Source organism: Paraglaciecola polaris LMG 21857 (assembly GCF_000315055.1).
GTDB classification, from domain to species: domain Bacteria; phylum Pseudomonadota; class Gammaproteobacteria; order Enterobacterales; family Alteromonadaceae; genus Paraglaciecola; species Paraglaciecola polaris.
In genome coordinates this window covers 57,672-115,342 of record NZ_BAER01000014.1, presented here as the reverse complement: position 1 = coordinate 115,342, position 57,671 = coordinate 57,672, and the positions used below count along the sequence as shown (strand labels likewise).

Genomic DNA, 57,671 nt, shown 5'->3' with positions numbered 1-57,671 from the left:
GAAAGTCCCTGGGTGTTATCACTCTTTTGTTCAGCAAGCTCTTTACGAGCTTCAAACATTTTTTGGCTAGCTTCTGCGGCCACCCGCAGATCTTGTGCGGAAGGTTCTGCCGGAGCCGTAGCGGCGGCTTTAACCTGTTGCATCTTACGGATGGTTTCTTCTGGTGTGTCACCTTCAGCTACATCAATAGATACTTCGCCACCTGTTGCGTAACGCTTACCATCAGGACCGGTCGTATATTCGTAATTCGGTGCTCCTGCGTGCTGTCCTCCGGTATTAGCGTGAGCCTGCTCGTGAGTACGCACTTCAGTATCGCGTTTTTTAAGCTCATCTATTTCTGCTTTTTCTTGTTGCTCTTGCTGAGTTTGTTGTTCTTGTTCAGCGCCTTCTTTGCCTGCACTTTCTTGCTGGGCGTTGTCTTGATCAGCGTTTTTCTGAATATCCGATGCGGGCTCACCTTGAGTTTGAACCTGAGGGCGCTCATAAGTGAGGGGTTGGGCGGGCGTTTTTACTTTGTCATGATCACCTGCTAAACCCGATTCTGCGGCTGAGTTTTCAGACCCAGTTAACGCTGGAACTGTTTCACGCAAAGTATTATCTCTGCGCGCAGCTTCAGTGTTTATGTTTGCTGTTGTAAAAACAATCGCTGTCGGAATCGGCGTAACAATGTTCATTTTTTGTCAGTTATTGTCCGTTAAATATTTGTTTTTAAGCAAAGGTATCTAATAAAGTGCCTACCGTGTCGTTGGCTACATCTACCACCTTGGCCGAAGCCTCTACCCCTAAAGCAGCCGTTTTCAAATCGACTAGGCTATCGGTCAAACTCGCACCGGTTGCACTACTTGGCTGTTCAAAGTCACCGTTTAAATTGGCAATTTCATGTGCGGCCTGCGTGACCTGCTTACTCGACTGCTGAACACCTTGAACCCCACTGGCAAATGCTGCATTAATGTTGCCGTTATTTGATATATCCATTTGAGTACCTCTACCAATCTCTCATGCTTAATTATTAACCAAAAACGTGAAATTGAACAGTGACTTTTTACACTGATATCTTTGCCAACAAATCTGCCAGAAATTCCTCGGTATGGGAGATGAAAGGTGCATGTGAAGCATGCGGGAACACAGTCACACTATGATTATCAGGCAATGTTTGCTTAATATACTCACCCAGTTTTATGGGTACTAAGCTATCTAATCGGCCTAACATCCAATGCACTGGCATAGCAAACTCAACCAGTTTAGTGCGTAAATCAATCTGCTCTAATAGCGTCAACCCCGCTGTTAATGCGAGAATATTGGCTTGGGGATATAATTCGATACTGCTTTTTATTTTTTTGATATCGGTTTTTGCCGATTCACTTCCCATCGCTTGGATCGCTAAAAAACGCTCAATGGTTTTACTTAAATTGTTCACTAGCTGAGCGGAAAACGTCTGCAAAATGGCAGGATCGATGCCCGGCCATTCATTCTGCTTTTGAAATTTAGGTGACGTTGCCACCAGCACTAACTGTTTTATTTTATCTGACTCACATACGGCAATGTGCTGAGCGATAAGCCCGCCTAACGACCACCCGACAACAATACTCTGAGGTGGTATTACCTTAGCGACACACGCGGCTACCGATTCCATATTATAAGTTTTTGGGAGCACATCATTATTCTGGCCGAATCCAGGTAAATCAATGTAAGTCACCCTAAATAGCTGCTCTAATTGCTCTGCAATCGGCTGCCATACACCGCTGTTAACGCCCCAACCATGCAACAAAACCAAGTCAGCTCCTTTACCTTCTGTTCGAGTATTCAGTTTAGAGTTCATTTTATTCATCTACGCTTATTACATGGCGTGTCAGTTTAGAGATGCAAAACTTGAAATCAAGCAGAAGCAGGGAACATGTGGGACTTTAGTCGGCTAAGCCTAGTAAAAACACAGCTTTGTTTGTTATGTCGCCAAAGTAGCGAGGTATTAATATGTGATTTTTGCACTCGTGATTTGCTGTTATTTGACTGCAAAAGTTACGACTACAACTTGCTGAATTGGCCTAAGGTGCGACGCGGTCTTAAGCAGTTAAATGCAGAAAATGTGCTGGCATTAGCGGATTATCAATGGCCCTTATCGCGCTTACTGACTGGCTTAAAGTTTTCAAAAAAAATCATGCATGCGAATGCTTTAGCCAAACTTTTTGTAACCCATGCACTTGGCGACTTGCACCCTCGCCCTCAAGCTATTATCCCCGTGCCATTGCATCCAAAACGCTATCAAACAAGAAAATACAATCAGAGTGTTGAACTCGGTAAGTGTATATCCGCTTTAACTGGCATCGAATTGATTTCCGGCATGCTTACCCGTCATAAAGCAACCCAAACCCAAACATCACTCTCCAGCAACCAACGTAAAGCTAATGTAAAAAATGCCTTTTCACTGCATAGTGCGATCAAATATCAGCACATTGCCATTTTAGACGACGTGATAACCACAGGTGCCACGGTTGAGGCGATTTATCAGCTCATTCGCCGCCAGTATCCAGAGATACGAATCGATATTTGGAGTATATGCCTTACCCTGGAGCATTAATAAGATTAGACATAAATATCGCGTTGCTTAATAAACGTCGTGTTCCTCGCCAATAACCACGAAAGTTTGGGTCGTCAACAAAGGCTATAACTTTGCCCTTGCCAACACTGTGCGCTACAACCGATGCGCTATTGCTAATAAGCTCTTGCAATTCATCTGCTGCGTACCCCGACATTAAGGGTTTAGAGGTGTAACGCCCTACTGTAATAAAGGGCGTTTTGGGCACGCGCATAATCACAGTACTGTTTTTAAATGAGGGTAAATGCTCTCTGGGGAATCCAAAAGTAAGGGGGTGACTCATGTCAATTTGAGTGTCAAAAACCGCCCCCGCAATTCTTTGTTTTGCGGCAAGCGTATCACGGTCGCCATAGGCTAGGTCTGCACTGGAAAATGCACGTTTAATTTCTTCCTGACTGATGAAAGATGCTTTTAACCAATCTTTATCAGCAAACCATTTCGCTGCCGTACGCTGGCCAATCATCACGCCGCCCGCAGACAACCATTTATCTAATGTACGAACCGTCTTTTCTGGTACATCCGTGTAATTACCGCTTGCCCATATAATATGGCTATAGCGTGTTAAATCGATCTGAGACAAGCGGGCTAAATCGGTAATCGTCACAGGCATCGCCACTACAGTGTCAAGATAATGCCAAGCTTCTCCTACTTCATACTGAGACGTGCCTTCACCGCCCACCAGCAACACCTGAGGAGTCTTAAGTGCGTGCATATCACGGCTACCTAGGTCTAAGCCCTGCGCCGTTAAACCGGATAATATAGGCCATACTTTTATCTTGCTTTGGGCTGCACCATCACTCAATAACGAGACTAAATTGTCGGGCTGTTTAAGCGCTAATGGGATCAGCACTGAGCCAGCACTAAAGCTAATATTGCCTTGATCTGTTGTAGCGGCAAAATCTGAGCCGGCAATTTTGACTTGTACACCCGCCGCCAGTAAACGATAAAGCAACTTGGGAGCCATTGAGTCCTGCCATGAAAACCCATAAGCGTAAACATCATCTTTAGCACTTAGGGCAGTGATCTGGTTAATGGGCGAATTGCTATTCTCGTTAACGGGGATTCGACCCCATAACTTACGCTCAACAGGTGAGTATTGAATATTGAATGCCAGTGGTAAATTCCAACTTGATACGTCGTAAAAACTGTTGTCATTGAAGCTTTGACGCTCGGAAAAAAATGATTTTACTAAGCGATACTGACGTTGAGCCAATGGTACAAAAATACTCGACAAAGGCTGATAAATAACATCATCTACCCGCACCTCTTTATTCAAAAAATTAAATTTAACGTTATGCTGCTGCAGTATCCACTTTAGCTGAGTAAACCGAGTCGCATCTTTAGATTCACTGAGAAGATACCCAGCAATTTTATCGTCTTTAATGAGTTTATTCGTTTGCTCGGTAAATTGCTCGGGATAAGCCAGCAAGGCAGCTTTATTAGCTTGCGCACCGGCAAAAGTTGAGAGGGACGTAGTTACCTGATTTTGGATAGTATCACTAAAGTTCAGCACCCCATTGATGGATTCTTGCTGGTGTCCACGGCTGCTTGCTTGCTCAAAGAGTATGCCAATACTGCCTTGGGCATCTGGGTAAGTTGAGCCCTTCCCATAATAAAAATCATCATATGCTTCTTGGGTGAAGTACAACTGTTTAGTTTTATCTAACGCGGCGGCGTGAAATTTTGCCAGCTCTGCGGTGAGTTCAGTATTGCGTGCAGGTGTCCAAGGATTATTACGCGAAGCGATGCCCGGTTGAAAAAAATAGCTACTGTTAGTGCCCATTTCATGGAAATCAGTCACAACATGAGGTCGCCAGCGATGGTATTGCGCAATACGCGCTTGAGACTCAGGGTGAGTGAGTAACAGCCAATCGCGATTTAAATCAAATAAATAGTGATTTGTGCGGCCACTCGGCCAAGGTTGTTGATGCTCTCTGTGATTTGGATCCGCCACTAGTTGTTGGCCGCGATTACCGTTGGCCCACTGTGCAAATCGTGCTAATCCGTCGGGGTTGATACTGGGCTCCATAAGCACCACATTACTCTCAAGCAAAGCTTGCACAACTTCACCTTGGGCAGCAGCGAGGTAATATGCGACCAACAAAGCGGCGTTAGCCCCTGATGATTCATCACCGTGCACACTGTAACCCATCCACAAAATCAGAGGTGCATCGGCTACGCGCTTTTGCCCGAATGACGACAAGTGTTGCTCACGGAGAGATTCGATATTTTGCTGGTTCTTTGCGGCAGTAAACGTCAGCAATAGTAGCGGACGATTTTCATGGGTACGACCCGTTTCTAGTATGCTAACTCGGTCAGACTTTGCCGCTAGAATACGCATATATTCCACTAGTTGGTCATGACGTACATGCCACTCGCCTACGGGCGCACCAATAACTTGAGAAGGACTGGGAATATCATCGCGAAATTGGGTATTGGCAGGCAAATAATCGTGGTCGGAGAGTGCTTGGGCCGAAAAAGAAAATAAAACAAGGCATACGGAGCCCCAAAACCAACCGAATTTCATACAGATAAACCTTTTATTACACTCAAAATAGCCTAAAAGGTTCGCATATTTTAGCTGAAATTAACATAAGTAAACTCGATTACTTGAGTGTTTTAGTCAAGTAATTTTGATACAATCTTCATATGTTTCTACAACAGGACCTTTTATATGATTTCTATTTCAGATACAGCCCAAGCGCATTTTTGTAAACTGCTTGAAAAACAAGAGCCTGACACTAATATTCGGGTTTTTGTTGTTAACCCAGGTACACCCAGCGCAGAATGTGGTGTCTCTTACTGCCCACCAGACGCGGTTGAATCAACGGATACTACCCTTGAATTCAACGGTTTTGATGCCGTGGTTGACGCCGAGAGCGTACCTTTCTTAAGCGAAGCAGAAATTGATTTTGTGACCGACCAAATGGGCTCTCAACTCACGTTAAAAGCACCAAATGCCAAAGCGCGAAAAGTCGATGATAACGCCCCTCTTGAGGAGCGTATTAACTACATGATCGAATCCGAAATCAATCCACAGCTTGCCAGTCATGGTGGAAAAGTGATGCTGGCGGAAATCACCGATAAAGGCGAAGCGATATTGCAGTTTGGCGGCGGCTGTAACGGCTGCTCTATGGTAGACGTAACGCTTAAGGATGGCATTGAAAAGCAAATGCTTGCACAATTCCCTGGCGAATTAACAGCAGTGAAAGATGCCACCGAGCACGAAGCCGGTGAGCATTCGTACTATTAATTAGTCGACGCCCACAATGTTTAAAAAGCCGTTAGCTAAATTGGCGGCAGATCCACAAAAAAGCTGGGGACGTTTCAAATACGGCCTCGGTTTTTTTGTTATTGGAGCCGCCTTGGTACTGCTGGGCAGTAAAAGCCTTGTGTGGCTACAAGTTCCTGGGCTAATAGCCCTTGCCATTGGTTGTATATTTGCACTCTATGGTTATATCGGTATTCTTGCTTATCGCATGAAAAGTGCTTTTACCCTAACAAACGCCGACCGCGATAAAGATAAGCAAAATACCCACCAAGACTAAGCCCTCGCCCCAACATTAGCAGCAATAAAGCAATCCACAATGCATAGTTTTGATAACCTTGTAACAACCACCAACTGGGAAAAAAGAAACACAGCGCACTCAGCAGCATACTGTTTTGCATCGCTTTTGCCCGCGTTAACCCGACAAAAACACCATCTAACAAAAAGCACCAATGACTCACAATGGGCAGTAGCCAAATGATCAATAAATATTCCGCGCTAAACGCTCTTAATTCAGGTAAATCTGTTAATACTGCAATAATTTGCTGACCAAATAACACAAAACATAAACTGTAAAGCGACGCAATCACACCGGACCAAAACAAGCCTCTGACCACAACCCGTTTAATTTCTTCAGCGTCTCTTTTACCTTTAGCCTCCCCGGTCAATGCCTCAACTGCATATGCTATTCCATCGAGCCCTAATGCGATTAAAGCGAAAAACTGCATGATAATCGCATTACTGGCCGCTGTGAGCGGGCCAAATCTCGCCCCTTGGAAAATGACGAACGCTAAACACAGTTGTAGTGCCAAATTACGCACAAAGCTGTAGCCATTCAGACTCATTAACTGCGCAAGCGATGACCAACGCCACAACGCCCAGTGGGGTTTTTGTAATCCCATACCGTTGAACGCAACCCATACTCCCAGTAACAAGATGCTATATTCAGCTACGACACTCGCCACTGCCACCCCTTTCACACCGGCATCGAACACGAAGACAAGCAATACACTTAACCCCGCATTAAGCAGGTTGGCAAATACTTGAATATAGAGCACTTGCGTGGTCTTCTGTTGACCAATTAGCCAGCCTATTATGGCAAGATTTACTAATGCCGCAGGTGCGCCAGCGATTCGCACACTGAAATACTGCTGGATCACCTCTAATAGTTGAGTTTCAGGCTGAGCAAAGTGGATCCCCATGGCCAATAGCGGTTTGTGCGCCGCCCAAATTGCTAAGCCTAAAACAAGCGCAACACTGCAACTTTGCCAAAATACTCGGCTTTTGCTGTGACCGTCTTGTTGACCTTTTGCTTGAGCACTCAGTCCAGTGCTCGACATGCGAATAAAGCCACAAAGCCAATAGGTTTGCGTCAGAATGAGTGAAGCAATTGCTGCACCGGCCAAATAGTGACTGCTGCCCATATGGCCCAACACTGCGGTGTCAACCATACCGATTAGTGGGGTAGTGATATTACTCAGGATCATGGGGAGCGCTAAAAATAATAACTGTTGATGAGATGCGCGATGCCAGAATCGTTGATGTGTTAAAACGTGGGATTGAGCCAAGTCACTGTCCGTCCAATAAAGAATAATAAAAATGTATCAAAGCCAATTCAGCACACATTATGCTGGAGGAATTCAATGTTACAATTGCTTGCGCGATTAGCTATGCAGCACTGCTTACCAAGTTGCGCAGTGCCAATTGAACTTAACCATATTTGAAGGTAACTCTATGGATCGTATCATTTTTAGTTGTATTAATTTGCACATGGCTACTGATTGTGAGCAATAAGACACAAGCTGCAGACAATGCGGTTATCTTACTCTATCACCACGTCAGCGACGCCACACCAGCTTCAACTAGCGTTTCGCCTGAGACTTTTCAACAACACATGAGCTACTTAGCTGAGCATTACAATGTATTGCCATTAAAAGACGTCGTCGTTGCTCTAAAGAATAAACAGTCGCTGCCAGACAACGCAGTTGCTATTACCTTTGATGATGGCTTTAAAAATATTTATCAAAATGGCCACCCCATACTAGCCAAGTTGCATCTGCCGTATACCGTATTTATCAATCCAGATTTAGTCAATAAAGTGAATTATCATTTGAGCTGGGATGATATGAAAAATATGGCGAAGCAAGGTGCAAGTTTTGCCAACCATAATTTACGCCACGAACACTTACTCACTCGCTTACCTGATGAGAATGATGAAGCTTGGTTAGTTCGGCGCATAACCGATATTCAACAGGCTGAAACGCTACTCGAAGATAACTTAGACGTAAAAGATAAATTCCTTGCCTACCCTTATGGTGAGTTTTCACCCGCGCTACAAGCACGTATTACAGAGCTAGGTTATGTTGGTTTTGCCCAATACTCTGGCGCCATCGCGAGCTTTAGTGACTTCTCAGCTTTACCGCGCTTTCCTGCCGCTGGTATTTATGCCAACTTAGATCGCTTGAAGGTCAAAATTGCCAGCTTAGCCTTACCCGTGTCAGAGGTTACACCCGTAAGCCCCTTGGTCGATGGTAATGCATTTACGTTTCAATTTAAGGTGCAAAGCGATGATATAAATAACCGCCAATTAAGCTGTTATTTTCAAGGTAGCTCACAGCCAATAACACGAAAAAGTGAGTATGTCAGCGTTTCTTTTGCTAAAAAGTTGCCTGTTGGTCGCTCCAGAATCAATTGTACTGCGCCAAGCATAAGTCAGCCGTCACGTTATTATTGGTATTCGAAACCTTGGTTTATTCCTACTTCAGAAGGCAAGTGGCTAGACTAAAATTACGCAAGGTAATGGGCCTAAAAAACAATATCGTGGTAGCTAGCTACAGTAGCTTGCACATATGCACATAAGTACCCAGCGACATAATGCTTGTGTCTTGGGTGATGCGTACCAGCTCAAACCCAAATTGCTGGTAACAATCGATGGCGCCGGCATTATCTTGTTTAACATCCAAGGTAAGCTTTCGCTTACCTAAGGTGTACGCTGTAGATTCGAGGTGCGCTAATAATTGACTGCACAATCCTTGACGTTGAAAAGCCTCAGCAACCCCGATATGACCTACACAAAGTTCATCAGCTGCGGGACGAGCAAAGACCGGTTGCAAAGCCTGACAGCGATGCAATACCTCAAGTACATCGACTCCTTGGTAGTAACTCGTCATACTTTCAAGCGTAGCTTTTACATAAGCTTCGCCCATCTCGAATTGCCATCCACATCCTATAGCAGCAATCTTATTGTCTATCTCTATAACCCAATGATTTCCGTAACCAAACTGTCCAGCTTTTTGCGCAAAAGCACGTATTAAAAAGCTTTTGGCGTGGTAATTATTATGCTCTGTTTGCTGACTAAACAAGCGCTCTAACGCAACAGGGGCAGATGAAAGGACAAGTGCTACCGCATCGCTTATATCATCCGCATTCGCTCGACGAACCCCAGGCATTAATTTTATTCTGTGGCCAATATAGACATATCATGCAGAATACGTTTACTGTCGCTAACGGGGACCTTTCCTGATGTAAAGTCAGGCTTGAAACGCCCAATAACATTGCCTTGGGGGTTAATAAGCACCACCGAGGAACTATGATCGACCAAATAATTTGGATCATCTGTGCTTTGCGAATTGGAGTACATCATACCCATGGCTCGTACCAAGGGGAAAAGATCTGCATGCTGGCCTGTCGCAGCGATGAAATCAGGTTCAAAAAAGTCGATATATTCCGCCAGCCTTTCGGTAGTATCACGAGCCGGATCAACGGAAATAAACGCCACCTTAATCGGGTATTGGCTGTCAATGCTCTGAAGTTGCGGATAGATACTGCTTAAATCAGCGAGCGTTGTGGGGCAAATATCGGGACAAAATGTATATCCCACAAAAACCAAGGTCCATTGCTGCTGCAAATTTTTATTGGTTAGTACTTGACCGTCGCTATCGGTTAACGTGAATTCAGGTAACGCGCGAGCTTGAGGGTACAGCTTAATGTATTGCACTTCAGAGCCCTTCGGCGGTGCAATATTTATAGCAATGACAATACCAATAACCAACGCCACTAAGGCGATTAACGCTACACTTAATCTGCTCAAAAAGTAAATCTCATATAATGATCGACCAACAAAATTACAAATAATGCCATTAAATGAACAATCGAAAATTTAAACGTTTGCATGGCTGTATTCTCATCGCTGGCGAATTTCAGTTTCCATGCATAATACAAGAAGCCAACATTTAATGCGCTAGAACCAACTAAATATATGGCCCCCGTCATACCAATCAAATACGGCAGTAAACAGATCAGTCCTAATAATACGGTATACAGCAAGATAGAGGTCTTAGTGAACTCAATACCATGGGTGCAAGGTAACATGGGTACTTTTGCCCGTGCGTAGTCTTTCTCTCTATGAATAGCCAAAGCCCAAAAGTGTGGAGGCGTCCAAATAAAAATAATCAGCACTAATAGTAGCGCGTGAGCATGAATATCATTTGTTACTGCCGTCCAGCCTAGTAAAGGTGGCGCGGCTCCTGCTAATCCGCCAATCACGATATTTTGCGGTGTAGCGCGCTTCAAATACATAGTATAAACAAAAGCGTAACCCACCAAACTTGCTAGGGTCAGCAGTGCTGTAAGACGATTAACCCATAACTCTAGGATAATATAACCTACCACCGTCAGCACCCCAGCAAACACTAAGGCACGTTGGGGGGATATTTTGCCTTTGGGTAACGGCCGGTTTGATGTACGAGCCATCTGGGCATCGATTTTACGATCCACCACATGGTTAATGACAGCCGCAGCAGAGGAAAGAAAACCGATTCCGGTCAACCCAGCTAAAAGGATTTTCCAACTTATCCAGTTTTCACTGGCTAGGCACATACCCACTAACGCGGTAAGCAGTAATAACATCACGACTTTTGGCTTGGTCATTTCATAATAATCACGCCAATGTACGGTAGATTTTGCAATGGCGTTATGCGGTGCAATACCAACTGATTTACTCATTGCTCTCTCCTATGTTTTTCGATAAAGGGTGTAGCTAAGTAACACCAAAACTTGTAATAACACTGCTGCGACGGCGTTGTGCAATACCGCAATTCCAACCGGCAGACTAAATACGACATTACTAACACCTAAGATTACTTGCATGCCAAGTATCGTCACTAAAGTGGCTGCAATTTTTCGTAGTAAACCAGAACTCGCCACAGCATAAATGCGTATCGCTAGCCAACACAAATAGATAGACGTCAATAACGCACCGGCTCGATGTACAATATGCATCGTCATGCGTTGGGCATAAGTGTGTACGCCGTATTCGTAATTAACGGCCTCAGGCAAACTGAAAGCCCCGATAAAATCGAGTCTCTCATACCAGTTGCTTTCACAAATCGGCAGCTCGGTGCACGCAAGGGCCGCATAGTTAGCTGATGTCCAGCCACCTAACGCGATCTGTCCAAGTAATATTGCTATTCCTAACAGGGCAAACTTACCCAAACGACGAGTCTGCTGGTCGCCACCTGGTATTCGATACGGCACTAAGCGTAAATACAATAGAAATAGCGATGACAATACGGCAAAACCCCCAAGCAGGTGACCCATCACCACTATAGGCAGTAAATTTAAGGTAACAGTCCACATGCCTAACATGCCCTGAAAGATCACCAAACAGAGCAGAAAAAACGGCAGTTTAATGGGCCGATGATAAGCCCGTTTAACTATACTGATGACAAAAATAATCAAAATAAGTAAGCCAAGCGCACTGGCAAAATAGCGATGGATCATCTCATTCCAGGCTTTTTGCGACTCCAATGGCCTCTCAGGGAAAGCTAACTCGGCGGCATTAATCTGATCTTGTGCAGCTGGGACCTTAAAGTGACCATAACAACCAGGCCAATCTGGGCATCCCAGCCCTGCATCGGTTAACCGTGTATATGCACCAAGTACAATCACAGTTACGGCAAGAATAAGTCCCGCCAGCACCAACTTCCTCATGTATTATCCTCTAGCCTATACGCGATAATTTCAGCAGCTTGCGCAAATCAGACAAAATGTCTCGGCTATGTAAAATAGCTTGCTGTTGCTCAACTTGAAGCGGATAACGTAAGATGACGTTATTCAAAGTATCTGCAATGAAAATAGCATTTGTTGGCTCACCTTGAAACACATTATTAACATTTTCCACGTTAGTTTTTAACAACTTAACTGCTTTTTGCTGTATCAATCGTTGGGTTACACTGGCGTCACTCTGTGGCGTACTGATCACAGTTGCACTCACTCTATCGTGCTCTTTGCCCAGCGCAGTCCAAACTTGCTCAACACTGTATAAGGCATTTTCGCATTCAATATTGCATTCGGTAGGCAGTATGTATAACAATTGCCATTTAGGCTCAGCGGCCGCATCTTGAATTGCGGTCATGTCCAAAGTTGGTGAAAGCAGTTGTCCTTTATTGGTCGATGCCTTGTTAAACCAGTCGTTATCTAAAGCTAATTTTGCCAATGCCACCGGCAAAATAAAAACCACGGCAAGGGTGATCATCATGCGTTTATTACTGGTGTTCTTCATTAGATACCTTCTTAAGTCGATTGCGTAATGCGAAAAAATAAACAAAAAATGCGGCGATACCTAAGCCAAGCCATTGAACGGCATAGGCATAGTGTTTCTCTGGTGGCATAACGACAGGCTGCCATTTACGCACAAACTGCGGGTTGTTGTTTTCGGTCAGAGTCAGCAAAAATGGCTCTAGCTTGACCTGCAACACCTGCTCTATAAACCGCATATCAATTTGTTGTATGACCTTGGGCCACTCAGCGTCTAAGGTCGCTGTTTCGGTGATAAGGGGATTATTACTTGGCAAAACAATACGCCCTAAAGCCCCGCTCACCGTATTAGGCAAGGCCACAGTCGGCAGCTCTGTGCGCACCCGCTTCCCAGCTACCCACCCAAAATTAACTAATACATTTTGTCCATCACTGTTAGCTATACCTAGAACACCAAAACCCGGTCGACCTTGATGGATCTGATTATCGAGTAGCAATATGTGTGCGCGATTTAACGTACCTGAAATAACGATAGGTAAATCTTGAATGTCACCCTGATAGAATTTAATTTGTTCAAGGGTGAATGTTTCACGGGAAGACGCAGCGGCAATGCTTGCAACACGTTGCGCTTTATTTAGCCCTCTTTGCAGTTGCCAATTGGCAAGAGCAAACATAATGACAACAGCACATAAAGTCACTAGGGTAGAAACCACGGGCAATCGCTTAATGAGCCTAAGCATGCTTAATCAACAATAAAAATAACAGCGAGCGGGAGAATAAAAGTGCTAATTAAGATAATCATCGGAATACTACTTATCGTTATGATCTTTAATTTGTTTAAAGCCATGGTGGCAATGCTTAAAGATGAGCCTAAACAAGCGAATATGAGCAAGTATATTGGACGGCGCGTATTGACGTCCGTGGCGATTGTAATAGTGATCCTCGTCGCCTTAGCCACAGGACTAATTGAACCGAACCCAACCCCTTATTGACACATTTTAGTAACTTACTTGTGCGCCCATTGGCTTAAATATCCAGCCAATGGGCCATTAAGACTGATTACAAAATATATACAAAGAAGAACAGCATGACCCAAACCACATCGACAAAATGCCAATACCAACTACCAGCTTGAAAGGCAAAATGGTCGTCAGGGGTAAAATGTCCTTTAAATATTCTGAGCAACATGATGAACAAGATAATTGCCCCTAACGTCACATGCAAGCCATGAAATCCCGTCAGCAAAAAGAAGGTGTTGCCATACACGCCAGATTGCAGCGTAAGTCCCATTTCTTGGTAGGCATGGATGTATTCTTCGACCTGCAATGACATGAAAATGGCTCCTAATAACACGGTGATCCCGAGCATTAGTTTTAAGCGTCCACGCTTGTTCTCTTCAAGAGCCACGTGTGCAAAGTGGCAGGTCACTGAGGATATTAGTAGGATAACAGTATTGATTAACGGTAACCCATACCAACCCATTGCTTCCGTTTTTGTGCCACCAGGGGTTTCAATTAAAGGCCACATCGCCTGAAACGTTGGCCACAAGACTTCATTAGTCGCCCCATTATTACCAGAGCCGCCCAACCAAGGGATTGCGATCATACGGGCGTAAAACAAAGCCCCGAAGAAGGCTCCGAAAAACATCACTTCTGAAAAAATAAACCAAGCCATACCTTGTCGATAAGAACGGCCTAATTGGGCGCTATATAAGCCCGTCATTGATTCGTGAATTTGGTTTCTGAACCAACCAAATAACATAAAAATTAAGGTTGCAAAACCAGCGATCAAAATATATCCACCATATCCTGACGTGCCCTTAGTTTGCTCAATAACAAAATTCCCAGCACCAACGGCAATCAAAAATAGTGCCACTGCGCCGACTATAGGCCAAGGGCTACTATCAGGAACATAGTACTTTTCATACTCTTGCTGAGCCATTATTCGTTCTCCTATTCACCACTATTCATTGTCAGATCACCTGACGTCGCTGTGACGTCGTAGAGGGTGTACTGCAACGTAAAATAGGTAATGTCGTCAGGTAATTGGGGGTCCACATAAAACCGCATAGGCATAACCACCGACTCACCTGCTTGCAAAACCTGCTGCTCAAAACAGAAACATTCTGTTTTATTTAGAAATAACGCCGCTGTCCCTGGTGATACCGAGGGCACTGCTTGCCCAACGACCGAATGTCTTGTTGGGTTTTTTACCGTGAAGTTAACTTCGTTCATTTGACCTGGATGGACTTTTAACTGACGTGTTTGTGCTTCAAATTGCCACGCCATACCTGAGTTAGTGCGAGTGATAAAATCTATCGTTATGGTGCGTGACTCATCAATGTCCATCACTTCATAAGTCGCCGCTGAATTTGCTGTTTTACCGTTTAACCCAGTCAAATCACAGAACACATCATAAAGTGGCACCAATGCAAACCCGAAACCGAACATTCCAAGCACCACTACTAGCAACTTACCCACCATTTTGGAGTGATTAATTACTTTATTGGTACTTGTGACATCAAGCTCATCGGGTTCTTTTTTATTATCGGTCATAGCGACTGCCAGAACATTCCTGAATAGGACTGAACTAAGCCTCGCTGGGCCATTTCGACATTAAACATTTCGCCTTGAAGAGCAACATAATCAATGCCATTAAGCGGCGCATAAGCATCATTTTGTAGACTATTGCAGAAACCGAATGCCATGAAACCTAGGCTTAATGCGATAATACGCTTAAGCAGCCGTTTTTTAGAAAACCTCAATTCACTTAGCAACATAAAATGCTCCTTTGCCACCTACTTAATCACAGGGGGCGTTTCGAACGTATGATATGGAGCAGGTGAAGGTATTTCCCATTCAAGGCCTTCAGCTCCTTCCCAAACTTGGTCACTCACAGGTTCACCTTTTTTGCGGCACGCTTTAATGAGAAGAGCCAAGAAAATTAATTGCGATAAGCCAAAGGCGAATCCACCAAGACTTATCCATTTATTAAAATCTGCAAACTGCAATGCGTAATCAGGGATCCGTCTTGGCATACCCGCCAAGCCAACGAAATGCATAGGAAAGAACAGCACATTGACCGAAACTAACGAACACCAGAAGTGCCATTTTGCCAGGGTGATATCAAACATTTTCCCAGTCCATTTAGGTAACCAATAATAAACGGCTGCCATAATGGAGAAAATAGCCCCTGTCACCAGCACATAGTGGAAATGGGCAACGACAAAATAGGTATCGTGATATTGGAAATCCACCGGAGTAATCGCCAACATCAGGCCGGATAAACCTCCTATGGTAAACAGTACAATAAATGCCAGTGCAAACAGCATAGGCACCTCAAAGCTCAACGAACCACGCCACATGGTTGCCACCCAGTTGAATACTTTTACGCCGGTGGGCACTGATATCAACATGGTTGCCAGCATAAAGAACATTTCAGCAAACACTGGCATACCTGTGGTAAACATATGGTGAGCCCAAACGATAAATGATAGGAGCGCAATTGACGCAGTGGCATAAACCATAGAGGCATAACCGAACAGTCGCTTTCGGGCGAACGTGGGGACAATCTGCGAGATAATCCCAAACGCTGGCAGAATCATGATGTAAACCTCTGGGTGACCAAAGAACCAGAAAATATGCTGGAACATAACAGGATCACCACCACCGGCCGCATCAAAGAAACTGGTACCAAAGAACTTATCGGTTAACACCATAGTCACCGCGCCAGCTAATACCGGCATGACCGCAATCAACAGAAAAGCTGTGATTAGCCACGTCCACACAAAGAGCGGCATTTTCATCCAGGTCATACCCGGCGCTCGCATGTTGAATATAGTAACGATGACGTTAATCGCTCCCATAATTGACGAAATACCCATAATATGCACTGAGAACACAAATAGCGCTGTGCTGTCGCCACTATATGTAGTGGATAAAGGCGCATAGAAAGTCCAACCAAATGCTGGTCCGCCACCTTCCATAAATAAGGAAGACAAAAGGATTAAGAAGGCAAAAGGCAGGATCCAGAAACTCCAGTTATTCATCCTTGGTAAAGCCATATCCGGCGCACCGATCATCATGGGCACTAGCCAATTAGCTAACCCCGTAAATGCCGGCATCACTGCACCAAAAACCATTATCAGTCCGTGAACTGTGGTCATTTGGTTAAAAAAGTGCGGCTCTACAATTTGTAAACCAGGTTGGAATAATTCAGCGCGGATAACCATAGCCATGGCCCCGCCAGTCAAAAACATGATGAAAGCAAACCACAGGTACAAGGTACCTATATCTTTATGATTGGTCGTATATAACCAGCGCTTTATACCTGCAGGAGGCGCATGATGTTCGTGATGATCGTCATCGTGATGAAGCGTTTCAGTTACTGTGCTCATGATCGTCCTCCTATTGTCCGTTTAACGCAGCATTAATATCTTTAGCCTGTACTAGGTCCCCAGTATCATTGCCCCAAGCGTTTCGCTCAAATGTAATGACCGCCGCCAGTTCCGACATACTTAGCTGCTTAGCAAAGGCTGCCATGGCAGTTCCGGATTTACCGTTCGCTACTATTTCGATGTGAGCTGCCATATCATTCAACGCAATATCACTGCCTTTCAGAGCTGGGAAGACACCTGGTAATCCTTCGCCATTAGGCATATGACAAGCAGCACAATTGGCTGTGTATATTTTTTGCCCATTGCTCATTAGCTCGTCTTTGCTCATATTCATTGCTAATAATCGCTGCTCTTCAGCCGCAGCTTTTTCTTGTACTGCTTGTCGTTCGCTAATCCATTTGTCATATTCAGCTGGCTCCTTGGCAATAACGACTACAGGCATAAAGCCGTGATCTTTACCGCATAGCTCGGCGCACTGACCGCGATATATACCAGGCTCGTTTACTTTCGTCCAAGCGTCGTTAATAAAACCAGGATTAGCATCTTGCTTAATCGCGAAATCAGGTACCCACCAAGAATGAATTACGTCGTCCGAGGTAATCAAAAAGCGTACGCGCTTATCGGTAGGGATCACAAGTGGCTGATCAACCTCTAATAGGTAGTTCACTCCCTTATCAAGCTTGCCGGATATTTCATCGGCTTGGGTCGCTAAGCGAGAATAGAATTCAACGTCGTTATCCATATACTTGTAGTGCCATTTCCACTGAGAACCGGTCACTAACACTGTGACATCAGGTTCACTGGCATCTTCCATGGCAATCAAGGTCTTCGCAGCAGGAATAGCCATAACAATGAGGATAACAAAAGGAATTACGGTCCAAGCAATCTCAACTTTCACGCTCTCATGGAAATTAGCTGGCTTTGCGCCTCGAGATTTACGGTGAAATAGAATTGAATAAAACATCGCCCCAAACACACCAACAGCGATGACAACACAAATGATAAACATCAACATGTGTAGGTCATACACTTCGGCGCTAATATCCGTGACACCTTTACGCATGTTTAATTGATATTGATCTAAGTCAGATACCGACTCTGCAAATGCAGAACCGCTTTGAAATGCGCTTAGCACAGCCATCACACTCAACGAAATTTTCTTCACTCGACCCCCTGCTTGTCAAACGCTTAAAATAGTGGCAACTGCCAGCAAACGTTACGTCTTAATTTATTATTGTAAGGTTCAGCACAAGACAAAAATTGTTACCAACTTGTTAATCATGTAACAAGCATTACTCAAAACAGGGGGAGGAGTCCAGTTATTTTGTTTATTTTATATTCAGATGAACAAAATTTAATCAGTCTATCAGTGTGTTACGTTTACAATATTGTAACAAGGTAGGTTGTAGATATGGCCTTAAAACCTTCGATTAAAGACACAAATATAAGAGGAAAAGTGACTTTTGAAATTGAGTTTCAGGCTTCGTTGCGAAGCCTGAAATGATGTTCTATTGACAGCATGAAGTGGGATCTAGTGAGTTACCCGACTACATCCAATCGGCGTTTCGGATAACTCCTACCGCAATACCTTCAATACTGAATGGCTGGGTCGCTAGATCCACCTTGATTGGTTGAAACTCTTCATTTTCAGCATGTAAAACAACCTGTCGACCTTTACGCTCAATACGCTTAACTGTGACATCTTCGTCAACACGTGCCACCACAACTTGCCCATTGTGCACCTCGGTCGTTTTATGCACAGCCAATAAATCTCCATCCAAAATACCTATATCTTTCATGCTCATACCACTGACTCGCAATAAAAAGTCAGCGCAAGGTTTAAATAAATTTGGGTCAACCTTGTAGTGCATTTCAACATGTTCTTGGGCCAAGATGGGCTCGCCAGCGGCCACGCGACCGATAAGAGGTAGACCTTGATCTTCCAATTGATCTTCCAATGGCTCGGTAAGCCGTATACCTCTGGAAGTGCCAGGAAGAATTTCAATGGCTCCTTTACGCGCTAACGCTTTCAAATGCTCTTCAGCAGCGTTTGCAGACTTAAAACCTAGATGCCTAGCTATTTCCGCACGTGTAGGCGGCATACCGGTATCGATCATAGTGGTTTTAATCAATTGCAAGACTTCTTCTTGCCTGGGAGTTAGTGGACGCATACACAGCCTGTTGTTTCATACAGTTTAACTGTGAGTATATACAGTCGTTGTCAAATCTCAAATCTTTATTACCAAGATCTAATCAAGAGAGCTTTCTATAAGACATCAGACCTGTAACCTGATTACTCGGGGTGGAAAAACTGAATAACGTGGTATCCTTGTATGGTCTTTCACTATCTAGGTACCGCACTTATGGCATGGCTGCATAATTTGCTGCTAACAATTATATCTGTTCCGCTTAAATGGCTGGTTAAGGTCAACAGCATCCCCGCAGATATAGAAACTGAACTTCGAATCGATACCACTAAACCTATTATTTATTTATTGCGTACGCATTCAGTTACAGATCAATTTGCCTTAAAAATGTCAACTAAAGCGCTCGGCCTACCCAAACCAAGTGTCACCGTACACATTGGTGGCCAAGAGTTACCCGCATGTTTGTTCTTACAACAGCCGCGTTCGGTACTGACTAGAAAAGTTAAAATTACTAACATCGCAGATGATGTCACCCGGTTATTTCAAATTCATCGTGAACACCCGGAGTTGGATCTGCAAATTGTGCCCGTTTCAATATTTTGGGGCAGAGCACCTGGGCGTAAATCATCAGGCTGGTCAGATATTATCGCCAACCAAGTGTCACCCAGCTGGCTACGTAAATTCTTTATCGTTTTATTTTTAGGTCGTGATAATTTTGTTTGTTATAGCAAAGCGGTTTCGTCACGCACCATGGCGGATTTGCAGGGCAGTGACGAAGAAATAGGCCATAAGCTTATTCGATTGGCAGGTACGCATTTTCAACGCAGACGTCAGAATTTGATCGGTCCTATGCTACTGGAACGTCAAGCGCTGTATAATTCAGTTTTAGGCGCAGATTCAGTACGCCAAGCGGTGAGTGATGAAGCGCGCGGAAAAAAACGCTCGAATCACCAAGTTCAAGCCAAAGCAAAAAAATACGTCGACGAAATAGCCGCCGATTATCGAGAAGGCCTGGTACGGATTGGTGCTCGCTTGTTAACCAAGATTTGGAACAAGGTATATAACGGTATTGAGGTAAAGCATGCCGATAAAGTGCGCGCGCTTGCCCAAAATGGTCACGAAATAATATACGTACCCTGCCATCGCAGTCATATGGACTACCTACTTCTCACGTATGTGATCTACCACGAAGGTTTAGTTACCCCGCATATTGCAGCGGGTATAAATCTAAATTTTTGGCCTGTCGGCGGCATATTACGTAAAGGTGGCGCATTTTTTTTACGTCGAAGTTTTGCCGGAAATAAACTCTATACCGCCGTATTCAGAGAATATTTAGAGCTATTATTCAACAAGGGATATTCGGTGAAATATTATCCCGAAGGTGGACGTAGCAGAACAGGTCGCTTGTTACCGCCCAAAACTGGCATGCTTGCCATGACACTCCAGGCGCTCGTCAAAGGGATTAATCGCCCCGTTAGCATAGTACCTGTTTATATTGGCTATGAGCATGTGATGGAAGTATCGAGTTATTTAAAGGAACTTAAAGGCACGGATAAAAAGAAGGAGTCTTTTTTCCAGGTTTTTTCTGCGGTTCGTAAGCTTAAAAACTACGGCAGCGGCTTCTTAAACTTCGGCGAACCGATTAATCTAAATAATTTCTTAGACACGCAAGTGCCAGATTGGCGTGATGCACAAAGCTTAGCGGCCGATAAAAAACCTCGATGGTTAACCCCAACCGTAAATACCCTAGCCAATGATGTTATGGGCCGTATTAATCAGGCAGCCGCGGTCAGTGGTATGTCTCTGTGCGCCATGTGTTTATTATCCGCTAAAAAGCATGCCATGGCACAAGATGAGCTTGAAAGAGCGATAGATGATTACCTAGCCCTCCTAAAAGCGGCACCCTATAGCGATTTATCAACCATCCCGCCAACAGATGGCAAAGCATTGCTGGAGAGTACCCTCAAACTCAACAAACTCAGCGTGTCTCAAGACAGCTTTGGTAAGATAATCTCATTGAAACGTCACGATGCAGTGGCGCTAACCTATTATCGGAATAACATTCTCCATCTTTTTGCACTACCCGGTTTAGTCAGTGCCATCGTATTCGCCTATAAGGGCTTAGCTAAAGATAAAATTATCGTGTTGGTTGGGCAATTATACCCCTTACTGCAACGTGAACTGTTTATGTATATGAGCCATGCACAAGCGATGGACTACACTGACCGCCTATTGAGTACCATGCTTGATATGGGTCTATTAAGGTCAGAGCAAGATGCTATCTTGCCTCCCGCAGCCACCAGCAAAGCATTTTATTCGTCCTGGCTACTCAATCGTAGTATTCAGGAAACCCTACAGCGTTACGCTGCCGTACTGACGATCCTCAAAAAGGAACAAACCATTAGCCGTGGACGCTTAGAAAAACAAAGTCGAGAGTTTGCTGAACGCTTAGCTGCGTTACATGGCATCAATTCACCTGAGTTTTTTGATAAAAACGTCTTATCAACTTTTATTCATGCATTGAAAGATAATGAATTAATTAATGCATCCAGCGAAGGGCAGTTAGAACATTCCGAAGCGAGTGAAGCATTACTAGCAACCGTGGAGAACCTGATTTCGCCTGAGATCACCCAGCGTCTTCAACAGATTTAACGCTCAGGTTATGGTGATGATTTGCTGAAAGTAAGGTGAGTGTGTTGGGCCTATTGACCCAACACGTCTTTTTACGCTTTGCTGCCGATTAACTAAAAACGCCGTTCACGTCCGATAAAAAAAACTTATAAGCAGGGTTTTCCGTTTCTTCTGTGTATTGATAGCCCAACTGCGCCAAATGCTGTTCGAAGTCAGCACGATCTGCATCAGGGAAATCAAAACCAGCTAATACTAAGCCTTCTGCCGCCCCATGGTTGCGGTAATGAAACAAGGTTATGTTCCAGCGCTCACCCAGCGTTTTCAAGAACGTCATCAGTGCACCAGGTTGCTCTGGAAACTCAAATGAGAACAAATGTTCATGCAGTAGCGCTGGTGGGCGCCCACCCACCATATAACGCACATGCAATTTCGCCATTTCGTTATCCGACATATCTAAACATGGATAATCACTGGCGCTGAGCGTGCGCATAAGTTCAGCAAACTCTTCTCGACCCCGGCGCAGCTTCACACCCACAAAAATATGTGCCTCTTTCTCACTGGCAAACCGGTAGTTAAACTCCGTTATTATTTTGCCACCCAGTAGTTCGCAGAAATGCTTAAACGCACCTTTTCGCTCAGGGATTTTGACTGCAAACACCGCTTCTTTCTGTTCCCCTAATTCGCAACGCTCTGACACGTAGCGCAAGGTGTGAAAGTTAATGTTAGCGCCACACAACACCCCACCAAAAACCTTTCCGGTAACATCGTTTTGCTTAGCATACTTACGCATTGCAGCAACCGAAAGCGCACCGGCTGGCTCTGCAATGACCCGAGTATCGTCAAAAATATCTTTGATCGCTGTACATAACTCATCGTTATTCACCGTGATCACTTCATCTACATATTGCTGGCACAAACGAAACGTTTCTGTGCCTATGGTTTTCACCGCCACACCATCGGCGAATATCCCCACAAAAGGCAAGGGTGTCGGCTCACCAGCGGTCAGGGCTGCTTGCAAGCAGGCAGATTCCGATGACTCTACCGCGACAATTCGTATACTGGGCTTTAATTGCTTCAAATATACGCTCATGCCAGCCGCTAAACCGCCACCGCCAACTGCGATAAATACCACGTCTAGGTTGGGATTCTGCTCTAACATCTCTTTGGCAATAGTGCCTTGACCCGCAATCACGTCAGGATCATCAAAAGGCGGGATCATGGTATAACCATGCAATGCAGCTAAACGTTTTGACTCTTCGTTCGCCTGATCGAAGCTAGTGCCGTGCAAAACCACCTTGACGTTATCACCACCAAAATTTCGCACCGCATCGACTTTAATATCCGGTGTGGTTTCAGGCATGACGATCGTCGCTTGAATATTTTTGCGCGCCGCGCAATAGGCAATACCTTGTGCATGATTACCCGCAGAGGCCGTAATAATGCCAGCATTTAGGGTGGCCTCGTCCAGATGACTTATTTTATTATAAGCACCACGTAACTTGAACGACTTAACTGGCTGCTGATCTTCACGTTTAAGCCAAACTTCGTTACCCACCACTGCTGAGAACTTATGCAAAGGCACAAATTCACTGTTTACCGCCACGTCGTAAACCGGCGACATTAAAACCTTCTTTAAATACTCTTGGGCACTGGTCGTCATTAGTCTTCCAATTTGCTTGCGTCGCGAACGGCGCCTTTGTCGGCGCTGGTAGCCAAGAGTGCATAAGCTTTTAGCGCTAAGGACACTTTTCGCTCACGGTTTACCGGCTTCCATGGGTTCGCTTTTTGTTCCATTTTTTCGCGTCTAAGTTGCAATTCAGCATCCGTAATATCCACCCCTATCTTGCGATTAGGAATATCAATCGTCATGCTATCGCCTTCTTCCACTAAACCTATACCACCGCCACTTGCAGCTTCAGGTGAACAATGGCCAATAGATAAACCAGATGTACCACCGGAGAAACGTCCATCGGTGATCAGCGCACACTCTTTGCCTAGACCTTTAGCTTTCAAGTAAGTGGTCGGGTAAAGCATCTCCTGCATACCCGGACCTCCTTTAGGCCCCTCATAACGGATAACAACTATGTCACCGGCAACGACTTCATCGGCTAAGATGGCTTTTACGGCTTCATCTTGACTTTCGTAGATGCGCGCTCGGCCGGTAAAGACATGAATTGACTCATCCACACCCGCTGTTTTCACAATACAGCCTTTCTCGGCAATATTGCCGAACAATACCGCTAAACCGCCTTCTTCACTAAATGCATTTTCGCGACTACGTATACACCCATTTTCACGATCAGTATCTGCCGTTGGGTAACGACAATTTTGACTAAACGCTTTTGTGGTACGTATACCCGCTGGGCCCGCTTTATAGAAAGTTAAAGCATGTTCGTTGGCAGGATTGGTTACATCCCACTGAGCAATCACTTCACCCATGGTTTTACCTAATACATGCATATTGTCGCCATGTAACAAACCCGCTTTATTCAATTCGTTTAAGATACCTAATACCCCACCAGCGCGATGCACATCCTCCATATGATAAAGCGGTGTGGAGGGTGCGACTTTACAAAGATGCGGCACCTTACGTGATAAGCGGTCAATATCATCTAAGGTGAACGGCACCTCGCCTTCAATGGCTGCAGCGATTAAATGTAAAATGGTATTGGTTGAACCACCCATCGCAATGTCTAGACTCATGGCGTTTTCAAATGCTTTAAAATTAGCAATATTACGTGGCAATACAGATTCATCATCTTGCTGATAATAACGACGGCACAACTCAACAATTTGACTACCGGCTTGCTTGAACAAACCTTCTCGATCCGCGTGAGTGGCGAGCATCGAGCCATTACCCGGTAGCGATAAACCAAGCGCTTCGGTTAAGCAGTTCATTGAGTTAGCAGTGAACATGCCTGAACATGAACCACATGTAGGACAGGCTGAGCGCTCAATTTCATCGCTTTGTTCGTCGTTAACGTTATCGTCAACACCAGCAACCATAGCATCCACCAAATCTAGCTTAATAATTTGGTCAGAAAGTTTGGTTTTTCCGGCTTCCATTGGCCCGCCTGAGACAAAAATAACCGGAATATTTAAGCGCATTGACGCCATCAACATTCCAGGAGTGATCTTGTCACAGTTGGAAATACATACAATGGCATCAGCACAATGTGCATTGACCATATATTCAACCGAATCAGCGATGATTTCACGAGATGGCAAACTGTAGAGCATTCCACTGTGGCCCATCGCAATACCATCATCCACCGCTATAGTATTAAATTCTTTTGCCACGCCGCCAGCAGCTTCAATACTGCGCGCCACAAGTTGCCCCATATCTTTCAAATGCACATGGCCTGGCACAAATTGAGTGAATGAATTGGAAACTGCAATAATGGGTTTGCCAAAATCACCGTCTTTCATACCAGTGGCGCGCCAAAGGGCGCGAGCGCCGGCCATATTTCTACCTTGGGTTGTGGTTGCAGAACGTAACTTGGGCATTGTCTCTTCTCTCTAGCTTAAATAATTTTAAATTGCGCGCCGAGGTCGCATTATTGATGCGTGAAAAACCTCGACTCATCGTCGAATCGTTAGAAAATTGCGTCCTAGAACGCAAAAACCCCCCGTACTTTCGTGCGGGGGGTGTAAATAAGTCTGACGTTTATCCAGATCTATCCCCGCGGAGAACACCTCTCCACCACTGTCACCAAAATAATTACTTTGCTGCACGAGTAGGAATAGAACACTTGGTTTAATTTCTAGTTTAATTTGGATATATCGTCACTGCTTATATAGGTAACACAAACCCCCGCTAGGGATCAAGCAATGCTATATGCTTTTTTTGTGTCCTTTATATACAAACACTGTACTTTGGCTATTTAGAATTTGTCATTTATCGGTATCATTCAGCCTCAAATTAATGCGAGAAAAATATGAGTACCTGGTTACACTGGATTGACTTAATGGGCGTCGCCGTTTTTGCCGTTTCCGGCACATTAATGGCCTATAAAAAGCAAATGGACGGCTTTGGTGTCGTCGTACTTGCGTCGGTTACCGCAATCGGCGGTGGGACGTTGCGCGACATCATTCTGGATCTACCGGTATTTTGGGTTCAGGATCACAGCTTTTTCTTCGCTATCTTAGCCGCGGCTTTTTGTACCATTATTTGGTTGCGAATAAGCCACCGATTTCCCCTGCGTTATCTGCAATTTGCCGATGCTATAGGTTTAGCATTTTTCAACGTCATGGGCTTACAAAAAGCCCTTACGTATGGGACGTCACCGTTTATTGCTATCGCACTTGGCACTATGACAGGTGTATTTGGTGGATTAATACGTGATGTTATATGTCGAGAGATCCCTTTGGTGCTTAAGGGGGAACTCTACGCTACTGGATGTATCGTTGGCGGAGCAAGTTATGTCACCGCTCTTTACTTCGGCTTATCAACATACGGTTGCATGGTACTTGGCTTTGTCGTGACCTTGAGTATTCGCTTATTGGCAATGAAATGGCATTGGCATCTACCCGTTTTTAATCCTAACCACATGGAATAATAACCAAACCAGGCACTAACCAATTCCTTTACGACTGAAAATATTGAACACAGTGGCTTTAATTCCATGACTTGACTAGCCTTATGACATTCTAGTTTGACTCGCAAAGGACTTTGCTTATGTCATTGGCAGTGGTGTTTTCTAGGGCGAGTGTTGGTATAGATGCTCCGCTCATTACGGTGGAAGTGCACCTAGCCAATGGACTGCCATGCTTTAATTTAGTCGGTTTACCCGAAGCCTCTGTTCGCGAAGCCAAGGATCGAGTGCGCAGCGCCTTAATTAACTCAGGTTTTGAATTCCCCGCTAGACGCATTACAGTCAATCTCGCTCCCGCTGATTTGCCTAAAGAGGGGGGCCGCTTTGATTTAGCCATTGCCATAGGCATTATCGCCGCAAGCAATCAACTTCCAGCCACAAGCTTAGAGGGCATTGAGCTCGTAGGTGAACTCGCGCTTTCTGGCGAAATACGTTCCGTAAAAGGCGCACTGCCTTTTACTTATGCATGCTTTAAAGCAGGGCGCACCGCCATTTTACCTTTGGATAATGCACAAGAAGCGGCCCTAATCAGTGGTGCTCATGTTATTCCTGCTTGCCAACTACTTGATGTTTTTCACCATCTAGGAAAACAAAAAAGCCTGGCGCTATTTAGCGCTGACAACATCGCACTAGAAGCAGAATATGACGTAGATTTACAAGATGTTGTGGGTCAAATATCAGCTAAGCGCGCCTTAGAAATCGCCGCAGCAGGGGGGCACAATATACTTTTTACTGGTCCTCCTGGCACAGGAAAAACCATGCTCGCCAGTCGTCTAATCACTATTTTACCCCCAATGACAGATGAGGAAGCGCTGGCCAGTGCGGCTATTCACTCTATAGTTGGCAAGCCCGTTAACCCGCAAACATGGAAGCAACGTGCATTTCGTCACCCCCATCATACTAGCTCAGCCGTAGCGCTAGTCGGCGGCGGCAGCGTTCCTCGACCTGGGGAAATATCACTCGCTCATCACGGCGTATTGTTTTTAGATGAGCTTCCCGAATTTGACCGTAAGGTACTCGATGTTCTTAGAGAGCCCCTAGAGTCAGGTTCGGTGTCGATTTCCAGGGCGGCGCGCCAAGCACAATTTCCGGCTCAATTTCAATTAGTAGCAGCAATGAATCCAAGCCCAACAGGGAGTCTGAACGATGGCCGCTGCACTGCGGATCAAATTTTACGTTATTTAAACCGTATTTCAGGCCCCTTTTTGGACCGCATAGATTTACAGGTCGATGTGCCTAAGATCAACAGTAATGAATTCTCTGAGCAAGTAAAAGAACGTGGGCAGAGCAGCAAAGCGATACGTCAACGGGTCATCCGAGCCCGGGATGTTGCCCTTGCTCGCAGCGGCAAACCAAACACGCGATTAGGCAGTAAAGAAGTACAGGAATATTGTTTGTTATCGACGGATGATCAGCAATTTTTGCAAGGTGCAGTAGAAAAATTAGGCTTGTCATTGCGCACCTATCATCGCGTTTTAAAGGTATCACGGACCATAGCCGATTTAGCGGGTGAGCCCCTGATAACACGTCGACATCTGGCCGAGGCCCTCAATTATCGCGCATTTGATCGCATGCTTGCCCAACTTGCCTTTAATTAATTATCGGCGACTAGCAATTAAATAGCGCATGAATAGCAGCTTCACTCTGGCGTTTTGCAATACAGCAAAGTCCTATTTCATAAGGCTCGATATCATCGAGTCGAATACGATTTACTCTCTGACTAATTGTTGAGTTATCCAGCACCACTTCCGGCACTATGCCTAAACCACACCCGAGAGCGACCATGCTGACAATCGCTTCATTACCGGCAACGGTGGCATACACTCTAGGCCGTATACCTTGCTCAGCAAACCAATGATGAACAATACGTTTTGACGGACCTGACTCAGGTAAAACGACTGAATGTTCACGCCAGTCAACTTGATTTAAACGCGTCAGTTGCGTGTCCTTTGAAGCAATCAGCAATAGCGGAATTTCACCTAATGGCAAAAAATTAAGCTCGAGCGGAAAGTCAGGAGTATGGATAGCGATAGCAGCATCAACCTCTTGTTGCATGACTTTACTCACAGATAACGCAGGATCCCCGGTACTCAGTTTTATCTCGACTTGAGGATACTGATGACGAAAACTATCGAGTAATCTCGGCATGTGACTTTGGCTCGCTGTTACTGAACAATATAGACTTAACTCGCCTTGAATTTGCGCGTGATCCTCTTGAAGCTCCCACTTCACTTTCTTCCATTCAGATAAGGTTTGCTGAGTAAACCTGAGTAATTTAGCTCCTGCCGCCGTCAGTTTCACCGAACGATTATTTCGCACAAACAATGTGGTACCACAATCCTCTTCGAGTCTTTGTATGGCGCGACTTAAGGTTGAAGGGCTAACGAACAGTGCCTCTGCGGTCTTATTGAAACTTAAACTGCTTGCAAGATGTTGGAAAAGCTCAAGGCTACGAATATCCAATTTTCTACTCCCGACCTCGTAATTGCATAATATGAAACGTTAAGTTGCAAATATATCATTTTAAACAACAGAAGAAATACCCTATTGTAAGCATCACACGAGATCGTCACTGACTTGTTGCACTTATAGGATTGAATACAATGGCAAATTATTTTAATACATTATCTTTACGTCAGCAGCTAGACCAAATTGGTCGTTGCCGATTCATGCAGCGCAGCGAATTTTCTGAAGGCTGTAATTTTCTTAAAGGCAAAAAAATTGTCATCGTTGGTTGCGGCGCCCAAGGCTTAAACCAGGGTCTTAACATGCGCGATTCAGGCTTAGATGTATCTTATGCATTACGCCAAGCTGCTATCGATGAAAAACGTGATTCATTCCAGCGTGCAAGCGGTAATGGTTTTACCGTAGGCACTTATAAAGAACTTATTCCAAGTGCTGATTTGGTTTACAACTTGACGCCGGATAAACAGCATTCAAGCGTAGTTGAAGCCATCATGCCTCTAATGAAAGAAGGCGCTGCACTGGGTTACTCCCACGGTTTTAATATCGTTGAAGAAGGTCAGCAAATTCGTTCAGACATTACCGTTGTAATGTGTGCGCCGAAATGTCCAGGTACCGAAGTTCGTGAAGAATACAAGCGCGGTTTTGGTGTACCAACTCTTATCGCTGTTCACCCTGAAAACGATCCTCAACAACAAGGTTGGGACATAGCCAAAGCACTAGCAAGTGCCACAGGTGGCGATCGAGCCGGCGTACTTGAATCATCATTTGTTGCCGAAGTTAAATCTGACTTAATGGGCGAACAAACCATTCTATGTGGTATGCAACAAGCTGCTGCAGTTCTCGGTTATGAGAAAATGCTTGCTGACGGTATTGACCCTGCTTATGCAGGCGCCTTGATCCAGTTTGGTTTAGAAGCCATCACCGAAGCACTTAAGATCGGTGGCGTGACTAACATGATGGACCGATTGTCTAACCCTGCGAAAGTCAAAGCGTTTGAATTATCTGAACAGCTTAAGGAAATGTTGAGCCCGTTGTTTGGTAAACATCAAGACGACATCATCAGCGGTGAGTTCTCACGCACTATGATGGAAGATTGGGCAAACGGCGATGCTAACCTTTTGAAATGGCGTGAAGAAACAGGGAAATCTGGTTTTGAAAACGCGCCTGAGTACACGGGTAAAATCGATGAGCAAGAATTTTTCGATAACGGTGTATTTATCGTAGCAATGATCAAAGCAGGTGTTGAGCTAGCATTTGACGTAATGGTTGAAGCGGGCATTCTTCCTGAATCAGCATACTACGAGTCTTTGCATGAAACACCATTGATTTCAAATACCATCGCTCGTAAGCGTTTATATGAAATGAACGTGGTTATTTCTGATACAGCTGAATACGGTAATTACCTGTTCGCAAACGCAGCGATTCCATTACTTGCTGAAAAATTGATGCCAATCATAGGTACTGAGCTAATCGGTAAGCCTTTCGCAGCCGCTAGCAATAGTGTTGACAACAAAACACTGGTTTCTGTAAACAAAGCAATTCGTGCGCACGGTGTTGAAAGCGTTGGCGACAAGTTACGCGGTTACATGACCGATATGAAAGCTATTGTTGAAGCGGTATAACCCTTCTCAAAACGCCTATTAATTAAACGATTTCTGTCGTTAGGTGCTGTAAAAAGCCCTCTTTGCCCAGCCAATTTGGCTGGGCTTTTTTATGCCTGTAACATTATTTTGTCGCAACTTATGTCGAAACATTCAAGTTCAGGACTACGGTGTTTCTAAAATCATACACCTTGAAGTGTAATTTTTTGTATATAAATCAGTTGCAAATTTGAAGACCAACAACCGACAGCACAATTTTTTAACAATTACCCCATCCTATCCACAACCTGTATCCAAAGAGCAACAGATGATATTTAGTGCTCGCCTCAAGCCCTTGTATTTAGCGGGCAAAAAGATGGCCTGCCTATTGCTATAGACTAGTTCCCGAACCCCCAAATATACACCGACCAAGACAACAGGAAATCCAATGAGCGAAAGAATCACCAGAATGACGAAGATGGGCGATTGGGTCTTTGAAGTGAAAATGGTTAGAGCTTTAAAAGTCGCTAAACATGGCGATCCGTATTCTGCCGTTGCCATGCTCACTGCAAATGGCGAGCAAATGTATATCGATACACAGCTAACCAAAGACAACGAAGAACTATCAAAAAGCGACTTCTTAACTATTTATAAATTTTGCGAGTCACTGGATATGAAGTATGTATGTTATGACCGTATGAAAAATGGTGTTCGTAGCTCAAAAGTACTTGAAATAGAACCAACGAAAGTTCAGCGTCCTGCTATTCGTTTAGTTAAATAACCTCACTCACAAATCTCCGATATACCTCATTAGTTACGTAATAACGACGTCATGCTTTCATTGTTAAGGATAACAATGAGGCACGTTGCATTGCCCTCATTGTAAATCAATCAACACAAATGTCTTTTCAGGTTAGTTCTTGCCCATAGGGATAATTTTAAGTTCCACACGACGGTTCTTCTGACGACCCGCCTGCGTTGCGTTATCCGCAATCGGTGTGTATTCGCCCATACCCAAGGTCGAAATGCGTCTGCTATCGACGCCACTTTGTACTAAATAATTTTTCACACTATTAGCTCGAGCCTCTGATAGACGTTGATTCATATCATCTGCACCAGTGTTGTCGGTATGACCTTCCACCATTAATGTAGTTTTTTCATACTTATTAATGACCAAAGCCACATCTTTTAGCACAGGGTAAAAGCTGCCATCGACTGTGGCGTTGCCTGAACTAAAGGTAATGCTACCCGGCATATACAAACGTAAAATATCACCTTCACGATAAACCTCTACACCACTGTCCGCTAACTCGTCACGAAACTCCTGTTCTTGCTTATCCATATAGTTGCCAATGGCCGATCCTGCCAAAGCACCTACCGCGGCACCCCAAACGTAGCGGCTCTTATCGTTGTCACCTGTGCCTTTACCAATCAACGCACCCACGATGGCACCGATACCTGCACCCTTTTGTGTATTCGAGGCATTGCCCATGGAATTAGACGCACACCCACTTAACACTAAGCCTGATAACGCTACCCCAATAATCAGTTTCTTGTACATCTGAGACTCCTTATAAAACGACTTTGACCTAACTTTGCGACTACGTTGTGTGAGGCAAAATTTATAAATTGAATTATCCAACCAATAGCTGAACTACATATGAACGCACAACTAAAGCAGGAACTGTTCCAGAGTAAAAAAAGAAAGGCTCCAGAGCCACGCTCTGGAGGTATGATATGACCAAATTAAATCAATGCTGCGCTTTGGGTCGTTCAGCAAACCAGAAGAATAAAAACGAAGCGAACCCAAACCCCACAAAGCCAATCGCGATAGGCGTCATTGTTGTTTCAATAAAACTGCCGACAAGCACTGCTGAGGGGACGGATATGATACTACTCAATGAGCCTATGATCGCCGCCCCAAGTCCCGCTGTATCGCCTAGGGGCTGCATAGCCATGGAATTAAGATTACCAAACAAGATGCCAATACAGAAAAATGCCGCAAATAAAATACTAACTAAATAATTAAGTGGAGGGATCCCCTCATACATCAGACACATCACCAGTAATATGATAGTGAATCCCAACCAACCAAACACAGCCCAAGTACACAGTTTACGCATCCCTAAACGCATGACTAAGGTGCCGTTAATAAATGAGGCAAATCCGATAGAAAAGGCTAACAAAGCAAAGTACAAAGGAAATAACTCTCCTGTGTCATAGATAACCTGAAAGACAGTCTGCGAGGCACTGATATATGCAAGGAAGCCACCAAACACTAATCCCATCGAAAAGGTGTAAAACATGACCAGCTTGTTACTCAGAATATAGCGACTGGAATGATAAAGCTGCCCCCAACTAAAAGGCACTCGCTTATCTTTAGGTAAGGTCTCAGGCTGGCGCAGAAAATACCAAATACCGGTAAGTAAACCGATAACCAAGAAAGAGGAGAATATATGTTGCCAAGAAAACCAGAACAAAATGGCTTGGCCGAAACTAGGTGCCAGCATAGGCACCAGAATAAACACCATCATGATAAATGACATGACCCGTGCCATGGCTTCGCCTTTGTACTGGTCACGTATCACGGCTAACGCAGCAATTCTCGGACCTGAGACCCCAAAAGCTTGAATAACACGGCCAACTAAAAGCACAGTTAATGATTCGGCAAACATACATACGACTGTGCCAATCGCAAAAACAATCAACCCAGTGATGATGGTATAACGTCGGCCTTTGGCATCGGAAACCGGACCAAAATACAGTTGACCAAACGCCATACCAATAAAAAAAAGAGAAACAATCAAGTGTGTGTCTTGGGGGTCAGTGATCGCCAAATCCAGCGCAATTTGATTCAGCGCCGGTAACATGGCGTCAATACTCAAGGCGACCAAAGAGGTCATCAACGCCATCAAGGCCACAAACTCGACTAACCCTAAAGCAGGCTTAATCTTGGCATCATTTGACAGGCGGGCGTTGTGCATGATCATTCCTCTATTCGAATAAACGCCGATTCTATCATCGACTGAAGTATGACTTGAGCGTTTTATCAGTGTCTTGGGCAAATTAACGTAAGAAAACTTTATCGAATTTCGTTATGGGTGAAATGCTCATGGGAAACTGTAAGATTTCGTAAAAAACGATTGTAAAACATCACATTAGCTCTACAAAAACATTACAACTCGTTCCCATGAAAAATCAGCGACTAAGTAAGTTTGCCGCTAGAACGGAATGATTACACTCTGCGTCATCACACTATCCCCATCACGTGTGACTATAAATAACCGCCCATAATCTCGCTCAGTTAAATCCTTAGCCTCTCCGCCAAGTGCACGAACCAAGTCAGGTATGGTATTACTATGCCCGACCACGAGCACATGGCTCAAAACTGATATTTCGTCAATAAACTGTTCGGGTTCAGAAGGTGCATAAGTCACGACAGCTTGCTTATGCAACGTTGCGGTATCGGCAGCCGTTTGCTGCGTACGTCGATAGTCAGTCGAGTAAACACCGGACAAGGGAATATAGCGAAAATACGTTGCTAAGGCGCGAGCACGGCTATGTCCTTGCTCAGTTAACTTTGGGTTGTCTCCTAACTCTTTCTCAAAATGCCTGAGCAAATACCATTTCTGCTCTGCGTAGCTGTTAGACATGCCCAAAATAAGCAGTGTGATTACTGCCAGCGCAGAACAAGCGTACTTCGCTAACGCCATTTTTTATCCTTCACTCTTTGCTAGCGCTAGATCTTTAATTCGCCCATTTCGCAGGCTATAAATCCAACTGTGAATACGAATATTTTGTCCCCGGGCGGCGGCAGCTTTAATAATATTACTGCGGCTAATATTATTCGCTTGTTCGATAACATTGAGCTCACATAAACGCGCTGATCTTTGCTCACCACTTAGCTTAGCCAATTCGTCCTGGTGAAACTTAGCGATATCTTTTATATGTTCCAGCCAATTATCGATTAATCCTAGCTGCTGATCTTGCAGCGCTGCATCTATACCACCACAACCATAATGGCCGCACACAATTACGTGTTTAACTTTTAGTACATCAACCGCATACTGCAAAACAGACAAGCAATTGAAGTCGGTGTGCACAACTAAATTCGCCACATTGCGGTGAACAAAAATATCACCAGGCAACAATCCCAAGAGCTGATTCGCCGGCACACGGCTATCCGAACAACCAATCCAAAGATATTCAGGTTTCTGTCGCTTAGATAATTTATCAAAAAAGTCAGGCTCAGCCTCTTTCATGCCTTCTGACCAAACTCGATTGTTTTCTAAAAGTTGTAATATATCGCTCATAAACCCTCACTTATAATATGCGCAGTATAGTGAAACAGAAGTGGCTAACAGCTCTTACCATTGCCCAGCTGTATGTGAATAAACTAAATGATCCTTGAAATGCGTGTAATCGGCAACTTCCCCATCGCGATCGCGTTACCTAATAAAACAAACACCACGCCCAGTAAAGAAATCAAATACCATTGGTAACCTTCAAACACGGTCGAGACTGATAAGGCAACGATGGGATAAACCAATACCACGTAAGCGGTTTTATCAGAGCCCATTTGTCGAATTAACTTCATATACGCACCAAAGGCAATAACTGAGCCAAAAACGGTTAAATATGTCAGTGCGAGGTAATATTCCCAGCGTGTGGGTAACACCCACTGAACATCACTCACTAGCGCGAAGCAAAATATACCTAGCGTCCCATAACTCATTGCCCAAAAATTCATCTGAATGACAGGCGTGCCATAGTCAAGAATTCGCTCAGACAAAACATTTCCTAAACCGGCAAATAAAAATGATGCAAGTGCCAAGGCAATACCGAACACAAGCAAGGTATCGGCCTTAATGTGGGCAAATTCCGGGTAAAAAATCAATCCAATTCCGAGCATACCAAATGCCGCTCCAATAACCACTTCCATGCGGATGGGCTTTTTAAGGATGACACGTCGCAACACGACATTGACGTAAATCATGCCAGAGCTCATTAAAGCAACCAAGGCACTGACAATATATTGCTGACTTAAATACAACAAACTGTATTCAAAACCATATAAACATAAACCCGCCGCCGCCATCTTAATATGCAAGTGCTTGGGCAAACGCAAAGACAAACCGCGTAAAACACAAAACCCTCCTAAAATAACCGCTGCCAGAGCAAAACGCACCGCCACCGATAAAATTGGATTTGTCTCGCCTAGCTGATAGGTAATGGCAATCCATGTCGTTCCCCAAATAAGGGCAACAATTGAAAACAAGGCTGGATTAGACAACTAGATCACCCGAATCAGATAGCGTTATACTGGCTGGCGATTCTATCTCTAAATGAATGATAAGTAGCGAAATATGAAAAAAATAATAATAGCTTTTGCCGTTGTGATACTAGTGTTAATCGGCCTGTTATTTTACCGTGCGAATAGCTTTTATAGCGACCAGCAATATGTGGTTGAAAGCCCAATCACAACGGTAAATATAGATACTCAAGCAGCATTAGAACGTTTTTCGCAAGCGATTCAAATACCCACCATATCTTACGATGACCGCAGCCAATTCGACCAAAAAGCCTTCTTGGCTTTTCAACAATACATGAAAACGTCTTTCCCTCTTGTACATCAAAAAACCAGCCTAGACGTAATTAACGGCTATAGCTTGCTCTATCACTTAAAAGGCAGTGACTCAACGCTCAAGCCAGCGCTCTTTATGGGCCATATGGATGTCGTTCCGGTCGATGAAGCGACGGCAGAGCAATGGCAACAACCACCTTTTAGTGGCAAGGTAATCGACGGAGTAATTTGGGGACGCGGCACGATAGATGACAAAATCAGCGTCGTCGCACTTATGGAGTCTATGGAAATGCTACTTGCGCAAAATATTCAACCTAAGCGCAGTATCTATTTCGCTTTTGGACACGATGAAGAAGCAGGTGGTAAAGATGGCGCCAAGCAAATCGCGGCATTTTTGGCCAAAAAAAACATAACATTTGAGTTTGTACTCGATGAAGGCGGCGTAGTCACTCAAGATATGCTGCCCGGCGTAGCCGAGCCTGTAGCGGTAATCGGCATTGCTGAAAAGGGCTTTGTTAATTTACGTTTAACCGTTAACGCACCTGGAGGACACTCCTCACAACCCCCAGCACATACAGCGGCAGGTATTCTCGCTCAGGCAATCGTAAAAGTAGAAGCTAACCCGTTTACGACTGATATGCGTTTTATTCAAAATACATTTAAACATATTGGCTTCGCCACTGATTTGGCTACACGTTTGCCCATGTCTAACTTGTGGCTATTTTCACCTGCGGTTGAAAGCATGATGCTAAAAAGCCCAAGTTCAGCCGCCAGCATTCGAACATCCACTGCTGTAACCATGCTTAAAGGCAGTTCTAAATCGAATATTTTACCCACTCAAGCCGAAGCCGTAGTGAACTTCAGAATATTACCTGGAGATACGATTCAGAGCGTAACCCAGCATATAACCAAAGCGATAGGCAATCCAAATGTAAAAATAGAGGCCTTCATGACGAATGAAGCATCTCCCGTGTCTTCCACCGAAACTTACGGATACCAACTTATTGAGCAGACAATACGACGTTTGGATCAAAACTTACTCGTCGCGCCGTATTTAGTTCAGGGGGGCACAGATGCATCAAATTTTTATGGGCTATCTGACAACGTTTATCGTTTTATGATGGTGCGACTAAATCCCCAAACGATGAAACGTTTTCATGGTGTGAATGAGCAAATAGCGGTTGAAGACTATATGCAAGCCATTCAATTTTACTACGCTATGGTCAAGCAGGCCGGCGAAGGCTAACCCGCTTTTACTTTGCGGTTAACCTAAGCCAAACCACTACGTCAAGACGATTCATTCGCCTCATCTTGGCGTAGCTTTCCTGCTGCTTGCTCCTCCAGTTTCTGTTTTTCTGCAGTGACGTTTTGCCTTTCGAGTAAATCAGGTTTCGCACGACTTGCTTCATTCACCCGATAGATATTTTCGGCGCTAGATAAGTCTTGCTCGTTAGTGATCGACGCAATCGCTTCTCTTTTGCGTAAAAATTGCGTGATTTCACCAACAATGCCTTGCAGTTCTTGAGTATTTTTATCCATTTGCATGACGTAGCGAGGCATCTCTAGATTTTTGCTGCCTGAAGTGGCGAACGTAGATGTCATCACGCGAGTCGTGATTATCCAAGGGGTAATAGAGCTGCGCACCACCACATTTTCAGAACGAGTGGAGTCGTGAATCGACATTCCGGTAGACACCTTGCTCTCAGTAAATGTGCCTTCTGTTTTCATCCACATTAATAAACTACTGAATTGCATCTCAGCCCAGAATAAATTAGTGCCTCTAGCTAAAATAGTCGCTCCAGCGGAAATCGTTAACCAGCTAAATAACATCACTAAAAAGCCACTTAACTGTAAACCAAAGTCATGCAAAATCGCATCAACACGGACTTGGCTTACCCCGTCAAGGCTGAATAATTGTTGCGCTATAAACTGATACAACTGGTAGCCTTCTTGCACCGTGAAAAACAACAGTAACGCCCCAGCAAAAATCAATATTTGTGCGGCAATGGTAGCGAGTAAACGAAATGCATTAAATTTGGCGCTGTAGTTTAGTTGACTAAATTCAGGTTGTGTTTCAATCAGTAACTTGCCTTTAAAACTGCCTTTCCCCTGACTTTGTTCTTGCAACTTAGGATCAAATTCCTGATACATGCGGTTGGGAATTTCTTTGTAACGTCGATTAGCCAATACTATGTTTTCAATATTGATAAAAATCTCGTTAGGATGCACAGATTCCTGCAGGTTTTCACGGAACTCGCTGACCTCTGTACTTGGGTTTGCCAATGCCAAACGCTCTCGTACCATGACCCAAGATAACCCGATCACAGTGAATACCATTACAATTAATAATAATAAATTCCACCAAGCATCAAATGCCACAACATCTGCTAATAGCCCTTGTACTTGATCTGCCGAGCGACTATCCAGTTGGCTGTAAGCAAAGCCGATTGCGATTGGTACCACAATAGCGAAGACCAAAAGTTTGGCCAAACTAGCAGCTGTTTTGGCTTGTAGCTTGCGCATATTAGGTGCCGCTAACGAGTGGGATGTATTTCGCCACTGAACAATCAAATACACCAGTAATAAAACGGAAAGTATGGGAGTAATTATCACACCAGAGTTGCCAACTAAACCAGATACCGAGACAAAATAGGATGCCCCAAAGGCGATTAACCCAACAACTGTGGCACAGACTAATCCACCAAGCTCTTGCACAAAATTACGGATCGGGTAGGGGTTAAATATCAATCGCGGCACCAAGGTATGTATCAAGCGCGCGATCCATCCTTCAGGTTCTGTAAACGTCGCATTTTTACGTCCCATTAGCATAGATTCTAGTTCTTGGGCATCATAAGCCGTTTGCAGTCGTTCACGTTCAGCGTTCTGTTTTTCGCTTGAATTGTGGTTGTAGGCAAGGGACGTTGGCACAGAACGGCCAACAAAATACTTAAACAATTGAAATAAACCGATACCAGCATGACGTAAACCTAAGGTGAGCAAGGTTAAGCCAAGTAATGCATTAACCCACGCAAGCACCATGTCGCTTTTCAAATCATCAGCTACGCCTAATAGCGCAATCACGCCAAGCACCACTATCCCTAGGCCACTAACCGCTTTCGCTGCGCCTTCCGGTTTAAACGGGTTGCTGATCCCCAGCGTATTGGTACCAAAATCATAGGCCATTTACGTACGTCCTTTTATTGACTGAAAAATATTTTCAGTCTATTTTTCATAAGCTTACACTGTATAACATAAGTCATGTGGATCAAAACAGCTAATTTCTAGTTCCGTAGAGTAATGCCTTCAGTTACCTAAGTGAACAGAGGAAATAAAGCAGAACAAGAAGTATAAAATGAAAAATAATGTTTATAAAAAAGGGAGGTAATAGGGTATTTCCTCCCTAAATAGGGAGAGAAGTGATTTATTAAGACGTTTTCCGCGTGGCGAGTAATGCCTCGTAAGCATCAGCAAACCCTTCAAGAGATAAGGGCAGGGTAAGCTGTTTATTTTTCTCTAATGCAAAAGCCACTTTGGCCAATTTACCATCGCGCAATTCCGCAAATAACGTTTGATCTATCTTTATTACACTTTGACAAGCCACTGACGTACATTGCGAGAGCGCAACTTGAATGGCTTTATTATCGTCAATCTTGATCCCCACGCCGCTGGTTTTGTTTAAATTAGGAGGCATGCGTAACATTAGTACCGGAAAGCTATTAGACATAGAAAAATTAATATTTGCGCCTAATAAAACTTTTTTACCTTCTGGATCCATTGCCACTAGCTGACTAACGGAACAATTTCCTTGGTCACCGCACAATAGGCTCCAAGAGCCAAACGTTTGTTTACTCTGGGCATATGCGCCACCAGATACAACGAACAACATGGTAAAAACAGCAAAAATTAACCGCATAAAAACACTCCATTGTGACAAAAAAAGAGGAGCCATCGCTCCTCTTTTCACTGTTCAATTAAACTTAAGCGCGACGCTTTCTAGCGCGTAAGAATACCAACAAAGATAAAGCGAAGATACCTAAGCCAGCAGGCGCAGAAACCGCTTGAGGGCCATCAACAAACTCAGTAATGGCATTTTGATTTATATTGATTGTGCCAGCAGAGTCGAATGTTAACGCAGTTACAAATGCGGTTGGGTCATTAGGATCAACCATTTCTGATGTCTCAATACCTAGAATTCGAAAACGATCTACAGCGGTAATAAAGTCATAGGTATCACCACCCAAAAGATCTTCACCTGTGTCGTACCATGCCATGAGTAAGTCATTCCATAACCAAAGGTCATAAACGTCATCGCCAAAACCGGTAGGTAACATTACAGACGTAATGCTAGGACCACTATTGACGATATAGTCATAACCTACCGCTACATCAGGGTCGATAAAAATCGGCGTTTCAGGCTCTATAATCACAAATTCAAAGTTATAGTCAGTTGGCGTTTCAGGATTGATAACCGGTAGTATAGGGTTTTCAGCGTTATCGCCGGGTAACTGCCCGTCACGAATAGCGAATTTCCAGATACCTACAGTACCAGTATTACTGTCCGCGGTATCCAAATTCACCACTTCGCTGGTACGTGAACCAGGGACAGTAAAGAAGTTAACACCATCACCTGCATCATAACCCGCTTGTGCTGGTATGCCACCCAGACCACTTTCACCTTCAGAGGCATCACCGGTTGTCCAATTGATGTCTTCATAGCGGAATTCCACGTCGAAGTTGCCTGCACCGGTATCAGTCCGGTCAATCAAAACTAATTGAAAGGTGTTAGTAAGTGAGCTATCTGAAGGGAAAAAACCCACTGCATCCCAAGTAATAACTAGCGTTTCAGCGTTTGGTGAGCCGATAAAAACATCACCGCAATCCTCACAACCGGTATCAACATCAGCCCAAAAAGGGGCGATCATAGCGATGGTATTTAAAGCAGGTTCACTCTCAACATTTAGGGTAGAACGCGCAAAATCATTTTGATCTCCTTCAGGGATCGCAGGACCTTCACATTCTTCACCGCATTCTCCACCGCCTTCGAAATCATCATCGGCAATGATAGTATTTGGAAATGGGTTAGGCGTGAATTCACCAACAGAGCCATTAAAGCTGATATTGCCGTTGTTGTTCACATAGAATGAGTTATGCGTGCGACCAAAGAAGTTCACCCCTGAGTCAAAACCGAGATCATCGTACTCACTGAAAACGATTTCGTCACTCGATCCATCGTCATTTTTAGGTAGCGCAATAGTTCCGAAACCAGAATCACCCGCGCCATCCCAGCCTTCCAACAACACACTAGCGTTAGCCGAGAGCGAAGTAACACTCGCCGCAAATGCGCCACATAGTGCAACTGCTTTGACCAATTTTTTCAAATCGTACATTTAATACATCCTTTAATTATTGTATATAAATCGAATCAGACAGCCATTAAGCAATTGTCAGACCAGTAATTAAATTCGTTAATAATCAAAAGGTTACTTTGTTTTACGTGTATTAACTTAGCAAGGTGTAATTTTTCCTGACACTTTGAATATTTGAGTAAGGTGAATTAAATTCTCGAAAAAACAACAAAAAGCCAAGACGAATGCTTGGCTTTGGTAAGTAAATGATAATTAATGTAATTTAAGCTTGGGTCCAACAAATTTGCTCACGCGTCGGCTAAGCATGGTTAGCACAGCCTTTAACCAGCCATGTACGGAAAACTGATGCATACTATACAGAGAGGTATACACCAAGCGGGCTAATTTCCCTTCCACAAACATACTACTACTGGATAAATTCCCCATTAAGCTACCGACGGTACTGTATTTGCTTAAATGCACCAGCGAACCATAGTCACTGTATTTATAGTCTTCAAGTTCGTTACCCTGAAGTTGGCTGACAATATTTTTATATACTTTGGAAGCCATTTGATGGGCCGATTGTGCCCGGGGCGGCACCCAAGTACCATCATCTTGCTGAAACGCACAGCAATCACCCAACACGTAAATGTCTTGGTAGTTTTGCGCGCGAAGTTGCTTGTCCACCAATACCTGTTGGGCGCGATTGGTCTCAAACATATCCAATGCTTTAATTAAGTTTGGTGCTTTAACGCCTGCAGCCCAGACCATCAAATCAGCTTCAATTAATTGCTCGTCAGCGGTGACAAAGCCCTTTTTTTCCGCTCGAATCACTTTGGTGTTCTCGTAAATTTTCACACCAATTTTTTGCAGCGCATTCTTAGCCGCGTTAGCAATACGCTCAGGCAATGCGGGTAATATGCGTGGGCCCGCTTCAATGATGGAAATCTCTAAGCGCTGAGCAGACATCTCTGGCATACCATAAGCGCGAGACAGATTTGCCACATGATGCAACTGCGCAGCTAACTCGGTACCTGTGGCACCAGCACCCACAATCGATACACGCAGCATAGATTGTTGTGTATTAGGCTGATTCACCTTAAGCATTTGATTTAACAACGCGCGGTGAAATCGTTCAGCCTGCTCTAGGGAGTCTAAAAAATAACTGTGTTCCTTCACCCCAGGAGTGCCAAAATCGTTGCTCACACTGCCAATTGCTAATACTAATATATCGTACTCAATGTTGCGCTCAGGCAGGATCAATTCGCCTTCTTCATCGTACAACGCATCAAGCGCGATTGATTTATTAAGTTGATCAATTCCTTTTAACGTACCTTGTTGAAATTGATATTTAAGGCGCGAAGCATGAATACGGTAGTCCACCCCATCAGAGTTTTTATCTATAATACCTGCGGCTACTTCGTGTAACAGCGGTTTCCAGACGTGGGTTCTCACCTTGTCAACCAAGACCAATTCAACAGCAGCATGCTTGCGACAATAGCGACTTAATTGAGCAACTAACTCAAGACCACCCGCCCCGCCGCCTACTACGACTATACGTTTCATAATAATTACCTTTTAAAGTTGCGATAGAATTGGGTTTATTTATGCCTATGGCTAAACGCTCAAGTTGAGCGGGAAAAGCAGCGAATAATCGGCAAAAAGATACAGCTGAATAACAGCTTAAGACGAATAAGGGGTTTAGCTCGAGGGAGTTTGTCAGGCGCTTTATAGATTTGCCTTGAGTAAGTAACCGCTTACCAATATCGCGAGGGCGACTTAAAATGATATATTTACATATAATTAGCGGCGCACGAGGTACCAAGCTGAGAAGCCAGCCAGAAACGCTGCACTGTAGCTTAGCCGTGAGGGTTTTACACCCAGCATGCAAGGGCGCTAATGCGCTAACAATGTGAAACGGTATCAACACCGATAAGATGTTCAACATGAACTCCCAGAGAGCATGGGCGCACGACCGCGCCCGATACTTATTTGCTGTGACGACGTAAGGTTTTAGGCCCGCACTTCACCATCACCTAATACGATAAATTTCTGGGTGGTTAACGACTCAGCCCCCATTGGACCATATGCGTGAAGCTTACTGGTAGAAATGCCTATTTCCGCCCCTAAACCTAGCTCACCACCGTCTGAGAAACGAGATGATGCATTGGCCATGACCACAGCTGAGTTTAACGTGCGGATAAACGCTTGAGCACGGCTAAAGTCTTGCGTTGCAATCACTTCAGTATGACCGGAGCTATAGGTTTCAATATGTTCTATGGCGGCATCAAAGTCATCCACAATCCGCACTGCTATCTCCATCGCCAGATACTCTGCATGCCAATCATCTTCGCTCGCAAGAGCAGCATTTTCAAAATACCCCAGACTGCGTTCACAGGCGTGGACTTTGACCTTAAATTCATCAAACAGCGCCCTAACTTTTAACATAAAAGTAGGTGCAATATCTTGATGTACCAATAGCGTTTCTAAAGAGTTGCAGACGCCAGTACGCTGGGTTTTACCGTTTTTTAATAGGTTAAGGGCTTTGCTCTCATCAGCGGCGTCATCCACATATAGGTGACACACACCTTTATAATGTTGAATAACCGGGATACGACTATTTTCACTAACAAAGCGGATCAAGCCCTCACCACCACGGGGAATAATCAAATCGATATCTTGATTCAGAGTCATCAATTCATTCATCACAGCACGATCTGGGTTTGGTACAACCACGACTGCCGCGGGATCTAAACCATTTTTATCCAGAGCAAAACTAATACACTCAGCCAAGGCTAAGTTTGAATGAAGGGCTTCTTTTCCACCCCGCAATATCACTGCATTACCGGCTTTTAGACAAAGAGCAGCAGCATCTATGGTCACATTCGGCCGGGATTCATAAATCATTGCGATAACCCCTAAAGGGATCCGCATCTTACCCACTTGAATGCCACTGGGCATTTGTTGCATATGCTCAATACTGCCCACTGGATCCGCTTGGGCTGCAATGTCGTTGACCGCATGGGCAATTTTTTGAATGCGTTCGGGGGTGAGCAATAATCTGTCGAGCATGGCGTCATCAAGATTGTTTTCGCGCCCGGCGCTTAAATCTTGTTTATTGGCTGCAATGATACCGTCAGTTTGTGCCAGCATGCGCTGGGCAATATCTTTTAACAATGTCTCTTTTTGTACAGCAGAGAGCTTAGCAATCTGACGTGAAGCAATACGCGCCGCTTTTGCCGCTTGAGCAATTGAAAATTCCATTCTAATAAACCTTATAAATTGGTGGTAGTTGGCACTAAAAACCAAAGCAACTTAGAGTAAAACCATATCGTCGCGATGAATGACTACTTCGCCAGAGGAATAGCCTAACAAGGTGTCAATTTTGTCACTTTGCTGGCCTTTAATTTTCACTAATTCACTATTGCTATACAAAGATAAACCTTTAGCTATTATCTGGTCTTTACAGCGAATATCAACTGCTTCACCCGGTTTAAACGAACCAAGCACACTGGTAATACCTGAAGGTAAAAGAGATGCACCTTTGTGCATTAACGCCTGACGAGCTCCCACGTCAATCACCAACGTTCCTTTAGAACGCAAAGTATGGCGTAGCCATTGGGTTCGGGCACCGTCGCGGTTTTTACTCGGAACGAACAGCGTCCCCGGTTGTTTACCCTGGCTAAGTTGTGCAAACACATCAGCATTACGGCCATTCACGATTAAAGTTTGAATGCCGCTTTTAGCACACTTTTCTGCAGCTTGAATTTTGGTGCGCATACCACCTGTACCGACACTGGTACCTGCACCGCCGGCCAAATCATGGATCTGCTGATTGATTTCGTGCACCTTAGGAATAAACCGTGCGTGTGGGTTTTTTCTCGGATCGGCATCATATAAGCCATCAATGTCGGAGCATATAATCAACGTATCCGCTTGTGCCACCAGCGCGGTGTATGCAGCCAAGTTGTCGTTATCACCGACTTTCAATTCATTAATCACCACAGTGTCGTTTTCATTCACTATTGGTAAGGCATGGTTACGCAGCAATTCACGCAAGGTATTCTTGATATTAACGTAGCGCGTGCGATTATGTAGATCGTCTGAGGTAAGTAATATTTGCGCACAATCAAAGTCAAATAATTGTGCCCAATTGGCCATCATTTGGGTTTGCCCAACAGCTGCCATAGCCTGTTTTTCAGCAATAGAAGGAAAGTGTTTATAGGCTATTTTACTGCGCCCAGCCGCAACACTGCCTGAAGAAACCAAAATCACCTCTTTTCCCTGTGCTCGACTGGCGCAAATGAACTGCGCGATGGGCAGCAAAAACTGACTACTGCATGCATTACCGTCTGGCGCTATGAGGGCGCTACCGACTTTGATAACGGCCCGTTGCCACGCGAACTGTGACATGTGAAATCCTACCTAATAAGTATTCCGTTAGAGTACGACAAACCAGTTTAGAAACAAGCTTTTGTCGTTATAAGCTATGGCCTTTTCGGCACAAAATATGTCTAGCCCAATGAATCCATCGAAAGTACGCATAACAGATGACTAAATGTGTATTTAAGAAAACTGTACAATTTTCTTACAAACCAGTAAGGCGTAATTACTGCTCACACCGAGATCTTATTCGACATTTGTAATAATATGACTGGCTGCGCTGAAAAATAATAACTAATTCAATGCAGTTCGTACTAAAAACGTCAGGGAATAACATGTTTAATAAAATAATCACTACAGCATTACTGTCGCTGCTATCGATAAGCGCAGCGAATGCCGCAATAGAACAAACCAAAGGCGACTTTTCAGACAAGTTTCGCCAACTCGATGAATCACTTCCTACTCCAAATGTATACCGAAATGCGGCAGGCCAACCCGGCCACCAATATTGGCAACAAGCAGTTGATTACAAAATTAAGGTGCACTTAAACGAAGAAAAACGTCGTTTAGAAGCCAACGAAAACATTACCTATAACAACAATTCACCCGATACGCTCAAGTATTTATGGTTGCAACTAGATCAAAATAAATTCAGAAATGACTCAATGTCAGCCATGACAACAACGTTTGGTGGTATTGGCGCAAGAGGACCCGCAACCCAAGGTGCTAATGGTGACAAGCCAGCCCAACTAAGCTTAGCAGCGTTACGTCGAGATCAGTTTGTAGCGGATCACGAACTGGGTTATGACATTCAAAAAGTCGTTGATGCTACAGGTAATACGTTGCACCACGTTATTGTCGGCACAAACATGCGAATCGACCTAGCTAAGCCTTTGCCGTCAGGTGAGTCAGTGGCGTTCGCGATCGATTACGCATACAACATAGTCGAAGAAGATGCGGTGTCAGCTCGTTCTGGTTATGAACATTTTCCAGACGATGAGCGCGAAGGCGGCAACGATATATTCTTATTGGCCCAGTGGTTCCCGCGTTTACATGCTTATACCGACTACGAAGCATGGACCAACAAAGAGTTTATTGGTCGTGGTGAGTTTACCCTTGAATTCGGTAACTACGACGTTGAAATGACAGTACCTAGCGATCACATCGTGAGTTCAACCGGTGTGTTGCAAAACCCTAAGCAAGTACTCACTTCTGCTCAGCGCAAACGCCTAAAAGAAGCAGAAACGGCTTCACGCCCTGTGTTTGTTGTAACAGCAGAGGAAGCGTTAGAAAACGAAAAAGAAGCGAGCAGCAAAGAAAAAACTTGGAAGTTCAGCGCTAAGAATGTGCGTGATTTTGCTTGGGCGTCATCTCGTAAATTTATGTGGGACGCTAAAGGCCATAAACAACAGGGCGCCGAGCAAGACTTAGTCATGGCAATGTCGTTTTATCCCAAAGAAGGGGGAGACTTGTGGAAGAAATATTCTACCGAGTCTGTTGTACATACATTAGACGTGTATTCTCGCTTCTCATTTGATTATCCATATCCAACTGCTCAGTCCGTCAATGGCCCTGTAGGCGGTATGGAATATCCAATGATCTCCTTTAACGGTCCACGCACTGAATTGCAGGATGACGGCAGTCGTACCTATTCTCAAGCAGAAAAGCGCTTTTTGATAGGTGTTGTGATCCACGAAGTAGGGCACAACTATTTCCCAATGATAGTTAACTCAGATGAACGTCAGTGGTCTTGGATGGATGAAGGCTTAAACAGTTTCTTAGATGGCGTTGCTGGTCGTGAGTGGGATCCAACGGTTCCTTGGGGTGTTGAGCCACGTGACGTTGTGGGTTACATGAAATCATCTTCACAGGTGCCTGTCATGACTCAATCTGACAGTGTTTTACACCTTGGTCCCAATGCCTACACTAAGCCCGCTGTCGCGCTTAATATTCTGCGCGAAACGATTTTAGGCCGGGAGTTATTTGATTTTGCATTCAAAGAATACGCTCAGCGCTGGATGTTCAAACGTCCTACACCGTCTGATTTTTTCCGTACCATGGAAGAAGCCAGTGGTGTTGATCTTGATTGGTTCTGGCGTGGTTGGTTTTACACCACAGATCACGTTGATATCTCGTTAGACAAAATATCTAAACTGCGCCTAGATACTAAAAACCCTGACATAGACTTCGATCGTCAACGTCAAGAAGAGCTCGATAAACCACTGTCGATAACAGACGAGCGCAATAAAGCTGAAGGCAAGCAGTTATGGGTTGAACGCTTTCCTGATATCAGTGATTTCTACGACGAAAATGATCGCTTCACTGTGACCAATAAAGAGCGTAATAAATACAATAAATTTCTGAAAGACCTAGAGCCTTGGGAGCGCACCGCTTTTGAACGCGCAGTGAAAGAAGATAAGAACTACTATGTTCTTGATTTCTCTAATAAAGGCGGGCTAGTTATGCCAATTATTTTAGAGCTTACCTTTGCTGACGGCACTACGCAGAATCAATATATTCCTGCTGAAATTTGGCGTCGTACCCCCAAAGCAGTGAGCAAGTTAATCGTGACTGATAAAGACCAGGAATTGGTCAGTGTATCAATTGACCCTCGCTGGGAAACAGCTGATGTTGACGTAAGTAACAATGATTATCCTCGTAAAATCATACCTTCGCGCATTGAGGCTTATAAAGCCAAGAAAAGCACCAAAAAAGTATCTCGCGATATCATGCAAGACATCAAAACGGAGCTGAAAAGCGATAATGATGATGAAGATGAGAACAACGATTAATCATGATTAAGTTTTTGTCTCGCACTTGTGCTGGCTTGCTACTGTTATTAGTAGCAAGTTCGGCGTTTTCTCATCAGCAGAAAACCGCCATCAGTACCGTGTTATTTAATCCTCGTACCGATAACATAGAAGTCATGCATCGATTTAACTTGCATGATGCCGAACATGCGGTTCGGCACATTTTTGGCAAAAATGCAGATATCATTGATTCTTTAAAAACCCAACAACAATTTAGCCAATATGTCAGTCAACGTTTTACGATGGCACGGGAGGATGGTCAGCTAATCCTGTTAAAATCAGCGGGCTTCGAAATAGATGGCAAATTTTTTTGGGTCTATCAAGAAACCCATCAACCCGAAAAGCTCAATAATCTGGTGATCAGCCATGACGCACTGCGTGATCTATGGCCAAGCCAAATAAATACAATCAATGTTGAAGGTAAGGGTGATTTACAAACCCTGACATTTGAAGACTCGATTGAGCTTCTCAAAGTAGAATTTGATCATCATTAATTGAGACTTTCGCCTCACGCTAGAACACCCAGAATGTCCGAAATATCTACCGGACATTTTTATATCTCGCCTAATCCGATTCCCGTGTATTCTAATGGGAGTTAACCACATTACATGAGACATCAATGACAATAATTTCTAGTCAGCACGGGTCTAAAAAAACCGAACCTGCTGTTTGGTTACTTTTTTTAGGCGTTTTATACACGCTTTATTTCGCCCAAAGCTTATTGATGCCACTCATTGTTACCTCATTGATAGCACTTCTTTTAAGCCCGCTCGTCGCTGGGCTTCAGCGTTTGCATATTCCCCGTACTATTTCTGCGTTCTTATTGGTTTCTACATTAATCGCGCCATTCACATTTCTTGGTGCTGAGTTAGCGGAGCCTGCGCAAAAGTGGGTAAAACTGGTTCCTGAACTCACCCAACACGTAACCGAGCAACTTGATTCGTTCAGTGATGCTATAGAAGGAGAAAACAAAAATAACGCGTCCGCAAAAAAGGATGATGAGGGATTCAGTTTTTTTGGGATGTTCGCTAAGAAAGCAGAAAAAACACCGACTAAAAGTGATGAAAATGCCATGTCGCAACGCTTAAAACAGGGTGGTCTAGAGATAATGCTGTCTGTGCTCTCAAGCACACCCTTGATATTGGCTCAGCTGATGACAGGAGTAATACTAACCCTCTTTTTACTGATTTTTGGTCCCAAGCTCTTTGAAGCGTTTATTCAGCACTTTCCAAAAATCACTGACAAAGACCAGGCGAGATGCTTAGTTGCCACAATCCAGACAGAGTTATCTCGTTACATAGTCACCGTGAGTATTATCAATGCGGGGCTTGGCTTAAGCACCGCGTTAGTTTTGTATTTAATTGGTATTGAAGATGCGTTGCTTTGGGGGGTATTAGCGGGGCTATTAAACTTTATTCCCTATGTAGGGTCGTTAATTGGCGCGACTATATTAACCTTAGCAGGCTTAGTCCAGTTTGGTGTGCAAGTCACCGCGCTTGTTCCCCCCGCCGTTTATTTTGGATTGAACCTTATTGAGTCGCAGTTTGTTACCCCTACGATACTAGGACGCAACATGCAACTTAATCCGCTTATCGTTGTTTTATGGCTATTGGTTTGGGGCTGGTTGTGGGGTGCTGTAGGCGTTCTTTTAGCGGTGCCGTTACTGGTATGTATAAAATTAATCTTAGCCCAGCTAAATATTTGGCCTCACTGGCTAAAAATAATAGAAGCAAAAAGCCACTAATTGTCACATCTATAAAAATTGATCCTGATCAAATTATACACTGAGGTTTTCGCTAGCATAGTGATATCAAATCACTTAGGGGAAACTACACATGATGGCATTAATACTGACAGATCCCGTCGCTTGGGGATCTATTCTTGGCATAGGAATTATCATTGCCTTATGCTGCTACTACGCTTATCTATTCGTACATAATACGATTGAAAACCGTTAATAATCCTACTTTCACAGGTATTAAATTAACAAAAGTAAAGAGTGATTTAACCCGTAGTGGCTAAATCCACTTTTTCTTCATCTATGTGCTTATGCTCTTTTTTTAATCTAGGCCACATAACTAAGCTAATGAGGGCAAACAGCCCCAAAGTTAATGCAAACCAACCAACTAATGGTTGGGTCAATATCACTAAACCTAACGACAGATATTTGCCGATTTCTAACCACCAGCCAGCGACTTTATAAGCGAGAATTTCCCCCACAGATACACTGGCGTAAACGACCCAACCGATAATGGCCAATTGCTGGGCTATGGCCAGATTGGTGATATTTAATAGAAACATCAAGCCAATCAGGGTCGTAAGTCCATGCTGGAGCAATCCATACACTTTACGTAATGTGCTTAACGGGATATCAAATTTTTTGAAGCGTGTTAAATCCACTCGACCAAGGGGGTAATCGCGCTCCATATCCGCCGGACGCCAACCAGTCTTACCAAACCACACCCTCAATTTGTCGGACCAACGCTTTGTACGCCAACTGTCTTTAATCAGCTGTTGATAAACATGTATATTGGCATAAATAGGGTTCCAACTGTGCAACGCTTTACGGATACCAAAAATAACGGGCTCTTGGTCCAATTCCTCTTGAAACGAGCCAAATAGGCGATCCCAAATGATGAAAACCCCACCGTAATTCCGATCTATATAAACTTGGTTTTGTGCATGGTGCGCTCGGTGATTTGATGGGGTCACAAAAACCCACTCAAGCCAACCTAATTTTTTGATATGTTGAGTGTGAACCCAAAACTGATAGATTAGATTAAGAGAGCCCACGCTTAAAAGCAGCAAAGGATCGACTCCAATAAAGGCTAACGGCAAATAGAAAATCCAACTTAAAAAACTGCCGCTAGTTTGCCGTAATGCAGTAGTCAGGTTGTATTCCTCACTGGAATGATGCACCACATGAGCGGCCCATAAGATACTCATTTCGTGACCCAGTCGATGATTCCAGTAATAGCAAAAATCGTATAGCACAAAGGCCAGCAATATTAACCAAGCATTGTCTGCTAGCGAAAAAAGGGCAAAATTTTCATATAAAAAAACGTACAAGGTAAAAGGCACAAGCGCCTTTAAAATACCAAACATCTGACTCAGTACACCTGCAGTGAGACTATTAATCGCATCGTTGGTCCGATAATAAGTCGTTTTTTTTGATCCGCTCGGCCACTAACTCGAACGCAATCAGCAGAAAAAAGAATGGGATCGCATAAATAATGTAACTCATTGAACTAAAACCTTAATCAAACGTAAACAGCTATATCCCGTGGTAAATTAAGATGTTCGCCACTTGTTAGCAACATTATATTAACATTTATTCGTTTTTTGCGGGCTTAATTGAATTTTACCCAGATCAGTCTGTCTCAATTAATTGCACAGAGTTAAGCTAAATTGCCCTTGATAGATTGACCTTTTATCACAACACTATAAGTTAACTAGGTAGACGCGTAACTATTCTTCGATATTCTAACTATCGTACGCAGAGATCCAAAGTTTTAGGCCAAGTGAGCGCCCATTAAGGAGTTTTTATGAGTGAAGAAGACACAAGAAATAGGTCATTAGTGCCTTACATAGCAATTGCTGTCGTGTTGATCGTTGTTATCGGTGCGGTACTTTTCTGGCCTGCTGAAAAAACCATTGAGCCCGTTCCTCCAGTTGATGTACCCGTGACGACTATACCTGACGTCACCCCTCTACCTGAGCCTGAGGAAGAACCGATGGAACAGGAGCCCGAAGTCATGCCTGAGGTTGAGGCCGAGCCTGAAGCCGCTCCAGAGCCTATTCCGTTAGATACTAGTGATGCTGCAGTAAAAACCGAGCTGCTCAAATTATCTGATTATGACGCGCTTGCTCGTTTATTGGTTAATGACGACTTGTTGCAACGCTTTGTCATTATGACCAATAACTTAGCCGACGACACGTTACCCGCTAATCACCAGGTGCTAACCGCACCAGAGCAATCATTCCGTACTTTCCAACAAGCCGATAAAGAATGGATAGATCCTGCGAGTTATAAGCGCTACACCCCTTATGTTGACGTACTTGAATCGTTAGATCCTCAATCTCTAGAGCAGCTTTATGAAGAGTACAAACCAGCTATCAATAAAATATTTGCTGAGATTAGCAGCCCTGGCCAAAACTTCGATGACACCTTAATAGAGGCGATGGACTTACTTTTGGATACACCCGAAGTGCCCGTTCCCGTAGAAGTCTATACTGATAGCGTCATGTTTAAATTCAAAGATCAGCGCCTAGAAGAACTGACTGCCCCGCAAAAGCAATTGTTGCGCACCGGCCCTGAGAATATGCGTCGAATCAAAGCTAAGCTGCGTGAATTAAAAAGCGCGATATCAGCTGCGCAGGAATAAGTTGAACTCATGGATTTAGCGACACTTCAAAAGCAGCTTGCTGACCAACAAGGTAAGCTGCCTCCCGTTGACAAATGGAACCCTGATTTTTGCGGTGACATGGATTTAGTGATCAAACACGATGGTAGTTGGTTTTATATGGGCACACCCATAGGGCGTAAACCCTTAGTGAAATTGTTTGCCAGCGTATTGAAAAAAGAAGACGAAAAGTACTATTTAGTCACCCCAGTGGAGAAACTGGGGATAAAAGTTGAAGATGTGCCTTATGTTATTACCCAGTGGGAAGTGCAAGACGATTTGCTGATATTTACCACTCAAACAGATGAACAAGTAGTGGTCAGTGCAAGCCACCCAGTGGAACTAAAGGACAATCCGCAGAACCAATTAGCATTGCCCTATATCAATGTCAGGCGTAATTTATGGGCTCGTTTGCATCAAAACGTATATTACCAATTAATTGAGCAAGCAGAACAACAAGGTAACGCCTTGTATATCAGCAGCGGTGATTATCAATTTTGCTTGGGCCATCTCTAGCATCACCAGAACTTCACTTTTATTCATCAAAATCATAATGTTGTATATTATTTACTAAATTCTCATTCAGGTGATTTTTATCTGTAAGTGGCATTTTGACCTAAAGCGTTATTTGCCCTAGTCTGAACATTCACTAGCTATAATGAGAACAATATCATGCGAGTTTTGTTTACCAGTGCGGCGCTTGCCGCCACCTTTATATGCGCCAACGCGGTTGCAGCCACTTATCTTCAAGCAGGCAAGCTGATCCCTGCCAACTCTAATGAGGTGATGAACCAAGTAACTGTGGTGATAGATGGCAGCACTATCCGTAAAATTCACCAAGGTTATATTCAGGGGGGAGAACAAGATGATGTTATTGATCTTAAAGATCACACCCTGATGCCAGGCCTAATGGATATGCATACTCACGTCACATCCCAACATAATGGTCCGTCTAGTTATATGGAGCGCTTTACCCTGAATGAGGCGGATTACGCCATTAAAGGTGTGCAGTATGCCCAAAGAACACTACAGGCCGGTTTTACCACCATTCGTAATCTTGGTGACGGTTACAATGAATCCGTCGCCCTTAGGAATGCCATTAACAAAGGGGTAGTTGAGGGACCTCGTATTTTTACCGCCGCTAAATCGATCGCCACAACAGGTGGCCACGCCGATCCCACAAACGGACAAGCTAACCGCTTTGAGGGCAATCCAGGCCCAAGAGAGGGGGTGATAAACGGCGTTGCAGAAGCACGAAAAGCCGTTCGCCAGCGCTATAAAGATGGAGCCGATTTAATTAAAATTACAGCGACCGGCGGTGTTTTGTCAGTGGCTAAAAGCGGCCAGAACCCACAATTTATGGATGATGAGTTACACGCCATCGTCGACACTGCCAAAGACTACGGTATGACCATTGCGGTGCACGCTCACGGGAAAGAAGGGATGGAACGAGCCATAAAAGCAGGGGTGACTTCCATTGAACATGGCACCTATATGGATGAGGAAACCTTCAAGCTGATGAAAAAACACGACACTTATTATGTTCCCACTGTGATGGCAGGTAATTGGGTAGCAGAGAAAGCCAAAATCGATGGCTTCTTTCCTGAATTAGTTCGTCCTAAAGCAGCGACCATTGGGCCACTAATTCTACAAACATTGGCTGATGCCCACAAAGCCGGCGTGAAAATAGCCTTCGGCACCGATTCAGGCGTATCTGCACACGGTGATAATGGTTACGAGTTTGTATTGATGGTCAAAGCAGGAATGAAACCAATAGAAGCAATACGCGCAGCTACTTACCACGGTGCGTTGCTTATCGGCCAAATTGACACTTTAGGCACAATTGAAGCGGGCAAGCTCGCAGATTTAGTCGCCGTAAAAGGTGACCCCTTAGACGACATTAAATACATGCAACAGGTGAGTTTTGTAATGAAAAATGGCGATATTTATAAAATGCCCGAGGCCTAACATTTAGATCTACGGCCGAATAGCGCAATAGTGAAAGCGTCACAAGCCCTGCTCGGTCACCTGTTGAGTACACCAGTATTTTATGTAATGCCTTTAATAAACACATCACGAATTTTGGAGCACCATATGAACTTAACCACACATGCATTCAGCGCTTTTACCCTAGCCAGTATGCTCTTTGCGGGTTCAACCCTAGCAGAACAACAAGACTTAAAAGCGAAAGTACAGAGCGCAATGGCTAGCGATATTCGCGATGCAGCCGACACAGCGCGCGACGATAATCGTCTTCCCTTGGAAACCCTCACATTTTTCGGCTTACAGCCTGATATGCATATTGTAGAACTGATCCCTGGAGGGGGATGGTATAGCAAAATACTCGCCCCAGTAGTTGCAGACAAAGGGCAGTACTATGCGGCGATTGGCACGAGTCGGTTAGCTAGCGGTCTTTTCACCCAAGCTGGTTTTGAAAAAACGAAAGTGTTAGCTGAAGATGCACGCTTGTGGCGCGAAGAAGGTGACAGACTATATTCGTTAGCGGTGGATTCACTTGGCGTAACGGATCTAGACATGGTGCTAACATTTCGCAACTATCATAACTTTAACGAGCAAGGCAGACGCAAAATGAATGAGGTAGCGTTTGCGGCATTAAAACCAGGCGGTATATACGCAGTCGTAGATCACACGGCTCGTCACAATGAACCTGAAAATAATGCGAATAGACGCCGTATCGATCCCGTGTTGGCGATCCATGAAATACAGCAAGCTGGTTTTAAATTCGTGGATTATAGCGATTTACACTACCGGGAAGACGATGAATTACGCTACGAAGTGGGAGCAAAAAGTGTCACAGGCAACACGGACCGTTGGACGCTTAAATTCACAAAACCAGAATAAAATAAATTAAATCAATAAGTTAAATATTATTAAAAAGCCTTTCTCGGTCGTATTCTAATGCTTACCGAGAAGGGTAACAAATCCAACAATATCAATTGATAATCATTCTCATTTGCGTTAGATTATTATTACGCTATCCACAAGAGAACGATTATGTCGAACAACTTCTTATGTCCCAATCATCGTCAATGGTTGTCTAGTAACCCCCTGGCGGCCCACACACATCTGCGAGAAACCCAAGACACGGGACAGTTTTATCGTGACCAAGGTGCTTGGCAGCAGGCCTTACCATATCTGGGCTGTGCATATGAAACCGCGGAAATTATTTTGGTCCAAGCAAGCCGTCAAACCTCGCACAAAATTGTCGACTTCACCGCTTCCGCGGTTTTATTGGCTGACACGTTACAAAAATTGGGACAAAAAACCATGAGCTTATCGATATATGATCAAGCTCAGCGCCGCTTAAAACCCGAACTCAGCCTGAGTTACCAACAACCTAAACTGCAGCGGTGTATTCTAGACTGCATTAAATCACTGGCATTAGGGGCAGGTTTTCATCAGCAGTTTATGCACAGCCAAGTACAGCAAGAAAGCAGCATCCATTAGTCATCGAAATATCGTTAGCGGGGGAAGAATATGCAAAATTCTGCTGTTCAGTCGTTTGAACAAAATCAGTTTGTACCCATTCAATTACGTGTTGACGTGCTCAAGCGCCTATTAGCAGCGCACTATGTCTGTGCCGAAGAACTGCATTGTGAAGGTACCCAGAGCAAGCGAATTATAATGAAATTATTACTACAAGCCGCCGCGGTATAACGCAAGCGGCTTTGATTACCTTATTTAACCTTATTTTTGCGGATAAGGTAACAGTAGGGTTTGCTGTCGACTTCACTGTTAAGCAGGGTGTGCCCCATGAAACGACAAAAACTCGGGATATCTCGTGTGGTAGAGTGATCATCTGCGGTGATGGCCAAAGTTTCCCCTATTTGCATGTTGCGGATACTTAATCGCACCATCATAACGGGTTCTGGGCAGCGCAGACCCGTGGCATCAAGCTGGTGATTAGCATGCTTAAAATCCACTGGGTTCACATCAGATCCCATAATCAACTCGGTACTGCTTGATGTTAGCCAAATGTTCGGCCAACTCAGGTTGTGCTGTCACCTGAGTGTGCAAATATTCAATCAAATCCGCCAAACTCACAATCGAAACAACTTGAGTTGCAAAATCACGCTCAACTTCTTGAATCGCTGACAACTCGCCTTGACCTTTCTCTTGACGATCAAGAGCAATCAACACACCAGCAAGAGTGGCGTCATGGGCCTCAATTATCCGCATAGATTCGCGAATAGCGGTTCCTGCTGTTATCACATCATCCACTAACATGACTTTTCCGGTCAATGGACTACCGACTAGATTACCGCCTTCGCCATGCGTTTTGGCTTCTTTGCGATTAAAACAATAGGGTTTGTCTACGTCATGTTTATCAGCTAGCGCTACCGCTGTTGTGGTAGCGATAGGGATCCCCTTATAAGCAGGGCCAAACAGAAGGTCAAATTCAATATTCGAGGCTTGCAGAGCTTGGGCGTAATACTGGCCCAATATTGCTAAATCCCGACCGGTATTAAACAAGCCAGCATTGAAAAAGTACGGGCTTTTACGCCCTGACTTCAAAGTGAATTCACCAAACTTAAGCACGCCACGGCCTAGGGCAAATTCAATAAATTCTTTTTGATAATCGAGCATTTATCTACCTATGTATTTAGAAGCAAGTCTTTATAATTAAAAGCTTAGTTAAGCGCAGTTTTTTGTTCATCGAACAACTCACGAATACCGTGTTTAGCAAGCTCTAACATCTCGTGCATTTCTTCTATGCTAAACGGTTCGCCTTCAGCAGTGCCTTGCACTTCAATCATTTTACCTGTGTCTGTCATGACAACGTTCATATCAGTTTCAGCTTCAGAGTCTTCGGTATATTCCAAGTCAGCAATCGCGTTCCCTTTGTAGATCCCCACAGAAATAGCCGCAATCATGTGCTTCATAGGGTTAGCTTTGATGATCCCCTTGCTGC

At 44.2% G+C, this 57,671-nt stretch carries 55 protein-coding genes (2 of these 55 cut by a window edge); 20 read left to right on the top strand and 35 right to left on the bottom strand.

Annotated features, from left to right (window positions below):
* The 3 genes from GPLA_RS01600 to bioH form a co-directional block, all read right to left on the bottom strand.
* Positions 1-674, bottom strand: the 5' portion of a protein-coding gene (locus GPLA_RS01600) for a putative metalloprotease CJM1_0395 family protein (protein WP_007103049.1). It extends 283 nt beyond the left edge of the window; the window shows 674 of its 957 coding nt (coding positions 1-674); it begins with the start codon at positions 672-674; the stop codon falls past the left edge of the window.
* A 34-nt stretch (positions 675-708) separates the two neighbouring features.
* On the bottom strand, positions 709-975 hold the full coding sequence (locus GPLA_RS01595) for a hypothetical protein (protein WP_007103048.1): 267 nt from the start codon (positions 973-975) through the stop codon (positions 709-711).
* Between the two features lie 67 nt (positions 976-1,042).
* A complete protein-coding gene (bioH, locus tag GPLA_RS01590) occupies positions 1,043-1,819 on the bottom strand; it encodes a pimeloyl-ACP methyl ester esterase BioH (RefSeq protein WP_007103047.1) in 777 nt (258 codons plus the stop codon).
* A 75-nt stretch (positions 1,820-1,894) separates the two neighbouring features.
* On the opposite strand from bioH, the gene GPLA_RS01585 reads away from it, so the two are divergent.
* Positions 1,895-2,575 carry a ComF family protein gene (locus GPLA_RS01585; protein WP_007103046.1) on the top strand — a complete coding sequence of 227 codons (681 nt, stop codon included), beginning with the start codon at positions 1,895-1,897 and terminating at the stop codon, positions 2,573-2,575.
* Here the strand turns inward: GPLA_RS01585 and GPLA_RS01580 are convergent.
* Positions 2,559-5,120, bottom strand: a complete 2,562-nt coding sequence (locus GPLA_RS01580; protein ID WP_007103045.1) for a M14 metallopeptidase family protein — start codon at positions 5,118-5,120, stop codon at positions 2,559-2,561. The genes GPLA_RS01585 and GPLA_RS01580 overlap by 17 nt on opposite strands.
* Before the next feature lie 147 nt (positions 5,121-5,267).
* Between GPLA_RS01580 and nfuA the strand changes: the two genes are divergently transcribed.
* A complete protein-coding gene (nfuA, locus tag GPLA_RS01575) occupies positions 5,268-5,846 on the top strand; it encodes a Fe-S biogenesis protein NfuA (RefSeq protein ID WP_007103044.1) in 579 nt (192 codons plus the stop codon).
* A gap of 16 nt (positions 5,847-5,862) precedes the next feature.
* Positions 5,863-6,141: a hypothetical protein gene (locus GPLA_RS01570; RefSeq protein WP_051997621.1), complete on the top strand. Its 279-nt coding sequence runs from the start codon at positions 5,863-5,865 to the stop codon at positions 6,139-6,141.
* Here GPLA_RS01570 and GPLA_RS01565 read toward each other — a convergent pair.
* The gene (locus tag GPLA_RS01565) at positions 6,086-7,429 is read right to left on the bottom strand and encodes an MATE family efflux transporter (RefSeq protein ID WP_007103043.1); all 1,344 of its coding nucleotides are present in this window, start codon (positions 7,427-7,429) and stop codon (positions 6,086-6,088) included. The two genes, GPLA_RS01570 and GPLA_RS01565, sit on opposite strands and share 56 nt — an antisense overlap.
* A gap of 215 nt (positions 7,430-7,644) precedes the next feature.
* Here GPLA_RS01565 and GPLA_RS01560 point away from each other — a divergent pair, with 215 nt between their 5' ends.
* Positions 7,645-8,646 carry a polysaccharide deacetylase family protein gene (locus GPLA_RS01560; RefSeq protein WP_007103042.1) on the top strand — a complete coding sequence of 334 codons (1,002 nt, stop codon included), beginning with the start codon at positions 7,645-7,647 and terminating at the stop codon, positions 8,644-8,646.
* Between the two features lie 46 nt (positions 8,647-8,692).
* On the opposite strand, the gene GPLA_RS01555 is transcribed toward GPLA_RS01560, so the two are convergent.
* Genes GPLA_RS01555 through GPLA_RS01530 form a run of 6 tightly spaced genes read right to left on the bottom strand, consistent with a single transcriptional unit; the run spans position 8,693 to position 13,138 of the window.
* On the bottom strand, positions 8,693-9,310 hold the full coding sequence (locus tag GPLA_RS01555; protein ID WP_007103041.1) for a GNAT family N-acetyltransferase: 618 nt from the start codon (positions 9,308-9,310) through the stop codon (positions 8,693-8,695).
* A 5-nt stretch (positions 9,311-9,315) separates the two neighbouring features.
* Positions 9,316-9,951 carry an SCO family protein gene (locus tag GPLA_RS01550; protein WP_007103040.1) on the bottom strand — a complete coding sequence of 212 codons (636 nt, stop codon included), beginning with the start codon at positions 9,949-9,951 and terminating at the stop codon, positions 9,316-9,318.
* Complete coding sequence (cyoE, locus tag GPLA_RS01545) at positions 9,948-10,865, bottom strand: heme o synthase (RefSeq protein WP_007103039.1); 918 nt, start codon at positions 10,863-10,865, stop codon at positions 9,948-9,950. Before cyoE ends, GPLA_RS01550 begins: the two co-directional genes overlap by 4 nt.
* A gap of 9 nt (positions 10,866-10,874) precedes the next feature.
* A complete protein-coding gene (locus GPLA_RS01540) occupies positions 10,875-11,852 on the bottom strand; it encodes a COX15/CtaA family protein (RefSeq protein ID WP_007103038.1) in 978 nt (325 codons plus the stop codon).
* A 10-nt stretch (positions 11,853-11,862) separates the two neighbouring features.
* Positions 11,863-12,423: a hypothetical protein gene (locus tag GPLA_RS01535; RefSeq protein WP_007103037.1), complete on the bottom strand. Its 561-nt coding sequence runs from the start codon at positions 12,421-12,423 to the stop codon at positions 11,863-11,865.
* Positions 12,407-13,138 carry an SURF1 family protein gene (locus GPLA_RS01530; RefSeq protein WP_226993028.1) on the bottom strand — a complete coding sequence of 244 codons (732 nt, stop codon included), beginning with the start codon at positions 13,136-13,138 and terminating at the stop codon, positions 12,407-12,409. Before GPLA_RS01530 ends, GPLA_RS01535 begins: the two co-directional genes overlap by 17 nt.
* Before the next feature lie 42 nt (positions 13,139-13,180).
* Here GPLA_RS01530 and GPLA_RS01525 point away from each other — a divergent pair, with 42 nt between their 5' ends.
* On the top strand, positions 13,181-13,390 hold the full coding sequence (locus GPLA_RS01525; protein ID WP_040513746.1) for a DUF2909 domain-containing protein: 210 nt from the start codon (positions 13,181-13,183) through the stop codon (positions 13,388-13,390).
* Positions 13,391-13,457: 67 nt separating this feature from the next.
* On the opposite strand, the gene GPLA_RS01520 is transcribed toward GPLA_RS01525, so the two are convergent.
* The 6 genes from GPLA_RS01520 to lexA form a co-directional block, all read right to left on the bottom strand.
* A complete protein-coding gene (locus GPLA_RS01520; RefSeq protein WP_007103034.1) occupies positions 13,458-14,339 on the bottom strand; it encodes a cytochrome c oxidase subunit 3 in 882 nt (293 codons plus the stop codon).
* Positions 14,340-14,350: 11 nt separating this feature from the next.
* Entirely contained in the window at positions 14,351-14,953 is a 603-nt protein-coding gene (locus GPLA_RS01515; protein ID WP_007103033.1) for a cytochrome c oxidase assembly protein, read from the bottom strand.
* Complete coding sequence (locus GPLA_RS01510; RefSeq protein WP_007103032.1) at positions 14,950-15,177, bottom strand: hypothetical protein; 228 nt, start codon at positions 15,175-15,177, stop codon at positions 14,950-14,952. Before GPLA_RS01510 ends, GPLA_RS01515 begins: the two co-directional genes overlap by 4 nt.
* Positions 15,178-15,195: 18 nt before the next feature.
* A complete protein-coding gene (gene ctaD, locus GPLA_RS01505) occupies positions 15,196-16,794 on the bottom strand; it encodes a cytochrome c oxidase subunit I (RefSeq protein ID WP_007103031.1) in 1,599 nt (532 codons plus the stop codon).
* A gap of 10 nt (positions 16,795-16,804) precedes the next feature.
* On the bottom strand, positions 16,805-17,935 hold the full coding sequence (gene coxB, locus GPLA_RS01500; protein WP_007103030.1) for a cytochrome c oxidase subunit II: 1,131 nt from the start codon (positions 17,933-17,935) through the stop codon (positions 16,805-16,807).
* 406 nt (positions 17,936-18,341) lie between these two features.
* Positions 18,342-18,965 (bottom strand): transcriptional repressor LexA, encoded by a 624-nt coding sequence (gene lexA, locus GPLA_RS01495; RefSeq protein WP_040513744.1) that lies wholly within the window; start codon positions 18,963-18,965, stop codon positions 18,342-18,344.
* A 192-nt stretch (positions 18,966-19,157) separates the two neighbouring features.
* Between lexA and plsB the strand changes: the two genes are divergently transcribed.
* On the top strand, positions 19,158-21,593 hold the full coding sequence (gene plsB, locus GPLA_RS01490; RefSeq protein WP_007103028.1) for a glycerol-3-phosphate 1-O-acyltransferase PlsB: 2,436 nt from the start codon (positions 19,158-19,160) through the stop codon (positions 21,591-21,593).
* A gap of 88 nt (positions 21,594-21,681) precedes the next feature.
* Here plsB and ilvA read toward each other — a convergent pair whose 3' ends face one another.
* Positions 21,682-23,232: a threonine ammonia-lyase, biosynthetic gene (ilvA, locus tag GPLA_RS01485; protein ID WP_007103027.1), complete on the bottom strand. Its 1,551-nt coding sequence runs from the start codon at positions 23,230-23,232 to the stop codon at positions 21,682-21,684.
* Positions 23,232-25,079 (bottom strand): dihydroxy-acid dehydratase, encoded by a 1,848-nt coding sequence (gene ilvD, locus GPLA_RS01480; RefSeq protein ID WP_040513741.1) that lies wholly within the window; start codon positions 25,077-25,079, stop codon positions 23,232-23,234. Before ilvD ends, ilvA begins: the two co-directional genes overlap by 1 nt.
* A 431-nt stretch (positions 25,080-25,510) precedes the next feature.
* On the opposite strand from ilvD, the gene GPLA_RS01475 reads away from it, so the two are divergent.
* Positions 25,511-26,131, top strand: coding sequence for a trimeric intracellular cation channel family protein (locus GPLA_RS01475; RefSeq protein WP_040513738.1), 621 nt, complete (start codon positions 25,511-25,513; stop codon positions 26,129-26,131).
* 119 nt (positions 26,132-26,250) lie between these two features.
* A complete protein-coding gene (locus GPLA_RS01470; protein ID WP_007103024.1) occupies positions 26,251-27,765 on the top strand; it encodes a YifB family Mg chelatase-like AAA ATPase in 1,515 nt (504 codons plus the stop codon).
* A gap of 10 nt (positions 27,766-27,775) precedes the next feature.
* Here the strand turns inward: GPLA_RS01470 and ilvY are convergent, their stop codons facing one another.
* Positions 27,776-28,630 (bottom strand): HTH-type transcriptional activator IlvY, encoded by an 855-nt coding sequence (ilvY, locus tag GPLA_RS01465; RefSeq protein WP_007103023.1) that lies wholly within the window; start codon positions 28,628-28,630, stop codon positions 27,776-27,778.
* 140 nt (positions 28,631-28,770) lie between these two features.
* Here ilvY and ilvC point away from each other — a divergent pair, with 140 nt between their 5' ends.
* Both ilvC and GPLA_RS01455 read left to right on the top strand, forming a co-directional pair.
* A complete protein-coding gene (ilvC, locus tag GPLA_RS01460) occupies positions 28,771-30,255 on the top strand; it encodes a ketol-acid reductoisomerase (RefSeq protein WP_007103022.1) in 1,485 nt (494 codons plus the stop codon).
* 427 nt (positions 30,256-30,682) lie between these two features.
* The gene (locus GPLA_RS01455) at positions 30,683-30,994 is read left to right on the top strand and encodes a hypothetical protein (protein WP_007103021.1); all 312 of its coding nucleotides are present in this window, start codon (positions 30,683-30,685) and stop codon (positions 30,992-30,994) included.
* A gap of 132 nt (positions 30,995-31,126) precedes the next feature.
* Here GPLA_RS01455 and GPLA_RS01450 read toward each other — a convergent pair whose 3' ends face one another.
* The 5 genes from GPLA_RS01450 to GPLA_RS01430 all read right to left on the bottom strand — a co-directional run bounded on the left by GPLA_RS01450 (position 31,127) and on the right by GPLA_RS01430 (position 35,506).
* Positions 31,127-31,774 carry an OmpA family protein gene (locus GPLA_RS01450; RefSeq protein WP_007103020.1) on the bottom strand — a complete coding sequence of 216 codons (648 nt, stop codon included), beginning with the start codon at positions 31,772-31,774 and terminating at the stop codon, positions 31,127-31,129.
* A gap of 190 nt (positions 31,775-31,964) precedes the next feature.
* On the bottom strand, positions 31,965-33,197 hold the full coding sequence (locus tag GPLA_RS01445) for a multidrug effflux MFS transporter (protein ID WP_007103019.1): 1,233 nt from the start codon (positions 33,195-33,197) through the stop codon (positions 31,965-31,967).
* Positions 33,198-33,434: 237 nt separating this feature from the next.
* A complete protein-coding gene (locus tag GPLA_RS01440) occupies positions 33,435-33,926 on the bottom strand; it encodes a SixA phosphatase family protein (RefSeq protein WP_007103018.1) in 492 nt (163 codons plus the stop codon).
* Between the two features lie 3 nt (positions 33,927-33,929).
* Positions 33,930-34,526, bottom strand: coding sequence for a carbonate dehydratase (can, locus tag GPLA_RS01435; protein WP_007103017.1), 597 nt, complete (start codon positions 34,524-34,526; stop codon positions 33,930-33,932).
* Between the two features lie 83 nt (positions 34,527-34,609).
* Entirely contained in the window at positions 34,610-35,506 is an 897-nt protein-coding gene (locus GPLA_RS01430) for a DMT family transporter (protein WP_007103016.1), read from the bottom strand.
* 73 nt (positions 35,507-35,579) lie between these two features.
* Between GPLA_RS01430 and GPLA_RS01425 the strand changes: the two genes are divergently transcribed.
* The gene (locus tag GPLA_RS01425; RefSeq protein ID WP_007103015.1) at positions 35,580-37,043 is read left to right on the top strand and encodes a M20 family peptidase; all 1,464 of its coding nucleotides are present in this window, start codon (positions 35,580-35,582) and stop codon (positions 37,041-37,043) included.
* Between the two features lie 41 nt (positions 37,044-37,084).
* Here the strand turns inward: GPLA_RS01425 and GPLA_RS01420 are convergent, their stop codons facing one another.
* The 6 genes from GPLA_RS01420 to proB form a co-directional block, all read right to left on the bottom strand.
* Entirely contained in the window at positions 37,085-38,980 is a 1,896-nt protein-coding gene (locus GPLA_RS01420; RefSeq protein ID WP_007103014.1) for a hypothetical protein, read from the bottom strand.
* 241 nt (positions 38,981-39,221) lie between these two features.
* Positions 39,222-39,710, bottom strand: a complete 489-nt coding sequence (locus tag GPLA_RS01415) for an invasion associated locus B family protein (RefSeq protein ID WP_007103013.1) — start codon at positions 39,708-39,710, stop codon at positions 39,222-39,224.
* Between the two features lie 64 nt (positions 39,711-39,774).
* The gene (locus tag GPLA_RS01410) at positions 39,775-41,184 is read right to left on the bottom strand and encodes a nidogen-like domain-containing protein (protein ID WP_007103012.1); all 1,410 of its coding nucleotides are present in this window, start codon (positions 41,182-41,184) and stop codon (positions 39,775-39,777) included.
* Between the two features lie 231 nt (positions 41,185-41,415).
* Positions 41,416-42,708 (bottom strand): NAD(P)/FAD-dependent oxidoreductase, encoded by a 1,293-nt coding sequence (locus GPLA_RS01405; RefSeq protein ID WP_007103011.1) that lies wholly within the window; start codon positions 42,706-42,708, stop codon positions 41,416-41,418.
* Between the two features lie 447 nt (positions 42,709-43,155).
* Positions 43,156-44,406: a glutamate-5-semialdehyde dehydrogenase gene (locus GPLA_RS01400; protein WP_007103010.1), complete on the bottom strand. Its 1,251-nt coding sequence runs from the start codon at positions 44,404-44,406 to the stop codon at positions 43,156-43,158.
* Between the two features lie 51 nt (positions 44,407-44,457).
* Positions 44,458-45,555 carry a glutamate 5-kinase gene (gene proB / locus GPLA_RS01395; RefSeq protein ID WP_007103009.1) on the bottom strand — a complete coding sequence of 366 codons (1,098 nt, stop codon included), beginning with the start codon at positions 45,553-45,555 and terminating at the stop codon, positions 44,458-44,460.
* 305 nt (positions 45,556-45,860) lie between these two features.
* On the opposite strand from proB, the gene GPLA_RS01390 reads away from it, so the two are divergent.
* The 3 genes from GPLA_RS01390 to GPLA_RS01380 all read left to right on the top strand — a co-directional run bounded on the left by GPLA_RS01390 (position 45,861) and on the right by GPLA_RS01380 (position 50,079).
* Positions 45,861-48,317, top strand: a complete 2,457-nt coding sequence (locus GPLA_RS01390; protein WP_007103008.1) for a M1 family metallopeptidase — start codon at positions 45,861-45,863, stop codon at positions 48,315-48,317.
* A 2-nt stretch (positions 48,318-48,319) separates the two neighbouring features.
* Entirely contained in the window at positions 48,320-48,829 is a 510-nt protein-coding gene (locus GPLA_RS01385; protein WP_007103007.1) for a DUF6702 family protein, read from the top strand.
* Positions 48,830-48,954: 125 nt separating this feature from the next.
* A complete protein-coding gene (locus GPLA_RS01380; protein ID WP_007103006.1) occupies positions 48,955-50,079 on the top strand; it encodes an AI-2E family transporter in 1,125 nt (374 codons plus the stop codon).
* A gap of 260 nt (positions 50,080-50,339) precedes the next feature.
* Here GPLA_RS01380 and GPLA_RS01375 read toward each other — a convergent pair whose 3' ends face one another.
* Positions 50,340-51,440, bottom strand: coding sequence for a sterol desaturase family protein (locus GPLA_RS01375; protein ID WP_007103004.1), 1,101 nt, complete (start codon positions 51,438-51,440; stop codon positions 50,340-50,342).
* Positions 51,441-51,880: 440 nt separating this feature from the next.
* On the opposite strand from GPLA_RS01375, the gene GPLA_RS01370 reads away from it, so the two are divergent.
* The 6 genes from GPLA_RS01370 to GPLA_RS01345 all read left to right on the top strand — a co-directional run bounded on the left by GPLA_RS01370 (position 51,881) and on the right by GPLA_RS01345 (position 56,416).
* On the top strand, positions 51,881-52,720 hold the full coding sequence (locus GPLA_RS01370) for a DUF3014 domain-containing protein (RefSeq protein WP_007103003.1): 840 nt from the start codon (positions 51,881-51,883) through the stop codon (positions 52,718-52,720).
* Positions 52,721-52,729: 9 nt separating this feature from the next.
* Positions 52,730-53,254: a DUF1285 domain-containing protein gene (locus tag GPLA_RS01365; protein WP_007103002.1), complete on the top strand. Its 525-nt coding sequence runs from the start codon at positions 52,730-52,732 to the stop codon at positions 53,252-53,254.
* Positions 53,255-53,410: 156 nt separating this feature from the next.
* A complete protein-coding gene (locus GPLA_RS01360; RefSeq protein WP_007103001.1) occupies positions 53,411-54,706 on the top strand; it encodes a metal-dependent hydrolase family protein in 1,296 nt (431 codons plus the stop codon).
* 126 nt (positions 54,707-54,832) lie between these two features.
* A complete protein-coding gene (locus GPLA_RS01355) occupies positions 54,833-55,600 on the top strand; it encodes a class I SAM-dependent methyltransferase (protein WP_007103000.1) in 768 nt (255 codons plus the stop codon).
* A gap of 153 nt (positions 55,601-55,753) precedes the next feature.
* Positions 55,754-56,206, top strand: a complete 453-nt coding sequence (locus tag GPLA_RS01350) for a hypothetical protein (RefSeq protein ID WP_007102999.1) — start codon at positions 55,754-55,756, stop codon at positions 56,204-56,206.
* Between the two features lie 30 nt (positions 56,207-56,236).
* Positions 56,237-56,416, top strand: coding sequence for a hypothetical protein (locus tag GPLA_RS01345; RefSeq protein ID WP_007102998.1), 180 nt, complete (start codon positions 56,237-56,239; stop codon positions 56,414-56,416).
* Positions 56,417-56,436: 20 nt separating this feature from the next.
* Here GPLA_RS01345 and tusA read toward each other — a convergent pair whose 3' ends face one another.
* The 3 genes in view from tusA to rph are tightly spaced (at most 44 nt apart) and all read right to left on the bottom strand, a layout consistent with a single transcriptional unit that may run on beyond the window.
* A complete protein-coding gene (gene tusA / locus GPLA_RS01340) occupies positions 56,437-56,703 on the bottom strand; it encodes a sulfurtransferase TusA (protein WP_007102997.1) in 267 nt (88 codons plus the stop codon).
* A complete protein-coding gene (pyrE, locus tag GPLA_RS01335) occupies positions 56,693-57,346 on the bottom strand; it encodes an orotate phosphoribosyltransferase (RefSeq protein ID WP_007102996.1) in 654 nt (217 codons plus the stop codon). The genes tusA and pyrE overlap by 11 nt, the downstream gene beginning before the upstream one ends.
* Positions 57,347-57,390: 44 nt before the next feature.
* Positions 57,391-57,671: the final stretch of a ribonuclease PH gene (gene rph / locus GPLA_RS01330; RefSeq protein ID WP_007102995.1), read on the bottom strand. 433 nt of this gene lie beyond the right edge of the window; 281 of the gene's 714 nt are visible here — the last part of the coding sequence; its start codon lies off the right edge, out of view — the gene reads right to left on this strand; it ends in the stop codon at positions 57,391-57,393.

What these genes read in the sequence shown, in the direction of transcription:
- GPLA_RS01555 (WP_007103041.1), bottom strand. Translation starts at nt 9,310, where the DNA reads ATGCCTGGGGTTCGTCGAGCGAATGCGGATGATATAAGCGATGCGGTA.
- GPLA_RS01350 (WP_007102999.1), top strand. Translation starts at nt 55,754, where the DNA reads ATGTCGAACAACTTCTTATGTCCCAATCATCGTCAATGGTTGTCTAGT.
- GPLA_RS01360 (WP_007103001.1), top strand. Translation starts at nt 53,411, where the DNA reads ATGCGAGTTTTGTTTACCAGTGCGGCGCTTGCCGCCACCTTTATATGC.
- coxB (WP_007103030.1), bottom strand. Translation starts at nt 17,935, where the DNA reads ATGGCTGTGCTAAGCGCATTTCAAAGCGGTTCTGCATTTGCAGAGTCG.
- GPLA_RS01420 (WP_007103014.1), bottom strand. Translation starts at nt 38,980, where the DNA reads ATGGCCTATGATTTTGGTACCAATACGCTGGGGATCAGCAACCCGTTT.
- can (WP_007103017.1), bottom strand. Translation starts at nt 34,526, where the DNA reads ATGAGCGATATATTACAACTTTTAGAAAACAATCGAGTTTGGTCAGAA.
- ilvA (WP_007103027.1), bottom strand. Translation starts at nt 23,232, where the DNA reads ATGACGACCAGTGCCCAAGAGTATTTAAAGAAGGTTTTAATGTCGCCG.
- lexA (WP_040513744.1), bottom strand. Translation starts at nt 18,965, where the DNA reads ATGCGTCCACTAACTCCCAGGCAAGAAGAAGTCTTGCAATTGATTAAA.
- GPLA_RS01390 (WP_007103008.1), top strand. Translation starts at nt 45,861, where the DNA reads ATGTTTAATAAAATAATCACTACAGCATTACTGTCGCTGCTATCGATA.
- GPLA_RS01520 (WP_007103034.1), bottom strand. Translation starts at nt 14,339, where the DNA reads ATGGCTCAGCAAGAGTATGAAAAGTACTATGTTCCTGATAGTAGCCCT.
- GPLA_RS01365 (WP_007103002.1), top strand. Translation starts at nt 52,730, where the DNA reads ATGGATTTAGCGACACTTCAAAAGCAGCTTGCTGACCAACAAGGTAAG.
- GPLA_RS01475 (WP_040513738.1), top strand. Translation starts at nt 25,511, where the DNA reads ATGAGTACCTGGTTACACTGGATTGACTTAATGGGCGTCGCCGTTTTT.
- GPLA_RS01400 (WP_007103010.1), bottom strand. Translation starts at nt 44,406, where the DNA reads ATGGAATTTTCAATTGCTCAAGCGGCAAAAGCGGCGCGTATTGCTTCA.
- GPLA_RS01570 (WP_051997621.1), top strand. Translation starts at nt 5,863, where the DNA reads ATGTTTAAAAAGCCGTTAGCTAAATTGGCGGCAGATCCACAAAAAAGC.
- GPLA_RS01415 (WP_007103013.1), bottom strand. Translation starts at nt 39,710, where the DNA reads ATGCGGTTAATTTTTGCTGTTTTTACCATGTTGTTCGTTGTATCTGGT.
- ilvD (WP_040513741.1), bottom strand. Translation starts at nt 25,079, where the DNA reads ATGCCCAAGTTACGTTCTGCAACCACAACCCAAGGTAGAAATATGGCC.
- ctaD (WP_007103031.1), bottom strand. Translation starts at nt 16,794, where the DNA reads ATGAGCACAGTAACTGAAACGCTTCATCACGATGACGATCATCACGAA.
- GPLA_RS01425 (WP_007103015.1), top strand. Translation starts at nt 35,580, where the DNA reads ATGAAAAAAATAATAATAGCTTTTGCCGTTGTGATACTAGTGTTAATC.
- GPLA_RS01450 (WP_007103020.1), bottom strand. Translation starts at nt 31,774, where the DNA reads ATGTACAAGAAACTGATTATTGGGGTAGCGTTATCAGGCTTAGTGTTA.
- GPLA_RS01385 (WP_007103007.1), top strand. Translation starts at nt 48,320, where the DNA reads ATGATTAAGTTTTTGTCTCGCACTTGTGCTGGCTTGCTACTGTTATTA.
- ilvC (WP_007103022.1), top strand. Translation starts at nt 28,771, where the DNA reads ATGGCAAATTATTTTAATACATTATCTTTACGTCAGCAGCTAGACCAA.
- proB (WP_007103009.1), bottom strand. Translation starts at nt 45,555, where the DNA reads ATGTCACAGTTCGCGTGGCAACGGGCCGTTATCAAAGTCGGTAGCGCC.
- GPLA_RS01405 (WP_007103011.1), bottom strand. Translation starts at nt 42,708, where the DNA reads ATGAAACGTATAGTCGTAGTAGGCGGCGGGGCGGGTGGTCTTGAGTTA.
- GPLA_RS01455 (WP_007103021.1), top strand. Translation starts at nt 30,683, where the DNA reads ATGACGAAGATGGGCGATTGGGTCTTTGAAGTGAAAATGGTTAGAGCT.
- GPLA_RS01375 (WP_007103004.1), bottom strand. Translation starts at nt 51,440, where the DNA reads ATGTTTGGTATTTTAAAGGCGCTTGTGCCTTTTACCTTGTACGTTTTT.
- GPLA_RS01345 (WP_007102998.1), top strand. Translation starts at nt 56,237, where the DNA reads ATGCAAAATTCTGCTGTTCAGTCGTTTGAACAAAATCAGTTTGTACCC.
- GPLA_RS01535 (WP_007103037.1), bottom strand. Translation starts at nt 12,423, where the DNA reads ATGAAGAACACCAGTAATAAACGCATGATGATCACCCTTGCCGTGGTT.
- nfuA (WP_007103044.1), top strand. Translation starts at nt 5,268, where the DNA reads ATGATTTCTATTTCAGATACAGCCCAAGCGCATTTTTGTAAACTGCTT.
- GPLA_RS01540 (WP_007103038.1), bottom strand. Translation starts at nt 11,852, where the DNA reads ATGAGGAAGTTGGTGCTGGCGGGACTTATTCTTGCCGTAACTGTGATT.
- GPLA_RS01510 (WP_007103032.1), bottom strand. Translation starts at nt 15,177, where the DNA reads ATGTTGCTAAGTGAATTGAGGTTTTCTAAAAAACGGCTGCTTAAGCGT.
- GPLA_RS01595 (WP_007103048.1), bottom strand. Translation starts at nt 975, where the DNA reads ATGGATATATCAAATAACGGCAACATTAATGCAGCATTTGCCAGTGGG.
- GPLA_RS01470 (WP_007103024.1), top strand. Translation starts at nt 26,251, where the DNA reads ATGTCATTGGCAGTGGTGTTTTCTAGGGCGAGTGTTGGTATAGATGCT.
- GPLA_RS01370 (WP_007103003.1), top strand. Translation starts at nt 51,881, where the DNA reads ATGAGTGAAGAAGACACAAGAAATAGGTCATTAGTGCCTTACATAGCA.
- GPLA_RS01380 (WP_007103006.1), top strand. Translation starts at nt 48,955, where the DNA reads ATGACAATAATTTCTAGTCAGCACGGGTCTAAAAAAACCGAACCTGCT.
- GPLA_RS01515 (WP_007103033.1), bottom strand. Translation starts at nt 14,953, where the DNA reads ATGACCGATAATAAAAAAGAACCCGATGAGCTTGATGTCACAAGTACC.
- GPLA_RS01580 (WP_007103045.1), bottom strand. Translation starts at nt 5,120, where the DNA reads ATGAAATTCGGTTGGTTTTGGGGCTCCGTATGCCTTGTTTTATTTTCT.
- GPLA_RS01445 (WP_007103019.1), bottom strand. Translation starts at nt 33,197, where the DNA reads ATGCACAACGCCCGCCTGTCAAATGATGCCAAGATTAAGCCTGCTTTA.
- cyoE (WP_007103039.1), bottom strand. Translation starts at nt 10,865, where the DNA reads ATGAGTAAATCAGTTGGTATTGCACCGCATAACGCCATTGCAAAATCT.
- GPLA_RS01410 (WP_007103012.1), bottom strand. Translation starts at nt 41,184, where the DNA reads ATGTACGATTTGAAAAAATTGGTCAAAGCAGTTGCACTATGTGGCGCA.
- GPLA_RS01585 (WP_007103046.1), top strand. Translation starts at nt 1,895, where the DNA reads ATGTGGGACTTTAGTCGGCTAAGCCTAGTAAAAACACAGCTTTGTTTG.
- pyrE (WP_007102996.1), bottom strand. Translation starts at nt 57,346, where the DNA reads ATGCTCGATTATCAAAAAGAATTTATTGAATTTGCCCTAGGCCGTGGC.
- GPLA_RS01530 (WP_226993028.1), bottom strand. Translation starts at nt 13,138, where the DNA reads ATGCTTAGGCTCATTAAGCGATTGCCCGTGGTTTCTACCCTAGTGACT.
- GPLA_RS01355 (WP_007103000.1), top strand. Translation starts at nt 54,833, where the DNA reads ATGAACTTAACCACACATGCATTCAGCGCTTTTACCCTAGCCAGTATG.
- plsB (WP_007103028.1), top strand. Translation starts at nt 19,158, where the DNA reads ATGGCATGGCTGCATAATTTGCTGCTAACAATTATATCTGTTCCGCTT.
- GPLA_RS01440 (WP_007103018.1), bottom strand. Translation starts at nt 33,926, where the DNA reads ATGGCGTTAGCGAAGTACGCTTGTTCTGCGCTGGCAGTAATCACACTG.
- bioH (WP_007103047.1), bottom strand. Translation starts at nt 1,819, where the DNA reads ATGAACTCTAAACTGAATACTCGAACAGAAGGTAAAGGAGCTGACTTG.
- tusA (WP_007102997.1), bottom strand. Translation starts at nt 56,703, where the DNA reads ATGGGATCTGATGTGAACCCAGTGGATTTTAAGCATGCTAATCACCAG.